52 protein-coding genes, 1 tRNA gene and 2 pseudogenes are annotated in these 56929 nt (G+C 66.4%); 5 read left to right on the forward strand and 50 right to left on the reverse strand.

Annotation, left to right across the window (positions count from 1 at the left end):
* The 22 genes and pseudogenes from BUA29_RS05645 to BUA29_RS05750 all read right to left on the reverse strand — a co-directional run.
* A pseudogene (locus tag BUA29_RS05645) lies at positions 1–281 on the reverse strand (ISL3 family transposase); the annotation flags it as partial.
* Positions 282–310: 29 nt separating this feature from the next.
* Positions 311–1075 (reverse strand): TonB-dependent receptor plug domain-containing protein, encoded by a 765-nt coding sequence (locus BUA29_RS05650; protein ID WP_072755645.1) that lies wholly within the window; start codon positions 1073–1075, stop codon positions 311–313.
* Positions 1076–1635: 560 nt separating this feature from the next.
* Positions 1636–1711 (reverse strand) — tRNA-Lys (locus BUA29_RS05655).
* A gap of 36 nt (positions 1712–1747) precedes the next feature.
* Positions 1748–2458 (reverse strand): 7-cyano-7-deazaguanine synthase QueC, encoded by a 711-nt coding sequence (gene queC, locus BUA29_RS05660; RefSeq protein WP_072755689.1) that lies wholly within the window; start codon positions 2456–2458, stop codon positions 1748–1750.
* 16 nt (positions 2459–2474) lie between these two features.
* Positions 2475–3161, reverse strand: coding sequence for a 7-carboxy-7-deazaguanine synthase QueE (gene queE, locus BUA29_RS05665; protein ID WP_072755646.1), 687 nt, complete (start codon positions 3159–3161; stop codon positions 2475–2477).
* 9 nt (positions 3162–3170) lie between these two features.
* The gene (gene ybgF / locus BUA29_RS05670) at positions 3171–3965 is read right to left on the reverse strand and encodes a tol-pal system protein YbgF (protein WP_072755647.1); all 795 of its coding nucleotides are present in this window, start codon (positions 3963–3965) and stop codon (positions 3171–3173) included.
* On the reverse strand, positions 3965–4498 hold the full coding sequence (pal, locus tag BUA29_RS05675) for a peptidoglycan-associated lipoprotein Pal (RefSeq protein ID WP_072755648.1): 534 nt from the start codon (positions 4496–4498) through the stop codon (positions 3965–3967). The genes ybgF and pal overlap by 1 nt, the downstream gene beginning before the upstream one ends.
* 60 nt (positions 4499–4558) lie before the next feature.
* A complete protein-coding gene (gene tolB, locus BUA29_RS05680) occupies positions 4559–5872 on the reverse strand; it encodes a Tol-Pal system beta propeller repeat protein TolB (RefSeq protein WP_072755649.1) in 1314 nt (437 codons plus the stop codon).
* 152 nt (positions 5873–6024) lie between these two features.
* Positions 6025–6900 (reverse strand): cell envelope integrity TolA family protein, encoded by an 876-nt coding sequence (locus BUA29_RS05685; RefSeq protein WP_072755650.1) that lies wholly within the window; start codon positions 6898–6900, stop codon positions 6025–6027.
* Between the two features lie 7 nt (positions 6901–6907).
* On the reverse strand, positions 6908–7348 hold the full coding sequence (gene tolR / locus BUA29_RS05690) for a protein TolR (RefSeq protein ID WP_072755651.1): 441 nt from the start codon (positions 7346–7348) through the stop codon (positions 6908–6910).
* A gap of 4 nt (positions 7349–7352) precedes the next feature.
* Positions 7353–8138 carry a protein TolQ gene (gene tolQ / locus BUA29_RS05695; protein WP_072755652.1) on the reverse strand — a complete coding sequence of 262 codons (786 nt, stop codon included), beginning with the start codon at positions 8136–8138 and terminating at the stop codon, positions 7353–7355.
* A complete protein-coding gene (gene ybgC, locus BUA29_RS05700) occupies positions 8138–8554 on the reverse strand; it encodes a tol-pal system-associated acyl-CoA thioesterase (protein ID WP_072755653.1) in 417 nt (138 codons plus the stop codon). Before ybgC ends, tolQ begins: the two co-directional genes overlap by 1 nt.
* Positions 8547–9581 carry a Holliday junction branch migration DNA helicase RuvB gene (ruvB, locus tag BUA29_RS05705; RefSeq protein WP_072755654.1) on the reverse strand — a complete coding sequence of 345 codons (1035 nt, stop codon included), beginning with the start codon at positions 9579–9581 and terminating at the stop codon, positions 8547–8549. Before ruvB ends, ybgC begins: the two co-directional genes overlap by 8 nt.
* 46 nt (positions 9582–9627) lie before the next feature.
* Positions 9628–11559, reverse strand: a complete 1932-nt coding sequence (locus tag BUA29_RS05710; RefSeq protein WP_072755655.1) for a potassium transporter Kup — start codon at positions 11557–11559, stop codon at positions 9628–9630.
* A gap of 39 nt (positions 11560–11598) precedes the next feature.
* Positions 11599–12183: a Holliday junction branch migration protein RuvA gene (ruvA, locus tag BUA29_RS05715; protein ID WP_072755656.1), complete on the reverse strand. Its 585-nt coding sequence runs from the start codon at positions 12181–12183 to the stop codon at positions 11599–11601.
* Complete coding sequence (gene ruvC, locus BUA29_RS05720) at positions 12180–12749, reverse strand: crossover junction endodeoxyribonuclease RuvC (RefSeq protein WP_072755690.1); 570 nt, start codon at positions 12747–12749, stop codon at positions 12180–12182. Before ruvC ends, ruvA begins: the two co-directional genes overlap by 4 nt.
* A 28-nt stretch (positions 12750–12777) precedes the next feature.
* The gene (locus BUA29_RS05725; RefSeq protein WP_072755657.1) at positions 12778–13497 is read right to left on the reverse strand and encodes a YebC/PmpR family DNA-binding transcriptional regulator; all 720 of its coding nucleotides are present in this window, start codon (positions 13495–13497) and stop codon (positions 12778–12780) included.
* Positions 13498–13529: 32 nt separating this feature from the next.
* Positions 13530–14165 carry an esterase/lipase family protein gene (locus BUA29_RS05730; RefSeq protein WP_143148824.1) on the reverse strand — a complete coding sequence of 212 codons (636 nt, stop codon included), beginning with the start codon at positions 14163–14165 and terminating at the stop codon, positions 13530–13532.
* Complete coding sequence (locus BUA29_RS05735) at positions 14162–14689, reverse strand: GNAT family N-acetyltransferase (protein ID WP_072755658.1); 528 nt, start codon at positions 14687–14689, stop codon at positions 14162–14164. The genes BUA29_RS05730 and BUA29_RS05735 overlap by 4 nt, the downstream gene beginning before the upstream one ends.
* Positions 14686–16449: an aspartate--tRNA ligase gene (gene aspS / locus BUA29_RS05740; RefSeq protein WP_072755659.1), complete on the reverse strand. Its 1764-nt coding sequence runs from the start codon at positions 16447–16449 to the stop codon at positions 14686–14688. The genes BUA29_RS05735 and aspS overlap by 4 nt, the downstream gene beginning before the upstream one ends.
* 225 nt (positions 16450–16674) lie before the next feature.
* Complete coding sequence (locus BUA29_RS05745) at positions 16675–16986, reverse strand: FmdB family zinc ribbon protein (protein ID WP_072755660.1); 312 nt, start codon at positions 16984–16986, stop codon at positions 16675–16677.
* Between the two features lie 197 nt (positions 16987–17183).
* Positions 17184–19037, reverse strand: a complete 1854-nt coding sequence (locus BUA29_RS05750) for an ABC-F family ATP-binding cassette domain-containing protein (protein ID WP_072755661.1) — start codon at positions 19035–19037, stop codon at positions 17184–17186.
* Between the two features lie 139 nt (positions 19038–19176).
* On the opposite strand from BUA29_RS05750, the gene BUA29_RS05755 reads away from it, so the two are divergent.
* Positions 19177–21579 (forward strand): TonB-dependent receptor plug domain-containing protein, encoded by a 2403-nt coding sequence (locus BUA29_RS05755; RefSeq protein WP_072755662.1) that lies wholly within the window; start codon positions 19177–19179, stop codon positions 21577–21579.
* A 105-nt stretch (positions 21580–21684) separates the two neighbouring features.
* A complete protein-coding gene (locus BUA29_RS05760; RefSeq protein ID WP_072755663.1) occupies positions 21685–23352 on the forward strand; it encodes a cation:proton antiporter domain-containing protein in 1668 nt (555 codons plus the stop codon).
* Positions 23353–23443: 91 nt separating this feature from the next.
* On the opposite strand, the gene clpB is transcribed toward BUA29_RS05760, so the two are convergent.
* The 3 genes from clpB to rluD form a co-directional block, all read right to left on the reverse strand.
* Entirely contained in the window at positions 23444–26026 is a 2583-nt protein-coding gene (gene clpB, locus BUA29_RS05765) for an ATP-dependent chaperone ClpB (RefSeq protein WP_072755664.1), read from the reverse strand.
* A gap of 128 nt (positions 26027–26154) precedes the next feature.
* Complete coding sequence (gene pgeF, locus BUA29_RS05770; RefSeq protein WP_072755665.1) at positions 26155–26901, reverse strand: peptidoglycan editing factor PgeF; 747 nt, start codon at positions 26899–26901, stop codon at positions 26155–26157.
* Complete coding sequence (gene rluD, locus BUA29_RS05775) at positions 26898–27878, reverse strand: 23S rRNA pseudouridine(1911/1915/1917) synthase RluD (RefSeq protein WP_072755666.1); 981 nt, start codon at positions 27876–27878, stop codon at positions 26898–26900. The genes pgeF and rluD overlap by 4 nt, the downstream gene beginning before the upstream one ends.
* Positions 27879–27967: 89 nt before the next feature.
* Between rluD and BUA29_RS05780 the strand changes: the two genes are divergently transcribed.
* Together BUA29_RS05780 and BUA29_RS05785 are read left to right on the forward strand one after the other, a co-directional pair.
* A complete protein-coding gene (locus BUA29_RS05780; RefSeq protein ID WP_072755667.1) occupies positions 27968–28810 on the forward strand; it encodes an outer membrane protein assembly factor BamD in 843 nt (280 codons plus the stop codon).
* A 152-nt stretch (positions 28811–28962) separates the two neighbouring features.
* Entirely contained in the window at positions 28963–30099 is a 1137-nt protein-coding gene (locus BUA29_RS05785; RefSeq protein WP_072755668.1) for an alkane 1-monooxygenase, read from the forward strand.
* 69 nt (positions 30100–30168) lie between these two features.
* Here BUA29_RS05785 and BUA29_RS05790 read toward each other — a convergent pair whose 3' ends face one another.
* Complete coding sequence (locus BUA29_RS05790; protein WP_072755669.1) at positions 30169–31803, reverse strand: NAD+ synthase; 1635 nt, start codon at positions 31801–31803, stop codon at positions 30169–30171.
* Between the two features lie 156 nt (positions 31804–31959).
* Between BUA29_RS05790 and ppa the strand changes: the two genes are divergently transcribed.
* Positions 31960–32508: an inorganic diphosphatase gene (ppa, locus tag BUA29_RS05795; protein ID WP_072755670.1), complete on the forward strand. Its 549-nt coding sequence runs from the start codon at positions 31960–31962 to the stop codon at positions 32506–32508.
* 107 nt (positions 32509–32615) lie between these two features.
* Here the strand turns inward: ppa and BUA29_RS05800 are convergent, their stop codons facing one another.
* The 24 genes and pseudogenes from BUA29_RS05800 to BUA29_RS05915 form a co-directional block, all read right to left on the reverse strand.
* Positions 32616–33197 carry a DUF4136 domain-containing protein gene (locus BUA29_RS05800; RefSeq protein ID WP_072755671.1) on the reverse strand — a complete coding sequence of 194 codons (582 nt, stop codon included), beginning with the start codon at positions 33195–33197 and terminating at the stop codon, positions 32616–32618.
* A gap of 140 nt (positions 33198–33337) precedes the next feature.
* Positions 33338–33763: a F0F1 ATP synthase subunit epsilon gene (locus tag BUA29_RS05805; protein ID WP_072755672.1), complete on the reverse strand. Its 426-nt coding sequence runs from the start codon at positions 33761–33763 to the stop codon at positions 33338–33340.
* 29 nt (positions 33764–33792) lie between these two features.
* On the reverse strand, positions 33793–35205 hold the full coding sequence (gene atpD / locus BUA29_RS05810; protein WP_072755673.1) for a F0F1 ATP synthase subunit beta: 1413 nt from the start codon (positions 35203–35205) through the stop codon (positions 33793–33795).
* A gap of 60 nt (positions 35206–35265) precedes the next feature.
* On the reverse strand, positions 35266–36129 hold the full coding sequence (gene atpG, locus BUA29_RS05815) for a F0F1 ATP synthase subunit gamma (RefSeq protein ID WP_072755674.1): 864 nt from the start codon (positions 36127–36129) through the stop codon (positions 35266–35268).
* A 98-nt stretch (positions 36130–36227) separates the two neighbouring features.
* Positions 36228–37778 (reverse strand): F0F1 ATP synthase subunit alpha, encoded by a 1551-nt coding sequence (gene atpA, locus BUA29_RS05820; protein WP_072755675.1) that lies wholly within the window; start codon positions 37776–37778, stop codon positions 36228–36230.
* Between the two features lie 62 nt (positions 37779–37840).
* A complete protein-coding gene (locus BUA29_RS05825; RefSeq protein ID WP_072755676.1) occupies positions 37841–38368 on the reverse strand; it encodes a F0F1 ATP synthase subunit delta in 528 nt (175 codons plus the stop codon).
* Positions 38369–38378: 10 nt separating this feature from the next.
* A complete protein-coding gene (locus BUA29_RS05830) occupies positions 38379–38852 on the reverse strand; it encodes a F0F1 ATP synthase subunit B (RefSeq protein ID WP_072755677.1) in 474 nt (157 codons plus the stop codon).
* A gap of 124 nt (positions 38853–38976) precedes the next feature.
* Entirely contained in the window at positions 38977–39255 is a 279-nt protein-coding gene (gene atpE / locus BUA29_RS05835; protein ID WP_072755678.1) for a F0F1 ATP synthase subunit C, read from the reverse strand.
* 81 nt (positions 39256–39336) lie between these two features.
* On the reverse strand, positions 39337–40176 hold the full coding sequence (gene atpB, locus BUA29_RS05840) for a F0F1 ATP synthase subunit A (RefSeq protein ID WP_072755692.1): 840 nt from the start codon (positions 40174–40176) through the stop codon (positions 39337–39339).
* Positions 40177–40187: 11 nt separating this feature from the next.
* Positions 40188–40583, reverse strand: a complete 396-nt coding sequence (locus tag BUA29_RS05845) for a hypothetical protein (RefSeq protein WP_072755693.1) — start codon at positions 40581–40583, stop codon at positions 40188–40190.
* A 201-nt stretch (positions 40584–40784) separates the two neighbouring features.
* Positions 40785–42557, reverse strand: a complete 1773-nt coding sequence (lpdA, locus tag BUA29_RS05850) for a dihydrolipoyl dehydrogenase (RefSeq protein WP_072755679.1) — start codon at positions 42555–42557, stop codon at positions 40785–40787.
* Between the two features lie 17 nt (positions 42558–42574).
* Positions 42575–43999 (reverse strand): dihydrolipoyllysine-residue acetyltransferase, encoded by a 1425-nt coding sequence (locus BUA29_RS05855; RefSeq protein ID WP_072755680.1) that lies wholly within the window; start codon positions 43997–43999, stop codon positions 42575–42577.
* A gap of 218 nt (positions 44000–44217) precedes the next feature.
* Positions 44218–44658, reverse strand: a complete 441-nt coding sequence (locus tag BUA29_RS05860; protein WP_072755681.1) for a copper chaperone PCu(A)C — start codon at positions 44656–44658, stop codon at positions 44218–44220.
* 79 nt (positions 44659–44737) lie between these two features.
* Positions 44738–45262, reverse strand: a complete 525-nt coding sequence (locus BUA29_RS05865) for a DUF2946 family protein (RefSeq protein WP_072755682.1) — start codon at positions 45260–45262, stop codon at positions 44738–44740.
* A gap of 24 nt (positions 45263–45286) precedes the next feature.
* Positions 45287–47272: a transketolase gene (gene tkt, locus BUA29_RS05870; protein ID WP_072755683.1), complete on the reverse strand. Its 1986-nt coding sequence runs from the start codon at positions 47270–47272 to the stop codon at positions 45287–45289.
* A gap of 233 nt (positions 47273–47505) precedes the next feature.
* The gene (locus BUA29_RS05875) at positions 47506–48846 is read right to left on the reverse strand and encodes a dicarboxylate/amino acid:cation symporter (protein WP_072755684.1); all 1341 of its coding nucleotides are present in this window, start codon (positions 48844–48846) and stop codon (positions 47506–47508) included.
* A gap of 70 nt (positions 48847–48916) precedes the next feature.
* Positions 48917–50545 carry a BatD family protein gene (locus BUA29_RS05880; RefSeq protein ID WP_072755685.1) on the reverse strand — a complete coding sequence of 543 codons (1629 nt, stop codon included), beginning with the start codon at positions 50543–50545 and terminating at the stop codon, positions 48917–48919.
* Complete coding sequence (locus tag BUA29_RS05885) at positions 50542–52296, reverse strand: tetratricopeptide repeat protein (RefSeq protein WP_072755686.1); 1755 nt, start codon at positions 52294–52296, stop codon at positions 50542–50544. The genes BUA29_RS05880 and BUA29_RS05885 overlap by 4 nt, the downstream gene beginning before the upstream one ends.
* The gene (locus BUA29_RS05890) at positions 52293–53294 is read right to left on the reverse strand and encodes a vWA domain-containing protein (protein ID WP_072755687.1); all 1002 of its coding nucleotides are present in this window, start codon (positions 53292–53294) and stop codon (positions 52293–52295) included. Before BUA29_RS05890 ends, BUA29_RS05885 begins: the two co-directional genes overlap by 4 nt.
* Positions 53291–53749: a DUF4381 family protein gene (locus BUA29_RS05895; RefSeq protein WP_072755688.1), complete on the reverse strand. Its 459-nt coding sequence runs from the start codon at positions 53747–53749 to the stop codon at positions 53291–53293. The genes BUA29_RS05890 and BUA29_RS05895 overlap by 4 nt, the downstream gene beginning before the upstream one ends.
* Entirely contained in the window at positions 53746–54693 is a 948-nt protein-coding gene (locus BUA29_RS05900; protein ID WP_072755694.1) for a DUF58 domain-containing protein, read from the reverse strand. The genes BUA29_RS05895 and BUA29_RS05900 overlap by 4 nt, the downstream gene beginning before the upstream one ends.
* 19 nt (positions 54694–54712) lie before the next feature.
* A complete protein-coding gene (locus tag BUA29_RS05905) occupies positions 54713–55708 on the reverse strand; it encodes an AAA family ATPase (RefSeq protein WP_072755695.1) in 996 nt (331 codons plus the stop codon).
* A 129-nt stretch (positions 55709–55837) separates the two neighbouring features.
* A pseudogene (locus tag BUA29_RS05910) lies at positions 55838–56083 on the reverse strand (type IV pilus secretin PilQ); the annotation flags it as partial.
* Between the two features lie 40 nt (positions 56084–56123).
* Positions 56124–56929 (reverse strand): RNA-guided endonuclease InsQ/TnpB family protein (locus BUA29_RS05915; RefSeq protein WP_218587159.1); only part of this gene is annotated, 806 nt, incomplete at its 5' end.

Consider the following 56929-nt stretch of genomic DNA (forward strand, 5'->3'; position numbering starts at 1 on the left):
CACGGCGGATCGACCTGGCGGACGCTGCCATCGGGCAGCTTTACCCGGGGGATACGCACTTCCAGGAAGCACTCGTGCTGGAAGAAGTTCAGGTGCCGGTAACGCTTGGCGACGGTGTCGTGAACCGGATGCTGGCCCTCCACGCCAGCCAGCGCGAAGCGGCTGCCGGCGATGAAGTCCACCCGGATGGTGAGCGTCTTGGCCGCCAAATCGAAGTCCGCGCCCGTCACCTGCCACGGCGGAGAGACCCCCAAGGCAGCCTCAAACAGCTTGTCAGTCATACCCGATCCCGTACCTGCTCAGGTCCAGCTTACCCACTCGAAATTGAAAAGAGGCTATAAAACGAACTCGGCCCTGCTGCCCAGTGACCGTTAGACAGCAGGTGGGCGTAGTCGTATTGGTATGCCCCACTTGCGTCTTCGATCAGGAAGTTGGGGTCAGGTGCGGTACCCGAACCGCCGCAGGCCGTCCCGCCGGCATTCAACGCGCACGACGAGTAGTCTCGCTGCCCCTGGAAGAGCGGGTCATTCTTGCGCCAAGTCAGCCAGGCCGTGGCGTGGCCGGCCCCATCAGCGAAGCTGCTGCCCCAGATCAGATCGATATTGCGCGACTTGCCGTCAAAGCCGGAATTGCCGGTCGGGTAGGTGAAGCCACGCGCATCCATTTTGCTCTGCACGTAGCTGTTGTTGTTGTCGTGCTGATAGGCGGACCAGCCGGCATTGACCTGGAAGCCCTCAAACTGGTCATCCAGGATGAAGTTGACCACGCCTGCCACCGCGTCGGCACCGTACACGGCCGAAGCACCGCCGGTCAGAATATCGACGCGCTTGACCAGACCAGCCGGAACCTGGCTGATATCAACCGCAAAGGCCGTACCCGGCTGCACGCGCTGCCCGTTGATCAGGACCAGGGTGCGGTTGTCGCCCAGATTGCGCAGGCTAGCGGTGGGGTAGCCGGTGGCACCGTTGTTGTTGAACGAGTCAAAGTAGGGCGACAGCTGCGGCATCTGGTTGACCAGATCGTCCACACGGGTGGCACCGGTGACCTTGAACTCTTCCTGATTGATTTCAGCCACCGGGCTGGAAGCCGTGATGGTCTGGCTCTGGATACGCGTACCGGTGACGACGATCGCGTCCAGGTCGGTCGCCTTCTTCTCCTACTTGGCCTCGGTCCCGGTGTTGGTGGTGGCCTCTTGTGCCAGGGCGGATGCGGAGAACCCGCCAACCCCTGCGATCAGGGCGATGACGATGGCATCGCGCAACTTCGAACGTTTCATTGTGTGTACCCCCAGGGTATGGAGTGAATAGAGACGCCCACCCCGCCCTGACGGCAACCCCCCGTCACGAGGAGGGGTGGACCTGCCGATGCTACAACAACCACAAAAACAAATGAAGTTTCCGTTAATCCCGCTTGCACACTGATGCATCTGTCGTCTGACCGCGTAGCACCCAGATGCGATGCAAGACCGGCTGCCTGATGGATCTGGTAGAGATGGTGTGCCGTACTGGCATCGAACCACTCAACCAGCGGATTGAGTCCGGATGCGAGGCCGACTGCTCTGAAGTGGTGGGCCGTGTTGGAATCGAACCAACGACCAGCGGGTTGAGCCCGAATGCGAGACCGACTGCTCTGAAGTGGTGGGCCGTGTTGGAATCGAACCAACGACCAGCGGATTAAAAGTCCGATGCTCTACCGACTGAGCTAACGGCCCACAGGATGCGCCCGGCCTTGCGCCGGGGCGCGCATTCTAACCGATCCGAGCGCCGTTGACGTAGCGGGTGGGGTCGGCGACCCCGGCGTCGGCAAAGCCCTGCGCGCGCAGCCGGCAGGCGTCGCAGTGGCCACAGGCGCGTCCCTCGGGGTCGGCCTGGTAGCAGCTGACGGTCTGTGCGAAATCCACCCCCAGCCGCAGCCCTTCGCGCACGATCTCAGCCTTGGACAGATGCAGCAGCGGGGCGTGCACGCGGAACTTTTGACCTTCCACCCCGGCCTTGGTGGCCAGGTTGGCCAGCGCTTCGAACGCGGTGATGAAGGCGGGCCGGCAGTCCGGATAGCCGGAGTAGTCCACTGCATTGACCCCGCAGAACAGGTCGGTGGCGCCCAGCACTTCCGCCCAGCCCAAGGCTACTGACAGCATGATGGTGTTGCGCGCGGGTACGTAGGTGGACGGGATGCCCTGCCCGATCACATGGCCATCGGCGTCGGTGGGGACTGCGATGTCATCGGTCAGCGCCGAGCCGCCGATGCTGCGCAGATCCACATGCACGGTCTTATGCGCCACAGCACCCAGCGCGCGCGCGACGCGGGCGGCGGCATCCAGCTCGGAGGTATGCCGCTGGCCGTAGCGCACACTCAGGGCATGCGGGGCAAAGCCAGCTTCCCGGGCGATGGCCAGAACCACCGCGGAATCCATGCCACCGGACACGAGGACGACGGCGGGTTTTGTGGGTGTCAGCATGGGCAGAAAGATGGTGTCAGTGGCCGGGGGCATCATTCCACAACAGCTTGTGCAGCTGGATCTGAAAGCGCACCGGCAAGCGGTCGGCCACGATCCAGTCGGCCAGCGTGCGTGGTTCAAGCTGGCCGGCGCTGGGCGAGAACAACACCTCGCAGCGGGTATGCAAGCGATGGCGGGCGACCACCGCGCAGGCCCAGTCGTAGTCTGCACGCGAGCAGATCACGAACTTGACCTGGTCGTGCGGCGTCAGCAGGTCGAGATTGGCCCACAGGTTGCGCGCCTCCTCGCCCGACCCCGGGGTCTTGATGTCCACGACCCGGCTCACCCGCGGATCGACGCCCGCGATGTCGAGCGCGCCCGAGGTTTCCAGCGAAACGTGGTAGCCGGCATCGCACAAGCGTGTGAGCAGCTGCAGGCAGCGCTTCTGCGCCAGCGGTTCGCCGCCGGTGACGCAGACATGCCGGACGTCGAACCGGGCGACTTCGGCCAGGATGGCCTCCAGCGTCCACCACTGCCCGCCGTGGAATGCGTAGGCGGTATCGCAGTACTGGCACCGCAACGGGCAGCCGGTCAGGCGCACGAACACGGTGGGCCAACCGACGTCGCGGGCCTCGCCCTGCAACGACAGGAAGATTTCGGTGAGCTTCAGGCGCTCGGCCTGGCCGGCCGCCGACGCGGCGGCCGCATCGGCGACGGCAGTCATGCGCACATTCTACCGGTTGCTAGTCAGCGCCATCGCCCGCAGCCGATCCTCGGCGGTGCGGGCCACATCGCTGCCCGGATAGCGTTGCACCACTTGGCGCAACGTCGCCTCGGCCTGTGGCAACTGCTTGAGCCCGTACTGCGACAGCCCCAGCTTGAGCAGCGCACCCGGCGCCTTGTCGTGGATCGGGTAGCGTTCCAGCAAGGCCTCAAACTGCTGCGCCGCCAGCGCGTAGTTCTGGGTGACGTAATAGCTTTCCCCAAGCCAGTACAAGGCATTCGGGGTCAGCGCGGCATCGGGATAGGTGGCCAGGAAGGCGCGCAGACGCCGCGCCGCCTCGACGTAGTCACCCGTCTTGAGCGCCTCCAAGGCATTGGCGTAGGCGCTTTGCTCGTCCTGAGCGGGCACGGCCGGAGCCGCCACGCCGGCCGGCTGGGGAGGCGTGGCGGACGATGGCGCCGTCGCCGCACCAGGAGATGACGCCGCCGTACCAGACGGCGACGCGGTGCTGGCACCGGTGGCCTCCAGACGGTCGAGCCGACCACTCAAATCCAGATACTGCGCCCGCTGCCCCTGCCGGGCCTGCTCCAGCTGATGTTGCAGGTCTTCCACCTGGCCGCGCAGGCTTTGCACCTCGGCGCGCAGCTGGGTGATCTGGTTGACCAGCTCCACCGCATTCTGCTCGCCGGCCATGCGCTGCTCCAGCGCGGCCACCCGGTCGGCCAGACTGGGCGCACGCTGCGCCGATGCCGACGGCGGCGCCAGCAGCGCCGCCACGGCCAGAGACACGAGAGCGATCCGCATCACTTGTCGGTATAAATCAGCTCGACACGACGGTTCTTGGCCCAGCACGACTCTTCGTGCTCGGCGCAGACCGGACGTTCCTCGCCATAGCTGACCACGGTCAGCTGGGTTGCGCTGCCGCCGCTGGCCTGCAGCGCCGAAGACACGGCATTGCCACGGCGCTCGCCCAGCCCGAGGTTGTATTCGCGGCTGCCGCGCTCGTCGGCATTGCCTTCCAGCCGCAGACGCGCCGAGGGCCGGTCACGCAGATACTTGGCGTGGCAGGCGATCAGCGCCGTGAACTCCGGCTTCAGCGCGTCCTGATCGAAATCGAAATACACCACGCGCTGGCGCAGGCAGGCATCGGTATCCAGGTCAGCGGGCGTGTACACCCCCGGACGCGGCGCTTCAGTCACCGGCGCGGTGCTGGCCTGTGGCGGCTCCGGCATCGGGGCCGGCGGGGTTTCCTTGACCTTCTTGCTGCAGCCGGCCGCAACGGCGACGGTCAGCAGCGCGAGGGTGAGAATGCGGGTGACACCGGACGTGTTCGACATGACAACTCCTCCTTGGCAAGAACGGGATGGTACAAGCGCCCCGGCGCGGGGCATGTGGGATCAATGTTTCCGGTACGGGGACCAGGCTGGCTCACGCACATCGCCGCCGGACACTTCCAGACGCTGCCGTACCCGGCCATCGACCGAAACAGTGTAGAGCACGCCGCGACTGCCTTCGCGGGCGGCATAGACCAGCATCGCACCATTCGGCGCAAAGCTGGGCGACTCATCCAGCGCACCCGGCGAGAGCATGCTCCAACGCGGACTGCCGGTGCTGCGATCCATCAGGGCGATGCGGTACACATTGCCTGCCCCCTGCGCCGTCGCCAGCTTTTTGCCATCGGGCGACAGGCTGGGGCTGGCGTTGTAGCTGCCCTCGAAGGTGACCCGGCTGGCACTGCCGCCGCTGGCCGGGATCTGATAGATCTGCGGCCGGCCGCCGCGATCCGAGGTGAAGTACAGGGTGGCACCGTCCGGGCTCCACACCGGCTCGGTATCGATGCCGGACTCGTGGGTCAACTGGATGAGCTGACGGCTGGCCAGATCCATCACATAGATATCCGGGTTGCCGCCCTTGGACAGACTCATCGCCAGCCGGGTGCCATCCGGTGAAAACCGGGGCGCACCATTGATGCCGCGGAAGCGGGTGATGCGTTCGCGGCTGCCGCTAGCCACGTCCTGGATCCAGATCCCGGAGTTGCCCCCCTCGAAACTGACGTAGGCCAGCTTACGCCCATCCGGACTCCATGCCGGCGACAGGATGGGTTCACTGGAAGTGACCACGGCGCGCGGGTTGTAGCCATCGGCATCCGCCACCATCAGCGCATACTGGGCACTGCGCCCGAGACCGCTGGCGGTGACGTAGGCGATGCGGGTCCAGAACGCACCAGGCACGCCCAGGATTTTTTCGTACACGGCATCGCTGATCTGATGGGCGACATCGCGCATCGATGCAGCTGGCGCGATCAGCGCATAGCCCAGCAGGCGCTGCTGGCGGGCCACGTCGAACAGTTCGTATTCGGTGCGGTACGTGTCACCCGAGGCCAGACAGCGGCCCACCAGCAGAAAATCCTGCTTGAGCATGCGCCAGGTGGGATAGGCGACTTCGCTGGCCTGGGTGGGCCGCTCCGGCAGAGTGGCCGGATCCGGGCTGCGGAACTGCCCGGAACGGGCCAGATCGGCGCGCACCACGCCGGCCACATCGACACCGCCGCAGTCGCCAGCGAACGGCACCACCGCGATCGGCAGCGCCGCCGCGTTACCACCGACGATGTCGATTTCCAGCCCTCTGGATTGGGCCTGCGCTGCCAAGGGCGCGCCTAACAGCAGGACGAGGCAAGTCAGCAGGCGGCGAATGGAACCGATCGTAGGCATAGGCAAGGGCAACGACGTCCTGGGCGAAGACAACGGTGAACGGCTAGATTGGCAAGCGTTTATCACGCCTGGATGAACACCAGCACACCGGCAAAGGGGCGCATCGGTGGCTGACGCCAGCACCGATTGAACCATAGGGGAGATTTGCCGCATCAGCGATCTTCGGCGACAAAGTTCAGCTCCAACACTCGGCTGAAAACCCGCTCATAGCCCGCATACGGCAGCGGCGAGGCTTTCAGCACTGCGGCCTCCACTGAACGCCGCCCCAGTGCGTCATACGGGCAGCTGGGTGCGATGTCCACGCTGATGACCTCGCCACCGGGGATCTGATGGATGGTGAGCCGACAGCGCTGCCCGAGTGGCACGGTCTCGGGCCGGGTCCACTGGCGGACGATAGCCTGTTGTAAAGCGGCGGCGTAACGGGCTTGCAGGTCGTCATCGCTGCCGCGATTGCCCGGCGGCGGCGTGGCCGCGGGCATGCGCGCTTCGGCCAGCTGCTGGGCCCGCATCTCGGCCTGGATGCGCTCACGCGCGGCCTGCTCACGCTGGCGGCGAAGCTCCTCGATCTGACGCAGACGCTGGCGTTCCAGCTCGGCCTGGCGTTGTGCGTTCAACTCGGTCTGATCGGGCTGTCGCTGGCGAGCCTCCTGCTCCCGCGGACGCTTGGCGACCTCGGGCGACGGCGCGTCCCGCTGCACTTTCTCCTGTTCCACCGGCGCCGGCTCAGGCACCGGCGGCGGCAAGGCCTTGTGCGGGGCAGATGGCGCAGGCGCCGGTTCCGGCAGCGGCTTTGGCAACGGCGCCTGCTTTTGCGGCGGCGGGGTTGGCGACCGCCGCAGGGCGCGCTGCAGATCGACGCCGAGCTCGTCCGCCGTCACCAGATCCGCCTCGATCGGTTCCCCCGGTGCCGCCAGCACCGTGGTCTGCTGCGACCAGCGCAACCCGGCGAACAGCAGCAGGAACAGCAGCACATGCAACAGCACGGCCTGGACAATGGCGATGCCGGTGTCGGCGCGGGTCTGTTTCACACCGGCCTCACTGACGCTTCGGGTCGCCCATCAGCCCGGCACGGGCGACGTTGGCCTGTTGCTGCAACAGCGACAGCACCTCATACACCCGCTGGTAACTCACCTCGCGATCGCCGGCCACATAAACGGCAAGCCCAGGGTCGGCGGCGACGAAGGCACGCACCTTGGCGACCAGCTGCGAGGCCTCCATCACCTGCGGTCGATCCACGCCTTCGTAGGTCAATGCCAGTCGGCCATCCCGGTACACCTGCACCACTACCGGCTTGTGGCGTTTCTGCTCCAGTGACTTGGCATCGGCCTGCGGCAGGTTCACATCGACACCGACGTTGAGCAGCGGTGCGGTGACCATGAAGATGATCAGCAGCACCAGCATCACGTCGATGTAGGGGACGACGTTGATCTCGGCCTTCAGCCGGCGCTTGCGTGGGCGACGATGCGAAGCGGCCACCGCCTCAGCCCTCCTGGACCTGGCGCTGCAGCACCGAGGAAAACTCTTCGCCGAAGGTGTCGTACCGCACCGCCATGCGCTCGACGCGGGTGGCAAAGCGGTTGTAGGCCCAGACCGCCGGGATCGCCGCGAACAGGCCCATGGCAGTGGCCACCAGCGCCTCGGAAATGCCAGGCGCGACGGTGGCGATGGTGGCCTCCTTCATGGCGGCCAGCCCCTGGAACGACACCATGATCCCCCACACCGTGCCAAACAGGCCGACATAGGGGCTGATCGAGCCGACGTTGGCCAGAAACTCGAGATTGCGCTCCAGCCCGTCCAGTTCGCGTGAGGTGGCAGCACGCATGCCGCGCTGGGCGCTCTCCAGCAGCATGCGTGCGTCAACGCCACGGCGCTGGCGGGCGCGATTGAACTCGCGCATGCCGGCCTCGAAGATCGCTTCCAACCCCTCGATCTGCCGGTGCCGCTCGGTGGCGGTGGCATACAGCTTGGACAGCTCGATCCCGGACCAGAACGTCTCCTCGAACCGGTCGGCTTCGCGCTCGGCGCGATCCAGCAGCCGCTTCTTGCGCAGGATGATCACCCAGGACGACAGCGAGGCCAGCAACAACAGCGCCATCACCAGCTGCACCGGAAGGCTGGCATGCAGTACTAGCTGCAGGATATCCAGACCGTGATCGGCCACCGCGCCGGCCGGTGGCGCAGACGGGTTTGCAAGCGCCACCGAGGCCGCTTCGGGGGCGTCAGGCAGGGCTTGCGGCAGGGATTGCAGCAAAGGTTGGGGCAGCATCAAGGCGTCTCCAGAAACGGTAGCAAACGGTCGACAACAGGCGCAGGCAGGCGACAGGGGCGGAATGTGCTGGCACGGACGGCGGCGACATGAACCTGCGCCGCGATCAGCAGCACCCCGTCGCGCTCGATCCGCTGCGCCAGACGCAAACTGGCGCCGCCGCATTCCAGCAGGGACACGCTGACCGAAAGCTGATCGTCCAGCCGCGCCGGGGCGCGGAAGTCCACCTGCATGGCCCGCACCACGAACACCAGGTCGAATGCACGCCGCAGTTCGTCCTGCTGCAGCCCAAGTGCACGCATCCATTCGCTGCGTGCGCGCTCCAGGAAGGCCAGGTACTGCGCGTGATAGACCACGCCGCCGGCGTCGGTATCCTCCCAATAGACCCGCACCGGCCAGACGAACGGCTCAGTCATGCCCGGCCTCGAACAAGCCCGGCGTGCTGGCCTTGGGCTTAAACCCCAGATGCCGGTATGCCTTTGGCGTAGCCATGCGGCCGCGCGCGGTGCGCACAAGAAAGCCCTGCTGGATCAGGTACGGCTCGATCACATCCTCCAGCGTGCCGCGCTCCTCGCTCAGCGCTGCCGCCAGCGATTCCACCCCGACCGGGCCGCCGTCGAACGCGTCGATCAGGGTTCCCAGCAGGCGGCGATCCAGCTCATCAAAGCCTTCCGGATCCACTTTCAGCATGTCCATCGCCGCACGTGCGGTCGCCACGTCGATCACCCCGCTGCCGCGTACCTGCGCATAGTCGCGCACCCGCCGCAGCAGCCGGTTGGCAATCCGCGGCGTGCCACGCGAACGCCGTGCCAGTTCTGCCGCGCCGGCCGCATCGCAAGGAATCCCAAGAATCTGCGCGGAGCGGCAGACGATATGCGTCAGCTCCTCCGCCGAGTAGAACTCCAGCCGCTGCACGATGCCAAAACGATCGCGCAGTGGTGCGGTCAAAAGCCCGGCGCGGGTGGTCGCCCCGATCAGGGTGAATGGCGGCAGATCCAGCTTGATCGAGCGTGCGGCCGGCCCCTCGCCGATCATGATGTCGATCTGGCAATCCTCCATCGCTGGATACAGGATTTCCTCGACCACCGGCGACAGGCGATGGATTTCGTCGATGAACAGCACATCGCGCGGCTGCAGGTTGGTCAGCAGCGCCGCCAGATCACCGGCCTTTTCGATCACCGGGCCCGACGTGACCCGCAGGTTCACCCCCAGCTCGTTGGCGATGACATGCGACAGCGTGGTCTTGCCCAGGCCGGGCGGACCGAAGATCAACACATGGTCCAGCGCTTCGCCGCGCTGCCGGGCGGCTTCGATGTAGATGCGCATCTGCTCGCGCACAGGTTGCTGGCCGAGATAATCGTCCAGCCGGCGCGGCCGGATGCTGGCCTCCAGCGCCTCGTCCTCACGGGTCGCCGCTGGCGTGATGATGCGGGGATCGGTCATGCCCGTATGGTATCGGACTGTCTGGCCCTGCGCCCCGCCGGCGCACTCAGATTTCCACCTGCGCCCCCAGTTCGACCAGCCGGTTGCTGGGGATGTGGAAGAAGTTACTGGCCGGTGCGGCATTGCGATGCATGAAGGCAAACAGCTTGTCGCGCCAGATCGGCATGCCGCGGTGGCGGCTTGGCACGATGGTTTCCCGACTGACGAAATAGGTGGTGTCCATCGGGTTGAACACCAGATCGCACTGGTCACACGACTGCATCAGTGCCAATGGCACGTCCGGGGTTTCCATGAACCCGTAGCGCACGATCACGCGGTAGAAATCATCGCCCCCGATCGACTCGATCTTCAGCCGCCGGTCTTTCGGCACATAGGGCACGTTGAGCGTTTCCACGGTCAAAAACACGTTGTGTTCGTGCAGCACCTTGTTGTGCTTGAGGTTGTGCAGCAGAGCGTGCGGCACCATGTCCGGATTGGCGGTGAGAAACACGGCCGTGCCCGGCACCCGGACCGGCGGGGCCAGCATCAGGCCCGGCAGGAAGGTGGCGAGCTCGATGCCTTCTTTGCGCATCTCGGCGCTCAGCAGTTCGCGCCCACGCCTCCAGGTGCGCAGCATGGTGAACAACACCACCCCAAGCACCAGCGGGAACCAGCCGCCATCGGGAATCTTGGCGCCGTTGGCGATCACGAACGCACACTCCACCGCCGCAAACACCACGCACAACGGCAGCACCCAGTGTCGCCAGCGCGGCCACAGCACATAGGCCACCAGCGCAAGCAGCAACGTGTCGATCAACATCGTCAGCGAGACCGAGATGCCATAGGCGGTGGCCAGCGCGGTCGATGTGCGGAAGGCCAGCACCAGTGCCACCACCAGCACCATCAACGTCCAGTTGATGGCAGGCACATAGATCTGGCCGATGGTGTCGCTGGAGGTGTGCTTGATCCGCATGCGCGGGATGTAGCCCAGCTGCATGGCCTGCCGCGCCACCGAGAACGCGCCGGTGATGACCGCCTGCGAAGCGATCACGGTGGCGGCGGTGGCCAGCAGGATCATCGGCCAGCGCGCCCAGTCGGGCACGCCGATGTAGAACGGGTTGCGGATCGCGGTCGGGTCGCCCAGCACCAGCGCCCCCTGCCCGAGGTAGTTCAGCATCAGCGCCGGCAGCACGAAAAAGTACCAGGCCAGCCGGATCGGTCGCGGCCCGAAGTGCCCCATATCGGCGTACAGCGCCTCGCCGCCGGTCACCGCCAGCACCACGGCGCCGAGAATGAAAATGCCGTGGAAATGATGCTCAAGAAAGAACCGGGCCGCCCACATCGGGTTGAAGGCTTTCAGCACTTCCGGGGCCTGCAGGGTATTGAACACGCCCACCGCCGCCAGCGAGGCAAACCACAGCAGGGTGATCGGCCCGAACACCTTGCCCACTTTGGCTGTGCCATAGCGCTGGCTGGCAAACAACGCCACCAGCACCAGCACCGTGATCGGCACGATCCATTGATGCAAGCTGGGCGCCACCACTTCCAGGCCCTCGATCGCCGACAGCACCGAAATGGCCGGCGTGATGACACCGTCACCAAAGAACAGTGAGGCGCCGAAGATCCCCAGGATGCCGACGTAGTACGCCGCACGCGAGCCTTTTTTCAGGGTGCGCTGGGCCAGCGCCATCAGCGCCATGATGCCGCCCTCGCCGTCGTTGTCGGCGCGCATCAAGATGGTGACGTATTTGGTGGTGACGGTGATCATCAACGCCCAGAACACCATCGACAGAATGCCCAGCACCGTGTCGTGGTTGGCGGTCAGCCCAAAATGCGGCGAGAACGCTTCCTTGAGCGTGTACAGCGGGCTGGTGCCGATGTCGCCAAACACCACGCCGATGGCGCCCACGATCAGCCCGAACAGGCCGATTTCGTCCCGCGTTTCATGCCCGTGGCCAGTGGCGGGCGGAACAGGGGAAGAAGCCGAATGTGTTGCCATGGGAGGGTTCCTGATCGGGCGGCGTACGGCCGCCCCTTGTCAACGCAACGCGGACTGTAGCGCCTTGCGGATGATGGCTTCGGCGGTCTCGCCTTCGCCGGATGCCGCCTTGGCCATGCGCTCGGCCTCGGCTGGCTTGTAACCCAATGCCTGCAGAGCCGAAACCGCTTCGGCCACGGCATCCCCCGGGCGCGCCGGCACCCCGGGCGCGCCCTGGGTGAATGTGGCGGCACGATCGCGCAGCTCCACCACCATGCGTTCTGCCGTCTTGCGGCCGATGCCCGGAATGCGGGTCAGCGCCGCCACGTCCCCGGCCTGCACCAGCTGCGCGAACGCCTCGACCGAGACGCCCGAGAGCACGGCAAGCGCGATCCTGGCACCAATCCCGCTGACCTTCTGGACATCGCGAAACAGACGTCGCTCGGCTTCGCTGAGAAAGCCGTACAGGGCCACGCTGTCCTCTTTTTGGGCGTAATGGGTGAACAGCGTCACCTCACGCCCCAGCTCGGGCAGCGCGTAGAAAGTGCTCATTGGCGCTTCCAGCTCGTAGCCCACACCGTGGACGTCGAGGACGAGCCACGGCGGCGCCTTGTGAATAAGGATGCCTTTCAACCGTCCGATCATCGCCGCCCCCTGCCCTTACGCCCCCAGGCCAGCCGTTCGGCCACGCCGAGACGGGCCGCGCTTGCCCGGACATGGGCGTGGGTAATGGCCACCGCCAGCGCGTCTGCGGCATCCGCCTGCAGACGCCCGGACAACCCCAGCATCACCGCCACCATGTGCTGCACCTGCCGTTTGTCGGCGCCGCCGCTGCCCACCAGTGCCAGCTTGATTTCCTTGGCGGCGTACTCGCTGACGGGCAGGTCGCGCGCCACACAGGCGGCCACCGCAGCACCGCGTGCCTGGCCCAGCTTGAGTGCGCTCATCGCGTTGTTGGACAAAAACACCTGCTCCACCGCCACTTCGTCGGGACGGAACTGTTCGATCAGCGCCCACAGTCCGTCCAGAAGCGCCCGCAGCCGCAGCGGGAAGGACTCGGCGTGCAGCAGCATCAGAGGCTGATGATGCACATGCGTCAGCCGACCATCGGTCGCTATGTCGATGATGCCCACCCCGGTGCGCTGCGAACCGGGGTCGATGCCAAGCACGCGCACCGGCGCAGGACGGCCATCGGACGTGGGCAGGGGCATCATCGACTACCGTGCATCGGCGACCGGCTCAACCCAGCCCGGCCGCGTTGGAATAAACGTGCTGCACGTCGTCCAGATCCTGCAACCAGCGCAGCAGCTTCTGCACCTGTTCGGCAGTTTCGCCTTCCACCGCAGTATCGGTATCGGCGCGCATCGTGATTTCGGCAAACCCCGGCACCAGCCCGGCGGCCTCCATCGCAGCCTTGACCTGGGCAAACGCCTCGGGCGAGGTGATCACGTCGATGGCGCCATCCTCGGGATACACGATGACATCGTCGGCGCCGGCCTCGATCGCAGCCTCGGTGATTTTTTCTTCGTCCGCGCCGGGGGCGTAGCTGAGCACGCCCAGCCGCTTGAACATGAACGCCACCGAGCCTTCGGTTCCCAGATTTCCGCCGAACTTGGAAAACGCATGGCGGACATCCGCCACCGTCCGCACCCGGTTATCGGTCAGACAATCGACGATCACCGCCACCCCGCCCGGGCCGTAGCCCTCATAGCGGACTTCCTCGTAGGTGACCCCTTCCAGCTCACCGGCGGCCTTCTTGATCGCCCGCTCGATCACGTCCTTGGACATGTTGACGTCCAGACCGCGGTCGATGGCGGCGCGCAGCCGCGGGTTGCCTGCCGGGTCGCTGCCGCCGGTGCGGACAGCCACGGAAATTTCACGAATGATCTTGGTGAACAGCTTGCCGCGCAGCGCGTCCTGCGCGTTCTTGCGGGCTTCGATGGAAGGACCACGTCCCATTGGACATCCCGGAGTGTCTGCGAGGCGGCGGATTATACGGCTGACGGCCCGACGGCGGGCTCGAATCGACCCTCCTGCAGGAATCGCAGAACCTGCCGCCTCGCCTCGGCCGACACCACCAGCCCGGTGTGGCTGGCCTGCACCACGCAGTGCGCGGCGATCCCCGGCAGCCGGGTCTCGGCCACCGCCACCGTGCCGTCGTGCTCCCCATCCAGCTCCGCAAACAGGCGCCCCAGCCCGCGCGGGATGTTGCCGGCCACCACCCCAACCGCGGCCGCACCCTGCCAGGCGGGTACGCCTGCGCGCAGCAGCGCCGCATGGCGGCCCAGCAGGGCGGCGCCCCAGTGGCGGTCCGCCAGCGCAGCCGCCACCGCGCTGCCACGCAGCGGCGAACCCAGACAGACCACCCGTGCCACATCCACATCTGGGGCCAGGCGCAGAGCCTCCAGCGCGACTAGCCCGCCCAGGCTGTGGCCCACGATGGCATCGACGGGCGCGGCGCGCAGCCGGGCCTGCAGCCGCACGATGGCCCGTTCCGACCCGCCGGCCAACGTCGGATAGCCGAAGACATCGACTTCAAGGCCCGCTTTGCGCAGGCCGCCCGCCAGCGGGACCAGCCACCAGGCCGGGTTGAACAGGCCGTGCAGCAGCAGGACCCGCTGGATCACGTCGGAACCGGCTCCCGCCTGTACATGAATTCGCGGTCGCGCTGCTGGCCCACGATAAAGGCGTACTCACCGGCGAAGGCAAAGCCATAGCGGGCGTAGAAGCGCTGGGCGCCGAAGTTCTCCGACCACACGCTGACCCACAGGGTACGCGGGCCGTCGCGCAGCAGCCACGCCATCGCCGCGTCCATCAGGGCACGTCCGACGCCGCCGCTCTGGTATCCGGCCCGGACGTACAGCCGCTTGAGCTCGCCATCCTCAGGCTGCACGTCCGGGTGCGGCAGCCCGCAGGGGCCGGCCTGGGCATAGCCGATGGCCTGGCCTGCTACGTCTTCGGCCAGCCACAGCGCATAGCGAGGATCCGCCAACGCCTTGGCGTACGCGGCGGGCGTGTGGTTTTCCTGCAAAAAGGCCTGCAGATCCTCGGGCCGATACAGATGCCCGAACGCCTCCACGAACGTGGCCGCCCCCAGCGTCGCCAGGGTGGCGGCATCGTCAGGCACAGCGGGGCGGATCGTCACCGTCACGGCTGTGGCCGTCGCACCTGAATATGGACCTCGGCCAGCTGCGCCTCCTCCACCGGCGAAGGGGCGCCCGTCATCAGACACTGGGCGGTGGTGGTCTTGGGGAAGGCGATCACGTCCCGGATCGACTCCGTCCCGGCCATCAGTGCAGCGATGCGGTCGATGCCGAATGCGATGCCCCCATGCGGCGGCGCACCGTATTTGAGCGCATCCAGCAGGAAGCCGAACTTGGCACGCTGTTCCTCAGGGCTGATGCCCAGCAGATCGAACACTGCCGCCTGCATCTGCGGCCGATGGATGCGAATCGAGCCGCCACCGATTTCGTTGCCGTTGAGCACCATGTCATAGCCGCGGCTGACCGCAGTGCGGGCATTGGCACGCAGCTCGTCGATGGAGTCCACCGCCGGCGCGGTGAACGGGTGATGCAAGGCCACGTAACGCTGGGCGTCCTCGTCCCATTCGAACATCGGGAAATCGGTGACCCACAGCGGCTTCCAGCCGTCCTGCACCCGATTGAACTCACGCCCGGCCTTGAGCCGCAGCGCCCCCATGAACTCGGAGACGGTGGCATAGGCCCCGGCACCGAAAAACACGATATCGCCATTGCCCGCGCCGACATGTGCCAGCAACGCGGCAAACGCCGACTCGTCGAAGAACTTGGCGATCGGCGAGCTGACCGCCCCCGATCCGTCGATCTTGGCGTACGCCAGCCCCTTGGCGCCGAACTTGGCCGCATGCGCGGCATAGTCGTCGATCTGCTTGCGCGACAACGTGGCCCCACCCGGAATGCGCAGCGCCGCCACCCGGCCATTGGGATCACGTGCGGCCGCGGTGAACACGGCAAAGCCGCAGTCCTTGACCTGTTCAGCCACATCCACAAGCTCAAGATCGATGCGCAGGTCGGGCTTGTCCGAGCCATAGCGACGCATCGCCTCGGCATAGGTCATGCGCGGGAAGGGGTTGGCCAGCTCCACCCCGATCACCTCGCGGAACACGGTACGGATCATGTCCTCGGTGAGATCCTGCACGTCGCGCTCGGTGACCCAGGCAAACTCCATGTCGAGCTGGGTGAACTCCAGCTGGCGGTCGGCGCGCAGCGCCTCGTCGCGGAAGCAACGGGCAATCTGATAGTAGCGGTCGAAGCCCGCCATCATCAGGATCTGCTTGAACAGCTGCGGGCTCTGCGGCAGGGCGTAGAACTCGCCGGGATGCATGCGCGCCGGCACCAGGAAGTCGCGCGCACCTTCCGGCGTGGCCTTGGTCAGGATCGGCGTCTCGATGTCCTGGAACCCGCGTGCATCCAGATAGCGGCGCAGCGCACTGACCAGCCGGGTGCGGGTGCGCAGCTTGTGCTGCATCTCCGGTCGGCGCAGGTCGAGGTAGCGGTACTTCAGGCGGATGTCCTCGCCCGGGTTCTCGTGGTGATGGAACGGCAGCGGCTCGGCCTTGTTGAGCAGCTCGATGCGCTCGGCCACCACTTCCACCTGCCCGGTCTTGATCTTGTCGTTGACCGCCTGGCGCCGGCGCACGGTGCCGGTGACGCGCAGGCAGTCTTCGTAGCCAACCCGGGCCGCCACCTCGAGCAGGGCAGCATTGTCCGCCGCCGGCGTGGGCTCGGCGACGATCTGAACGATGCCTTCGTGGTCACGCAGGTCGATGAAGACCAGCTGGCCCATGTTGCGGGCGGCATCGGCCCAGCCACACAGGGTCACGGACTGGCCGATCAACGTTTCGTCGATCAGGCCGCAAAAATGGGTACGCATGCAGGCTCCGCAAAACAACCGCGCGGGCGAGCTGCCCGCGCGCAGAGCCGGTATTTTAGGGAATCTCTGATCAGTTCGGAGATTTCCGTCGGCCTGATGGCCGGCGGCGAACCAATCGCGTGCGCGCTTGATTCGCATGCGCCGAGCCCGGACATGTGCCGGGCTCGGCGTTGTTCAGCCTTTTTGAGTTGAAGCCCGGGCAGCACCGCCGCGCCCGGCGGCCGGTCAGGCGGCTGGGGCAGACTCGGTCTTGCCGGCGGTGGAGCAGGCACCGGCCTTGCTGTCCCCGCAGTCCGAGCACTTGGCCTCGCCGGCACCGCCATCGCCAGCGAGGTTGCGCTTTTTCTCGCCGTCCTTCTTGAAGTCCGTCTCGTACCAACCACCGCCAGCCAGACGGAACTGCGGTGCGGTCAGCCGGCGATGTACCCGGCCCTGGGCCTGGCAGGCCGGACAGGTGTCCGGATCGGCATCGGAAAGTTTCTGCAGACGGTCGAAGACGTGCCCACAGGCATCGCAACGAAAGGAATAGATCGGCATGGTGTCGTGCAGTCCTGGTCAAGAAACAAATCCGCTGCCATAGTGGGGCCACTGGTCAGGATTTCAAGCCACCCCAATCCGCACCGCCAATCAGGGCGTGGTGAGCATCGAAAACCGCGATGCCGGCAGCCCGCAGATCAAGAAGATCCGGGTGGTGACCACGGTCGAGTATTTCCTCAAAGACTGAACGTGACCCCTCAACTGGCGGCATACAGTGCAAGCAGCGCCTCTTCGGCCTGATCCAGCGCCTGCCGTAGCCGCACCTGCCGCCGCCCCAGCTCGGCCAGCCGAGCCGGGTCGGTACACACCGAAGGATCGGCCAGCTCGGCCTCGCATTCGGCCAGCTCGGCCTCAAGCCTGGCCACTTCGGCCTCGGCATTTTGCAGCTTGTAGGGATTGACCTTGGGCTTGGGCGGTGTGCGTGCGGCCGGCGCTACGGGGGCTGCCGTGCGGGCCTGAGCCGCAGCGCCTGCCTCGGCAGGCCGCGCCCGCAGCCAGGCCGCGTAATCGTCGAGATCGCCCTCGAACGGCTCGACCCGCCCGTCAGCCACACGCCAGTAGCGGTCGCAGACCAGGCCCAGCAGATGCCGGTCATGGCTGACCAAGACCAGCGCCCCCTCGAAATCGCTCAGCGCCTCCGCCAGCGCCTCGCGCATATCGAGATCAAGGTGGTTGGTGGGCTCGTCGAGCAGCAACAGGTTCGGACGCCGGTAGGCGATCAGCGCCAATGCAAGCCGCGCCTTTTCGCCGCCGCTGAAGGTGTCGATGACCTCAAACGCGCGATCGCCAGGAAAGTTCCATTTGCCGAGAAAATCGCGCAGCGCCTGATTGCTGGCCTCCGGCGCCAGCGCGCGCAGATGCTCCAACGGCGAGGTGCCGGCCACCAGCGACTCAACCGTGTGCTGTGCGAAGTAGCCGATGCGCAGATCCGGATGCGCCCGCAGCTCGCCCGCCAGGGGCATGAGCTCGCCGACCAGGGTCTTGACCAGCGTCGATTTACCGGCCCCGTTGCGGCCGAGCAGACCGATGCGGTCGCCAACCTCAAGCCCCATGTTCACCCGTGTCAGGATGCGTGCGTCGGCACCGTAACCGGCCTCCACCCCATGCAGCGACAGCAGCGAGTTGGGCAGCTTCAGCGGTTCCGGAAACTCAATGCGCAAGGCACGTTCGACGCGCACCGCCTCGGTGCCCGCCAGCTTCTCCAGCCGTTTGATCCGCGACTGCGCCTGCCGCGCCTTGCTGGCCTTGGCCCGGAAGCGATCGATGAACGCTTGCAGGTGGGCGCGCTCGGCCTGCTCCTTTTCGTAAGCGATCTGCTGCTGGCGCAACTGCTCGGCACGCTGGCGCTCGAAATCCGTGTAATTCCCTGCGTACAGCGTCGCCTTGCCATCGTGCAGGTGCAGGATGTGGGTGGCCACGTTGTCGAGGAACTCGCGGTCGTGGCTGATCACCAGCAGCGTGCCGTCGTAGCGCTTCAACCAGTCCTCCAGCCAGACCACGGCATCGAGGTCGAGGTGGTTGGTGGGCTCGTCGAGCAGCAACAGATCGGAAGGCGTCATCAGCGCCCGCGCCACGTTCAGGCGCACCCGCCAGCCGCCGGAAAAATCCGCGACCGGCTTCTCGTGGGTCTCCGCGGGGAAGCCCAGGCCATGCAGCAGGCGCCCGGCACGGGCAAGCCCGTCATAGCCCTTGAGCTCCTCCAGCCGCTGGTGTGCCGCCGCCACCGCTTCCCAGTCTCCGGCGGCCCGCGCCTCGGCCTCCGCGCGCAGGGCGGCATGCACGTCGCCATCGCCCGATAGGACGAAGTCGAGCGCCGGCTCTGGCAATGCCGGTGTTTCCTGCGCCACCGCGGCAATGCGCGCGCGCACCGGTACCTCCAGTGTCCCCTGGTCGGGTTCGAGCTGGCCCATCAGCGCAGCAAACAAGCTGGATTTACCGGCCCCGTTGCGACCGACCACCCCCACCCGCCAGCCGGCATGCAAGGTCAGATCGAGATTGGACAGCAGCAGGCGCTCGCCCCGGCGCAGGGCGAAGTTGCGGAAGGAAATCATGGGCGGGCGATTCTACCCGCACCGTCCCCATGATCTGACGGCCACCTTTGCCGCCCAGGGCGGCGCCCTCCAGGATTTCCGCACTGCGGTTTGCAGCCAGACTGAACCGGTGGTAAACAGGCAATCACCACCCCAGCTCATGAAGGAGAGGACCATGCCTCGGATCACCCCGCTTGCGCTCGCGCTGTCCTCGCTGCTTGTCACCCTGCCCGCCACTGCGCAAGACAACGCAGAGAGCAAAAAGGACGCCCGCACGCTCGACACGGTGATTGTCACCGGCACCCGCGTGACCGACCGCACCGTGGCGGAATCGCAGTCGCCCATCGACATCATCACACCTGAAGTGCTGCAAGCCACCGGCACCACCGAGCTGGCCACTGCGCTCTCACGCGCCCTGCCCTCGCTCAACTTCCCGCGTGCCGCGATCAATGACGGCACTGACGCCATGCGCCCGGCGCAGCTGCGCGGCCTCGCCCCGGATCACGTGCTGGTGCTGGTCAATGGCAAGCGCTACCACCTGGGCGCCCTGGTGAATGTCAACGGCAGCCAGGGCCGCAGCTCCTCGCCGGCTGATCTCAACAGCATCCCGATTGCTGCCATCGAGCGCGTCGAAGTCCTGCGCGACGGCGCCTCGGCCCAGTACGGTTCCGACGCCATTGCTGGCGTGGTCAATATCGTGCTGAAGGGCTCCGCCAGCGGCGGCAGTGCCACCGCCACCTATGGCAAATACAAGGAAGGCGATGGTGGCAAATACCAAGTCATGGCCGATACCGGACTGGCGCTGGGTGCCAGCGGCAAGGTGCATCTGGCCGCGCAGTTTGGTCACCAGAACCAGACCAACCGGGCCACGCCGTATTCCGGCCCACAGACCCCAAGCTCGCCGCCGGTTGGCCAGACCGTCCAGCGCCTGGGCGACCCGGAAGTGGACAACCGCTCGCTGACCTTCAACGGTGAACTGAAGCCGGCCGACTACCTCACGTTCTATTCCTACGGCATCTACACCCACCGGGAAACGCTGTCGAACGGGTTTTTCCGCGCCGCGGGCGACTCCCGCAACATCCCGTCGATCTACCCCAACGGGTTCCTGCCCAAGATCTTCAACACCAGCAACGACTACCAGTTCGTGATGGGGATGCGCTCGTCGATTGGCGAAACCCGCTTTGACGCCAGCTATACCTATGGCTACAACGACCTGCGCTTCGATGTGAAGAACTCGCTCAATCGCAGCCTGGGCCCCAGCTCACCCACCGAGTTTTATGCCGGCACGCTCAAGTACACCCAGCACGTGCTCAACCTCGATCTGAGCCGGCCGGTGAATCTGGGACTGGCTTATCCGGCCACGCTCTCCTATGGCCTGGAGTGGCGGGGCGAGCAGTTTGAAATCACACCCGGCGAACCCAACTCCTACATCAATGGCGGCGTGCTGCTCAACGGCAACCCCACCCCCTCCGGGGCACAGGTGTTCCCTGGGTTCCGGCCCAGCGACAGCGGCACCTTCGACCGTCACAGCTCCTCGTTCTATGTGGGCCTGGAAGGTGATCTGACCGACAAACTCTCGGCCGGCCTGGCTGCGCGGCATGAGCGCTACAGCGATTTCGGCAACACCACCACCGGCAAGCTGAGCACGCGCTACGTGTTCAACGATGCGGTGGCACTGCGCGCCACCGCCAGCACCGGCTTCCATGCGCCTTCGCTGCAGCAACAGTTCTACCAGACCACCTCCACCAACTTCATCGGCGGCATTCCCTATGACATCGTGACCTTCCGGGTGACCAACCCGGCCGGCATCGCGCTGGGGGCCGAACCGCTGAAGCCGGAGAAATCCCGCAATCTCAGCCTGGGTCTGGTGTTGACCCCTGCCAATGGGCTGTATTTGACCGCCGATGCCTACCGGATCAAGGTGACCGACCGCATCACCCTGTCGGAAAACCTCACCAGCACCGCAGTGCGCAACTACCTCAATGCCAACGGCTTCCCGTCCGTCGGCGGCGGTCGCTACTTCACCAACGCGCTGGACACCACCACCACCGGCATCGACCTGGTGGCCACCTACACCACCCAGCTTGCAGCCAGCCGTATCGATTGGACGCTCAGCTACAACTACAACAAGACCAAAGTGGATCGGGTGGCGCCCAATCCGCCGGCCCTGCAGCTCATCGACCCCACCGCACTGCGAATCGGCCGGGTCGAGCTGGCGCGCTTTGAAGTCGGCGCACCGCGTGACAAGTTCATGCTTGGCGCGGACTGGAAGGTGGGTTCCTGGACGCTTGGTGCAATCGTCAGCCGCTATGGCAAGTTCACCGTCCGTAACAATAACCCCACCCTCGACCAAACCTTCGGTGCCAAATGGCTGACCGATCTCAGCGCCCGTTACAACACCGGCGGCTGGGAGTTCGCGCTCGGTGCCGACAACGTGTTCGACACCTACCCGGACAAAGTCATCCCGCCGAACACCAACTCCGGCCAGTTGATCTGGCCGACCCAGAGCCCGTTTGGCTTCAACGGCGCCTATTACTACGGACGGATTTCATACAAATGGTGATCTGACGCCTGACTGCCACCCATCGACGCCCCGGCCCGCCGGGGCGTCGTCGTATGTGCAAGCCCGGCATGCGATCATCCCGTTGAGCGCACGTCCGGATGCCCCATGCCGCACTCAACGTCTCTGATCACCTTGCTTTGTCTCGCCTTCGTGCTGGCCTTTGGCTTTGGCCTGTTGGCACAACGGCTGCGGATGTCCCCCCTGGCCGGGTACCTGCTGGCCGGCGTGGTGGTCGGCCCGTTCATGCCGGCGCTGGTGGGCGATCAGACCCTGGCCCCGCAGTTGGCCGAAGTCGGCGTGATCCTGCTGATGTTCGGCGTGGGCCTGCATTTCTCCTTGCAGGACCTGCTGCAGGTGCGCACGGTGGCCATCCCCGGCGCTCTGTTGCGCATCCTGTTGATGACGGCATTGGGCTGGGGTGTGGGGCGGCTGTCCGGCTGGACTGACAGCAACGGACTGGTGTTTGGCCTGGCGCTCTCGGTGGCCAGTACGGTGGTGCTGCTGCGCACCCTGGAAGAACATCGCCTGCTGGATTCGCGGGTTGGCCAGGTCACCGTCGGCTGGGTGGTGGTGGAAGACATCGCCATGGTGCTGGCACTGCTGCTGTTGCCGCCCCTGGCCGCTGGCGGCCATGCGGCCTCGCTCGCCGGCCTGTGGCTGCGCCTGGGCGAAACCGTGCTGAAGCTGGCCGTATTTTTGGCCTTCATGCTGGTGGTGGGGCGCCGGGTGATGCCCTGGATCCTGGCGCGGGTGGCCGGCACCGGCTCGCGCGAACTGTTCACCCTGTGCGTGCTGGCCACCGCGATGGGCGTGGCGTTTGCGGCGGCGGAGCTGTTTGGGGTGTCGTTCGCGCTGGGCGCGTTCTTCGCCGGCATGCTGCTCAACGAGTCCGAGTTCTCGCACAAGGCCGCCAACGACTCCCTGCCCCTGCGCGATGCGTTTGCCGTGCTGTTCTTCGTGTCGGTCGGCATGCTGTTCGATCCGGCCATCCTGCTCCGGCAACCCCTGCAGGTGGCGCTGACCGTGTTTCTGATCGTGGTCGTCAAAGGCGCCCTCAGCTGGTGGGGCCTGCGCATGCTGGGCGAGCGCGATGAAGATGCCCGCCTGGCCGCCGCCACCCTGGCCCAGATCGGCGAGTTTTCCTTCATCGTGATGGGGCTTGCCCTTTCGCTTCACCTGCTGCAGCCGGAAGTGCGGGATCTGGTGCTGGCCGGCGCGCTGCTGTCAATCGTCCTCAACCCGCTGCTGGTGGCCATGCTGTTGCGACAGGTCCGCAAACGCCGCGAACAGGCCTGCCTGGAAGTGCCGCCGCTGCCCGCCGATCTGCGCGACCACATCATCGTGATCGGCTACGGCCGGGTTGGCCGTGACCTGCTGCGGCTGCTGCGTGAACGCCATGTGCCGGTCGTGCTGATCGAGGAAGACATTGAGCGTGTGCATGCCGCACGCGCCGCTGGTTTCCCGGCCATCCGCGGCAACGCGGTGCTTCCACAGGTGCTGGCCAGCGCCCGGCCCGAGCTGGCCAAACTTGCGATTCTGGCGATTCCGCGGGCGCTGGAGGGTGGCGAAACCATCGCCCACCTGCGCGCCCTCAATCCTGCCATCACGGTACTGGCACGGGCCCACAGCGAAGGCGAGGTCAAGTATCTGCTCGCCCACGGCGCGGATGCCGCCGTGCTGGCCGAGCGCGAGCTGGCCTACTCGCTGGCCGATATGGTGCTGGCCACGCCACCGTACCGGCCCGCGCGCACACCCCCGCAGGCCACCTCCTGAAACGCAAACAGGCGCCGGAACCCCGGCGCCTGTTCTGTGGCAATGCCTGCCAATGTGAGCCGGGCGCCCCAATGGGCACCCGGCATCGGGCTTACTTCACGAACACCAGCCTGCCCCCCTCGGCGTCCACCTTGACGGTGTCGCCACTGGTGAAATGCCCGGCCAGGATTTCCTGGGCCAGCGGGTTTTCGATCTGGTGCTGGATCGCCCGCTTGAGCGGACGTGCGCCGTACACCGGATCGAAACCGACGTTGGCCAGCAACTCGAGCGCCTTGTCGGTGACCTCCAGCCGCATGCCACGTTCGCCCAGACGCTTCTCCAGACCGCGCAACTGGATGCGGGCGATCTGCTTGATCTGCGCCTTGTCCAGCGGGTGGAACACCACGATGTCGTCCAGCCGGTTGATGAACTCCGGACGGAAGTGCGCCTGCACCACGCCCATCACCGCTGCCTTCATCTTGGTGTAGGCCTCGGGCGAGTCTTCCCCGGCCATTTCCTGGATCATCTGGCTGCCCAGGTTGGAAGTCATCACGATGACCGTGTTGCGGAAGTCCACCGTGCGGCCCTGGCCATCGGTCAGGCGACCGTCGTCGAGCACCTGCAACAGCACGTTGAACACGTCCGGATGCGCTTTCTCCACCTCGTCCAGCAGAATCACGCTGTAGGGACGGCGCCGCACCGCTTCGGTGAGGTAACCACCTTCCTCATAGCCGACGTAGCCCGGAGGCGCACCGATCAGGCGGCTGACGGCGTGCTTCTCCATGAACTCGCTCATGTCGATGCGCACCATCGCATCCTGACTGTCGAACAAAAACTCCGCCAGTGCCTTGCACAGCTCGGTCTTGCCCACGCCAGTGGGGCCCAGGAACAGGAACGAGCCACTGGGCCGGTTGGGATCAGACAACCCGGCACGCGAACGGCGCACCGCATCGGACACCACCTTGATGGCCTCTTCCTGGCCCACCACGCGGGCGTGCAGGGCCTCTTCCATCTTCAGCAGTTTCTCGCGCTCGCTCTCCAGCATCTTGCTGACCGGAATACCGGTCCAGCGCGAGACCACCTGCGCGACTTCTTCTGCCGTCACCTTGTCCTGGAGCAGCTTGAAGCCCTTCTGCTCAACTTCCTGCGCGGCTTTGAGCTGCTTTTCCAGCTGCGGAATGATGCCGTACTGAATCTCGCTCATGCGCGCATAGTCCTGCCGGCGCTGCGCGGCTTCCAGTTCGAGCTTGGCCTGCTCGATCTGCTCCTTGATTTTGGTCGCGCCCTGCAGGGTGGCTTTTTCCGCCTTCCAGATTTCTTCCAGATCGGCGTACTCGCGCTCCAGCTGTGCGATCTCTTTTTCAAGATCGGCAAGCCGCTGCTTGGATTCTGGGTCTTTTTCCTTTTTCAGTGCCTCGCGCTGAATCTTGAGCTGGATCAGCCGGCGTTCCTTGCGATCGAGTTCTTCCGGCTTGGAGTCGATCTCCATGCGGATACGGCTGGCCGCCTCATCGATCAGGTCGATGGCCTTATCGGGCAGCTGACGGTCGGGAATGTAGCGATGCGACAGGGTGGCCGCCGCGATGATCGCCGGATCGGTGATCTCCACACCATGGTGCAGCGCATAGCGCTCCTTCAGGCCACGCAGGATGGCGATGGTGTCCTCCACGCTCGGCTCACCCACGTACACCTTCTGGAAGCGACGCTCCAGCGCGGCATCTTTTTCGATGTACTTGCGGTACTCGTCCAGCGTGGTGGCGCCGATGCAGTGCAGCTCCCCGCGCGCCAGCGCTGGCTTGAGCATGTTGCCAGCATCCATCGCCCCTTCGGCCTTGCCGGCACCGACCATGGTGTGCAGCTCGTCGATGAACAGGATGATCTGGCCTTCGTTCTTGGCCAGATCATTGAGCACGGCCTTCAGACGCTCTTCGAACTCGCCGCGGAACTTGGCGCCGGCAATCAGCGAGCCCATGTCCAGGCTGAGCAGGCGCTTGCCACGCAGCCCTTCCGGCACTTCGCCATTGACGATACGCTGGGCCAGCCCTTCGACGATCGCGGTCTTGCCCACGCCAGGCTCACCGATCAGCACCGGGTTGTTCTTGGTGCGCCGCTGCAGCACCTGGATGGTGCGACGGATTTCCTCGTCGCGCCCGATCACCGGGTCGAGCTTGCCGGCCTCGGCGCGCGCGGTCAGATCGATGGTGTATTTCTCCAGCGCCTGCCGGGTGTCTTCCGCATTTTCGTCGGTCACTTTTTCGCCTCCGCGCATTTTTTCGATGGCTGCCTGCAGCTTTGCCTTGTCCGCGCCGGCCGCCTTGAGCGCACGCCCGGCATCGCCACTGTCCTCCAACGCTGCCAGCAGGAACAGTTCGCTGGCGATATAGGAATCGCCACGCTGCTGGGCCAACTTGTCGGTGACGTTGAGCAGACGGATCAGGTCATTGCTGACCTGCACATTGCCGGCCTGACCGGTGACCTTGGGCAGCTTGTCCAATGCCTCGGTCAAGCGCTCGCGCAGCACCGGCACATTGACGCCCGCCTGTGCCAGCAGGGGTCGGGTGCCACCGCCTTGCTGGTCGAGCAACGCCAGTAAAAGGTGCACGGGTTCGATGAAATTGTGGTCGCGCCCAACGGCCAGCGACTGCGCATCGCTCAACGCCTGCTGGAAACGCGAAGTGAGTTTGTCCATTCGCATGGGAAAGTTCCTGAAGTCCGGGCCGCGGATGCAGCCAATGCCTACCACATGCGGTCGCTGGCCGGTATTTCAAGATGCAGATGCGCTAAAACGAAAATCGCACCCGATATTTCCCGGCAGGCGGCGCTTCAGCTGGCGGGGTGGATCCAGGCCAGCGTGGCCATACGACCGCTTTGCCCGTCACGGCGATGGGAAAAAAACCGGTCGCGCTCTCGGATGGTGCAGTGCTGTCCGCCATGGATGGCCTCCGGCACGAGCCCCGCACTGATCAGCCGTTGCCGCGCCAGGGCATACAGATCGACCCGCCAATGCCCGGGGCGGGTCGGCACAAAGGCCGTCGCAGCCGCCGAATCCCGGGCCAGGAAGGCCTCACGCACCTCGTCGCCCACTTCGTAGGCATCCGGCCCTGCGCCCGGCCCCAGCCAGGCCCGCAGCCGCGCGGGCGGCGTCTGCATCGCGGTCACCGTGGCCTCCAGCACGCCGGCGGCCAGCCCGCGCCAGCCGGCGTGGGCCGCGGCGATCTCGTCGCCATCACAGGCCGCCAGCACCACCGGCAGGCAGTCGGCGGTGAGGATGGCCAGCACCGTGCCCGGCGTGGCGGTCACCGCGGCATCGGCCTCGGGTTCGTCCAGCCCCGGCTCGACCACCACCCGCACCCCATGCACCTGGCGCAGCCAGCGTGGCGGCGACGGCAACGCCAGTGCCGCCGCCAGCTGCCGCCGGTTTTCATTCACCGCAGCGGTGGCATCCCCACACCGGCTGCCAAGATTGAAATGATCAAACGGCGACGCCGATACGCCCAACCCGTGCCGCAGTGTCGTCCCTGCCCGCACACCGGGCGGTGCCGGCCAGTCGGCGGGCAAAAAGGCGCTCATTGGCGCGCACGCTCCGCCGCGGCATGGGCGAGGGCGTCGTCCTCCAACAGCTGCATGAGCTGGCGCATGTCCTCCGGCACCGGCGCCTGGCAACGCACCGGCTGACCGGTGATCGGATGGGAAAACTCCAGCACCTCGGCATGCAGGGCCTGCCGACGAAAACCGCGCAGGGCGGTGATGAGCGCCTCCGACGCCCCCTTGGGCAACTTCAGCGATCCGCCATAGAGCGGGTCACCGACGATCGGATGCTTCAGGTGCGCCATGTGCACGCGGATCTGGTGGGTCCGCCCGGTCTCCAGCCGGCATTCGAGCGCGGTATGCGCACGGTAGCGCCGGCGCAGGCGGTAATGGGTCACCGCGTCCTTGCCATCCTCGCGCACGGCCATCCGCAGCCGGTCGCGGGGATGCCGATCGATCGGGGCGTTGACCGTGCCCCCCGACACCAGGGCACCGACCACGATGGCCAGATACTGGCGATGCACGTCGCGGGCGGACAGCTGCGCCACCAGCGCGGTGTGCGCCGCCAGCGTGCGCGCCACCACCATGACGCCGCTGGTGTCTTTGTCCAGGCGGTGGACGATACCGGCACGCGGCAGCTGGGCCAGCGCCGGATCGCGATGCAGCAGCGCGTTGACCAGGGTGCCGGCCGGATTGCCTGCGCCTGGATGCACCACCAGCCCGGCCGGCTTGTTGAGGACGAACACATGCGGATCCTCGTACAGCAGCTCCAGCGTGATCGGCTCGGCCTCGGCATGGGTCTGGACCGTCGGCTGCACCCGCAGCACCACCGTCTCGCCCCCGAGCACCGGGTCGCGCGGACGTGCTGGGGTCCCGTCCACGGTGACATCGCCCGCCTTGATCCAGGCCGCCAGCCGTGATCGCGAATACTCGGGGAACAGCCCGGCCAGGACCGCATCCAGGCGGCCGCCGGCAGCGTCCTCGGGAATGCGGGCGGTACGAAGTTCGACGTCGGTCATGGGCAGCGCGCCGCTTGGCGCGTTCGGGCCTGATTGAAGTGGGGCTGCTATTATCCAGCCTTCTTGCCCCTGGCGCCCATTCGATGCCCATGACTGCCCGCTCCTCCCTGCTGCGCACCGTGCTCGTGCTCGTGCTCGTCCTGACCGTTGCCGGCTGCTCCGGCGGCAAGGGCTTGTTCAAGGGCAAGAAAAACCGCAATGAGGGCGTGCCGGTCGGCGAGCTGTACGACCGTGCTCACAGCCAGATGGAACACGGCAACTGGAGCACCGCCAGCGAAACCTTCGGCCGCCTGATCGCCCAGTACCCGTATGGCCCCTATGCCGAGCAGGCCCTGATGGAGCAGGCCTACGCGCAGTACAAGTCCGGCAAGCACGAAGACGCCATCTCCACCATCGACCGCTTCATCCGCACCTACCCCACCCACCGCAACATTGCGTACATGTACTACCTGCGCGGCCTGACCAACATGGCGCGCAATACCGTGTTCCTGGCGCGCACGTTCAACCTGGACACTAGCAACCGCGATTTGGATGCGCCGCTGCAGGCGTACAACGACTTCAATACCCTGATCACCCGCTACCCCAACAGCCGCTATGCCGCCGATGCGCGGCAACGCATGGTCTATCTGCGCAATCAGTTCGCACGGTTTGAGCTGAATACCGGCCTGTATTACCTGCGGCGCGGCGCCTGGGTGTCGGCCGCCGAGCGTGCGACCTATCTGCTGGAAACCTACCCGCAAAGCGAATCGCAGAATGACGCCGTGGCCCTGCTGGCCGAGGCCTATACCCGCATGGGCGAAAAAACCCTGGCCGCCGATGCGCGCCGGGTGCTGGAGCAGAACGACCCGCAGCATCCCTGGCTTAAGGGGCGCTGGCCCAAGTCGCCGAGCGTGATCAAGCGGCTCAACCCGTTCAGTCCGGACGTGCGCTGAACCTGCGACCTCCCCACAACCACCGGCCATCGCCCTGACCGGCCGCAGACGGCCACACGGTCGCCCCCCAGCCATCGCTACCTTCGCCCGGCGTTTGCCCGCTTGGCCCCTGCGTGCTAGCGTCTGCGCCAGTGGAGTCAGGCATCCCCGCCATGTCGCACGCGATTGCCGCCCTGGTATCGGCGTCCCCCTATCGCTGGGGGTTCCTGCTGTCCATTGTGGTCGCCGCCCTGCCGCCCGTGGTCAGTGCCTGGATGGCCGGTCGGCTGGGCCACTGGGATGCCTGGGCATGGTTCCCGCCGGTGTTTTACTTCGTGATCATCCCGATCATCGATCACCTGGTTGGCCGCGATACCCGCAATCCTCCTGATGCGACCGTGCCGCAGCTGGAGCATTCGCTCTTCTACGCGGCGCTGCCGCTGGCCTGCGTGCCGCTGCAGATCGGCCTGATGCTGTGGGGCGCATGGGTATTTGCGACCGCCCCGTTTGGCCCGATCGGTGCAGCCGGCTGGATCATCTCGATGGGCTGTATTGGCGGCATCCTGGGCATCAACATCGCCCATGAGCTGATCCACAAGACATCCCGTCTGGAACAATGGGCCGGCGGCTTGCTGCTGTCCACGGTGCTGTACGGCTCGTTCAAGATCGAGCATGTCTATGGCCACCACGTGGACGTGGCCACCCCGCGCGACACCTCGACCGCCCGGCCTGGCCAGACCGTTTACGCCTTCCTTGCGCGGGCACTGCGCCACAACATCCCGAAGGCCTTCGCGCTGGATCGCGCCCGCGCCGTCCGGCGTGGCGCGCCGGGCAATCGCATCTGGCGCAGCGAGCTGCTGGTCTGGTACGCCGCCTCGGCCTTTTGGGCACTGGCATGTGTGCTGATCGCAGGCACCTGGCAAGGCCTGATCTACTTTGCCGGGCAGGCGCTGGTGGCCGTCTGCCTGCTGGAAATCATCAACTACATCGAGCATTACGGCCTGCAGCGGCGCCTGCTTGCCGATGGCCGCTACGAGCGCGTCAACCCGCGGCACTCGTGGAACTCGGACTTCCTGGTCACCAATCTGCTGCTGTTCAATCTGCAGCGCCACTCGGATCATCATGCCCACCCGGCACGGCGCTATCAGGTGCTGCGTCATTTCGACGAAAGCCCGCAACTGCCGTTCGGTTACGCCACCGCCGTCGTGCTAGCACTGTGCCCGCCCCTGTGGCGGCGGATCATGGACCCGTGCGTGGCACGCTACGCGCAAACATCAAGCCCAGACACCGCAAACACCAGCACTGCCTGACCTGCCTGCGGCCCGGTCTGCGCATGGCGACGGCCGCGCCGGGTCACGGCCGCAGCGGGCATCCCCCACTCATTCACGCCAGCCGTTACTAATCGGATAGCGCCGTTCGCGACCAAACGCACGCCGGCTGACCTTGGGGCCAGGCGCTGCCTGATGGCGTTTCCATTCGCTGATCCGCACCAGATGCAGCACCCGATCCACGGTGGCGGCATCGAAGCCGGCGGCGACGATCTCGGCCCGTGACTGCTCCTGGTCGATATGCCGCAGCAGGATCGCATCCAGCACGTCATAGGGCGGCAGCGAGTCCTGGTCTTTCTGGTTTTCACGCAATTCCGCCGAGGGCGGCCGATCGATCACCGCCTGCGGGATGACGGCATCCCCCACCGTGTTACGCCAGCGCGCCAGCGCAAACACTTCGGTCTTGTACAGGTCCTTGATCGGCGCGTAGCCGCCGCACATATCGCCGTAGATGGTGGCGTAGCCCACGGCGTACTCGCTCTTGTTGCCGGTGGTCAGAAGCAGCCCGCCGAACTTGTTGACCAGCGCCATCATCAGCGTGCCGCGCACGCGCGACTGCAGGTTTTCTTCGGTGGTGTCCACGGGCAGACCGGCAAAGGTGTCCGCCAGGGTGTCCAGATAGGCGGAGAACGGTGCCTCGATCGGCAACGTCATCAGCCGCACCCCCAACGCCTCGCACTGCATCTGCGCCAGGTCATTCGACAAACCGGCGGTGTAACGCGACGGCATCCGCACTGCGGTCACGTTGTGTGCCCCCAGCGCGTCCACCGCCGCGGTGAGCACCAGCGCCGAGTCGATGCCGCCGGATAACCCCAGCCAGGCCTTTTTGAATCCGTTTTTTTGGCAGTAGTCGCGGGTGCCACGCACCACCGCTCGCCAGGCCAGCGCCTCGCGGCTTTCATCGCCATCCACCGTCCATTGCAACGGCGCGAACCGGCGGCTCTCGGGCTCGTACTCCACCACCAGCCATTGCTCCTCAAAGGCCACCGCCGCCGGGTGCACATGGCCATCGCCATCGGCAACCAGGCTTGCACCGTCGAACACCAGCGCATCCTGTCCGCCGACCAGGTTGAGGTAGACGATCCCGGCGCCCGTCTCACGCGCACGCCGCGCCAGCAGCGCATCACGCTCGGCATGCTTGTCATGCTCATACGGCGAGGCATTGGGCACCAGCACCAGCTGCGCCCCTTTGCCCACGGTGGCGGCGATCGGTTCCGGGAACCAGAGATCCTCGCAGACCAACACGCCCACCGGCACGCCATTGACCTCGAACACGCAATCCTCGCGATCCGGATCGACATCGAACCAGCGGCGCTCATCAAACACTGCGTAGTTGGGCAGCTCACGCTTGCGGTAGGTGGCTGCGATGGCGCCGTCGCGCAGGACACTGGCGGCGTTGTACACCACGCTGCCGGCCGACTGTGGCCAGCCCACCACCGCGACGATCCCGGTCGCCGCCTGTGCCAGGCGGACCATCGCCGCCTCGCATTCGCACAGGAACGCCGGCCGGTACAGCAGGTCTTCCGGGGGATAGCCGGACAGCGCCAGTTCCGGAAACAGCACGATGTCGGCCGCGAACTCGTCGCGGGCAAAGGCGATCATCTCGGCGATACGCGCCGCATTGCCGGCGACATCCCCCACCGGAAAATCGAACTGCGCCATCGCGATGCGAAGGGACTGGGTCATGGCGTGATCTCGGCTCCTTATGCGCGCTGCCGCCATCACCCGGCGGCGCTGGCAAGGATACGGCACGTGCAACGCCGGCACGCGCAACCGGTAAAATGATCAGCTCCCTCCCACACATGCGCACCCGGCCGGGTGCGCCCACGACTGGAGCTTCCCATGGGTCTGGACCTCGTCCCTACCGGCAAAAACCCGCCGGATGAAATCAACGTCATCATCGAAATCCCCAAAGACGCCGAACCGGTCAAGTACGAGGTGGACAAGGCTTCCGGTGCGATCTTCGTCGATCGCATCCTGTCCACCCCGATGCGCTATCCGTGCAACTACGGCTATGTGCCCCACACCCTGTGCGACGACGGCGATCCGGTCGACGTGCTGGTGATCCTGCCGCTGCCGCTGGTGCCAGGGTCAGTGATCCGCTGCCGGCCGGTCGGCGTACTGAAGATGACCGACGAGGCCGGTGGCGACGAAAAGATCCTGGCCGTGCCGGTGGACAAGGTGTTCGCCGGCTATACCCACATCGACGACATCAGCAAGGTCACCCCGCACTGGCTGCAGCGCATCGGCCACTTCTTCGAGCACTACAAGGATCTCGAACCGGGCAAGTGGGTCAAACTGTCTGGCTGGGAAGGCGCTGCACAGGCACGCCAGCTGATTATCGACGCCATCGCGCGCTATCAGGGCAGCAGCGACAAGCCGAATTTCTGACCGTCCGTCAGGCCGCCTGCCTGCCGCTTGGCACGGCGGGCGACCCAGCGGTGCCCGCACATGCATTTACCCGGCGCAGGCGACGTTCAGCCGCCTGCACCGTTTTTTTAGTTGGCGGCGCGGTACGGGTACTTGGCAAACATGGCGGTAATGGCCTGATCGATCGCCGCCAACCGTTTTTCTGGGGCCCGCTTGCTGCCTTCCGGCGTACTGACCGCAGCCGTCCACACCAACCGGTGCCGCTGCCCATCGACCAGATCCACCGTCAGGACCCCTTCGCGATACCGGCTGAGCTGTGGCTCGTCATACCAGATCGGCACCGCCACGTAACCGCGGCTGTGATAGCTGTAAACCCACTCAAAGCTGGCGCGCGGCACGCTCCATAGCTCGGTTCGCTCCTGCTGCACGAGCTGGAAATTGACCAGCAGGTCGCCGCCCTCCGGCTGATACCGATAACCGCGCGCTTCCATTTCGCGGCGAACATCTTCACGGATGCGCTCGGAAATCCATGACGAATATCCGGCCTGCTCCATCGCGATGGGCTTATAGAAACTGAAGGTGCGGTACTGGCCGAAATCGGCGGCGGGATCCCGGTCAGTGCGAACACTGGGGCCACTGGCACATGCGGCCAGCGTCAAGGTCGATATGGCCAGCAGGGCCGCTGCCAGCAGGTTGCGGGGCTTGGGCATGACGCATCTCCGGCACGGATGGAATGACAGGATCATCGCATCGTCGTTCGACTCTGGCCTGAACGCCTGCGCACCGGCCGGAACGACACAGGCCCCGCGGTGCGGGGCCTGTGCCAGCGTGCTCGATTTTTTGGATCGTGTCAGTGCTTGAGCGTCTTGCGCAGGCGCTCCAACGCCTGCAACTGGGCGGTGACTTCGGCCAGCCGCTTCTGCGCCTCGGCGATCTCCATCGGTTCGGCGCGCCGGGCGAGGATGCGCTCGGCCTCTTCCTTGGCCGCCCGCACCGCGGCTTCATCGATTTCCTCCGCCCGCACCGCCGTGTCGGCCAACACCGTCACCACGGTGGGCTGCACTTCGAGGATGCCGCCGGACACCGCGAAGTCGAGCTTCTCGCCCCCCGGCAGGGTCACCACCACCTTGCCGGGCTTGAGGCGGGTGATCAGCGGCGCGTGCCTGGGCGCAATGCCCAGCTCACCGAGCTCGCCGGTGGCAACGACCAGCTCGGCCTCGCCGTGGAAGATCTCGGCCTCGGCGCTGACGATGTCGCAACGGATGGTGGATGCCATCGGGATTCCTCGCGTTCAGTGCCTGCGGATCAGGCCGCCGCCAGCAGCTTGTTGCCCTTCTCGACCGCCTCGTCGATGGTGCCGACCATGTAGAACGCCTGCTCCGGCAGGTGATCGTAGTCGCCATCGACGATGCCCTTGAAGCCGCGGATGGTCTCCTTCAGCGGCACGTACTTGCCCGGGCTGCCGGTGAAGACTTCGGCCACGTGGAACGGCTGGCTGAAGAAGCGCTCGATCTTGCGAGCACGCGCCACCACCAGCTTGTCGTCCTCGGACAGCTCGTCCATACCCAGAATGGCGATGATGTCCTTGAGATCCTTGTACTTCTGCAGGGTCTGGCGGACCCGCTGGGCGGTCTCGTAGTGCTCGTTGCCGATCACGTTCGGATCCATCTGACGGCTGGTGGAATCCAGCGGGTCGACCGCCGGATAGATACCCAGCGCGGCGATGTTGCGGCTCAGCACCACGGTGGCGTCCAGGTGGGCGAAGGTGGTGGCCGGTGACGGGTCGGTCAGGTCGTCGGCGGGCACGTACACCGCCTGGATCGAGGTGATCGAACCCACCTTGGTGGAGGTGATGCGCTCCTGCAGCACGCCCATTTCTTCCGCCAGAGTCGGCTGGTAACCCACCGCCGACGGCATACGGCCGAGCAGCGCCGACACCTCGGTGCCGGCCAGGGTGTAACGGTAGATGTTGTCGATGAACAGCAGCACGTCGCGGCCTTCATCGCGGAAGTATTCGGCCATGGTCAGACCGGTCAGCGCCACGCGCAGACGGTTGCCCGGCGGCTCGTTCATCTGGCCGTAGACCATCGCCACCTTGGACTTCTCCGGCGACTGGATGTTCACCACGCCGGCTTCCTGCATCTCGTGGTAGAAGTCGTTGCCCTCGCGGGTGCGCTCACCCACGCCGGTAAACACCGACAGACCGCTGTGCTCGGTGGCGATGTTGTTGATCAGCTCCATCATGTTGACGGTCTTGCCGACGCCGGCACCGCCGAACAGGCCGACCTTACCGCCCTTGGCGAACGGGCACATCAGGTCGATCACCTTGATGCCGGTTTCCAGCAGCTCAGTGGTCGCCGCCTGATCTTCGTAGCTGGGCGCCGGACGATGGATTTCCCAGGTCTGCTCGGCCTGGATCGGGCCGATTTCGTCGATCGGGTTGCCCAGCACGTCCATGATCCGGCCCAGGGTGGCCTTGCCGACCGGCACCGCGATGGCGCGGCCGGTGTTCTCGGCGATCAGGCCACGCTTGAGGCCGTCGGTGGAGCCCAGGGCGATCGTGCGCACCACGCCATCGCCCAGCTGCTGCTGCACTTCCAGCGTGATGTCGGTGCCCTGCACCTTCAGCGCGTCGTACACCTTCGGCACGCTTTCACGCGGGAATTCGACGTCGACGACCGCGCCGATGATCTGTACGACCTTGCCCTGGTTGCTCATACCTGTTTCCTCGGGAACTCTTGAATGCTGCTACGGGATTGCCTGGAGTACGGTGACCGGTCAGACCGCGGCCGCGCCGCCCACGATTTCCGAAATTTCCTGGGTGATCGCTGCCTGCCGCGCCTTGTTGTAGACGAGGTTCAGCGTGCCGATCAGCTTGGTGGCGTTGTCGCTGGCGGCCTTCATCGCCACCATTCGGGCGGCGTGTTCGGAGGCCACGTTTTCCATCACCGCCTGGTACACCAGCGACTCGATGTAACGGGTCAGCACGTGATCCAGCACGGTGGGTGCATCGGGTTCATAGATGTAGTCCCAATCGTGCTTGGCCACCGGGGTCTGTGCCGGCGGCAACGGCAGCAACTGGTCGAAGGTGACCCGCTGGGTCATGGTGTTGACGAAGTCGTTGTAGGCCAGGAACACCTTGTCCACCGCACCGGCGGTATAGGCGTCCAGCATGACCTTGACCACACCAATCAGCTGCTCGACCTTCGGGGTATCACCAAGATGGGTGACCGACGCCAGCATGCCGACCTTGACCCGCCGGAAGAACACCGACGCCTTCTGGCCGATGGTGACCACGTCCACCTCGATCCCCTGCTGCTGCAGGGTACGGAACTCGGCCAGCAGCTTGCGGAACATGTTGTTGTTCAGGCCGCCGGCCAGACCACGGTCGGAGGAGACCACGATGTAGCCGACGCGCCGGATCTGCGCACGCTGCACCAGATAGGGATGCCGGTACTCGGAGTTGGCCTGGGCCAGATGACCGATCAGCTGCTTCATCGCCCGCGCATACGGACGCGAGGCCTTCATCCGGTCCTGCGCCTTGCGGATCTTGGAGGCCGAGACCATCTCCAGCGCGCGCGTCACCTTGCGGGTGTTCTGCACGCTCTTGATCTTGGTTTTGATTTCGCGTCCGCCTGCCATGCTCGTTCTCTGTGCTCGCCCCGCCTGGGCGGGAATCCGGCCATGTCTTGCCCCCCGAAACGCCCGACCCTCGTGTGAGCGTCGGGCGGGGTCAGGGATTACCAGCTACCGGTAGCCTTGAACTCCTCGATGCCCTTCTTGAACGCGGCTTCGATCTCGTCATTCCAGTCGCCGGTGCGGTCGATGGTGGCCATCAGCTCGGCGGCAGTATTGGCGAAATGCGCCTGCAGACCGGCCTCGAACGCCAGCACCTTGTTGACCGGCACGTCGTCCAGATAGCCCTTGTCGACCGCATAGATCGACAGCGCCTGCTGCGCCACCGACATCGGGGCGTACTGCTTCTGCTTCATCAGCTCGGTGACGCGCTGGCCGCGCTCCAGCTGCTTGCGGGTGGCGTCATCGAGGTCAGACGCGAACTGCGCAAACGCCGCCAGCTCACGGTACTGCGCCAGCGCGATACGGATACCGCCCGACAGCTTCTTCATGATCTTGGTCTGCGCCGCACCACCCACGCGCGACACCGAAATACCGGCGTTCACGGCCGGACGGATACCGGCGTTGAACAGGTCGGTTTCCAGGAAGATCTGGCCGTCGGTGATCGAGATCACGTTGGTCGGCACGAACGCGGACACGTCGCCGGCCTGGGTTTCGATGATCGGCAGCGCCGTCAGCGAACCGGTCTTGCCCTTGACCGCGCCATTGGTGAAGCGCTCGACATACTCCTCGTTCACCCGCGCAGCGCGCTCCAGCAAGCGCGAATGCAGGTAGAACACGTCGCCCGGATAGGCCTCACGACCCGGCGGACGGCGCAGCAGCAGCGAGATCTGACGATAAGCCACGGCCTGCTTGGACAGGTCGTCGTAAATGATCAGGGCGTCCTCGCCACGGTCACGGAAGTACTCACCCATCGCGCAACCGGCATAGGCGCTGATGTACTGCATCGCCGCCGACTCGGAGGCCGAGGCCGCCACGACGGTGGTGTATTCCATCGCGCCGTGCTCTTCCAGCTTGCGCACGATGCTGGCGATGGTCGAGTTCTTCTGACCGATCGCCACGTAGATGCATTTAATGCCCGAGCGCTTCTGGTTGATGATGGTGTCGATCGCCAGCGCGGTCTTGCCGGTCTGGCGGTCACCGATGATCAGCTCGCGCTGGCCGCGGCCGATTGGAATCATGCTGTCCACCGCCTTGTAACCGGTCTGCACCGGCTGGCTGACCGACTTACGCCACACCACGCCCGGGGCGATGGCTTCGACCGGCGAGGTCAGCTTGGCGTCGATCGGGCCCTTGCCGTCGATCGGCTCGCCCAGGGCGTTGACCACGCGCCCCAGCAGCTCGGGACCGACCGGAACCGACAGGATCTGGCCCGTGGTCTTGGCCACGTCGCCTTCGCGCAGGTGCTCGTAATCACCCAGCACCACCGCGCCGACCGAGTCGCGCTCGAGGTTCAGCGCCAGCGCGTAGGTGTTGCCGGGCAGTTCGATCATTTCACCCTGCATCGCATCGGCCAGGCCGTGGATGCGCACGATGCCGTCGGACACCGAGGTGACCGTGCCTTCGTTGCGGGCCTCGGCGGCGAGCTTGACCTTCTCGATACGGGTCTTGATCAGTTCGCTGATTTCGGACGGGTTGAGCGTGGTGGTGGCCATCTTGGTTTCCTTGGAAGCCTGCGTCGCCGCCGGCCTGGTTCAAAAGTGTTGGATCGAACGGGTTATTGCGTGAGCGCGGCCTGCAGGCGCTGCAACTTGCCTTTCAGCGAGCCATCGATGACGACATCGCCGGCATCGATGACCGCGCCGCCCAGCAGGTCGGGATCGACCGCCAGATCGACCGCGACCTCACGGCCAAAGCGCCGCCGCAGCGCCGCCTTGAGACTGGCCAGCTCTGCCTCGCCCAGCGCCGCTGCGGAGACGATCCGCGCCCGAACCACCTGTTCGGCGTCCAGCCGCAGCGCATCGAACAGCCCGGAAATCTCCGGCAGCAGCCCGAGGCGGCGATTGTCGAACAGCAGCCCGAGGAAATTGCGGAACGTCTCGTCGGCACCGTCCGGTGCCAGCAGCAGAATCGCCTCCTCGCGGGTCAGCCGCGGATGGCCGAGCAGGTGGGAAACCTGCGGATCGGCCGCCACGCGCGCGGCGAACGCCAGCGCGTCGGCCCAGGCAGGCAGCGCACCGGCATCACGCGCGACCGCAAAGGCGGCGCGGGCATAGGGGCGGGCGAGGGTCAAGGCCTGGCTCATCGATGCCCCCTCAGAGCTGGGCCGCCAGATCGTCGATCAGCGCCTTCTGGTCGTTGGCGTTGATCTCGCGCTGGAGCAGACGCTCGGCACCGGCAACCGCCAGGGCAGCCACCTGCTTGCGCAGTTCTTCCTTGGCACGATTGACCGCCGCCTCGATCTCGGCCTCAGCCAGCGCCTTCTGCCGGTTTGCCTCGGCAATGGCTTCCTGCTTGGCCTGATCGATGATCTGGTTGGCACGCTGATGGGCCTGGTCGATGATTTCATTGGCCTTGGCGCGGGCGGCCTTCAGTTCTTCCGCCGCCTTGGCATCGGCCATGGCCAGGCTCTTCTGCGCATTGTCAGCGGCCGCCAGGCCTTCGGCGATCTTGCGCTGGCGCTCTTCGATCGCCTGCATCAACGGCGGCCAGATGAACTTGACGGTGAACCAGATGAGGATCGCGAACGAGATCATCTGGCCCAGCAATGTCATGAAGGTCGGGTTCATGTCGTACCTTGGATGTCGAACGGACGCCACACCGTGGCGCCCGCTGGGCAACGCCGCGACGGCATGCCGCGGCGCAGTGCAGCCGGTGCGCGCATCTCGCCGCGCGCACCACGAACAGCCGGGATCAGGCGCCGGTCGCCGCCTGGACGGCGGCCAGCAGCGGGTTGGCGAACGCGAACATCATCGCCACACCCACGCCGATCAGGAACGCCGCATCGATCAGGCCGGCGAGCAGGAACATGCGGCCCTGCAGCATCGGCACCAGCTCCGGCTGACGGGCAGCGGCCTCGAGGAACTTGCTACCCATGACGCCGATACCAAGAGCGGCGCCCAGCGCACCCAGGGCGACGATGATGCCGATGGCGACGGCGGTGAAAGCCTGGACGTTGGCGATGAATTCCATGGTGAATCTCCGGTTTTGGTACTGAACAGTGTTGAAGGGGTGGAACGGTGAACAGCGAAACGCGGTGTGCCGCAGACGGCTTCAGTGATGCTCGTGCGCCATCGCCAGATAGACGACGCTCAGCACCATGAAAATGAAGGCCTGCAGCAGGATGATCAGGATGTGGAAGATCGCCCACACCGACTGGAACAGAACGCCGGGCAGGAAGGTCGCCCACGACATGAACAGCCCGGCGATCAGCATGAAGACCAGCTCGCCAGCGTACATGTTACCGAACAGTCGCATCCCTAGACTGACCGGCTTGGACAGGTACTCGACCAGGTTCAAGAACAGGTTCGGCACCGCCAGCACGATCTTGCCGAGCACGCCGTGGGCATGGAACGGCGCGGTGAACAGCTCCTTGACGAAGCCCCAGCCGCCCTTGGCCTTGATCGAATAGAAGATCACCAGCAGGAACACGGTGACCGACAACGCAAACGTAGTGTTGATGTCAGCCGTCGGCACCACGCGCAGGTAGGTATGGTGCGCCACCTCCGGCCCCGCCACCGCAGTGATCAAGGCAGCGGGAAGATCCAGCGGCAGCAAGTCCATCGCGTTCATGAACGCGACCCAGACAAAGATGGTCAGCGCCAACGGCGCGATGAAGCGGCGGTCGCCATGGAAGGTGTCCTTGACCTGGGAATCGACGAACTCGACCACCAGCTCCACGAATGCCTGGCCCTTACTCGGCACGCCCGAGGTCGCCTTGCGCGCATACAGCCACAGCCACAGGCAGGCCAGCAGACCCAGGCCCAGCGCGATCGCCCAGGAATCCAGGTGAAACCCGGCATCACCGGCGACGGTGGTGGTGTTGTGAGTGAGGTGGTGGACGATGTAGCCGGTCAGGCCGCCGCCTTCGCCACCTTCGGGAGCCAACCCCATTGCTTCCAGGATCACGCGTTCGTCCTCGTCGTACTGCGCTTTGCCACGAATCTCATCGACACCAGAAACGCCGCCGCGGCCATCGCCGCCCCAGCCAGCACCGACACCGGCGGCAGCTTCCAGACCGCCATCGCCAGGTACAACCCGACGACCACGATCAACCACTTGACCGCCGTCCCCAGCAGCAGGCGCGCGAGCGCGACGCCACCACTCGAGACACCCACTCCGAACGCTCCCCAGGCTGCCACCAGGCTTCCCAGCGCCAGCGTTCCACCTCCGGCCAGCGCCGCCAGGGCAGCGCGCGGCCCGAGGGTCATGCCGGCAGCGGCGGTCGCCAGCGCGGCGGCGACTTGGAAAGCCACCGCCCGCAGCGCCAGCCGCCAACCTGCCTTGGCGGAGTTCAGCACGCGGATGTTTCCCGAGCAGGACCAATGGAGAGGGTTGGCCGCCCCGGCGAGCGGCACCCCGCTCACCAAAGCCGCGAAAGTCTAACAGCCTGTCGGGCGGTGCGGCAACCGCCCGATCCACGGCGCTGAGCTCGACGTGGGCTGACAACGCCTGTGGGGCGGCGTTCAAACCTCGTCAAGCCAGCATGAGACCCGGCCGGCTCAGCCGCGCCGGGGCAGATACAGATCGGTGATGCTGCCGTCGTAGACCTCGGCCGCCATGCCCACCGATTCGCTCAAGGTCGGATGCGGGTGGATGGTGTGGGCGATGTCCTCCACCTCGCAGCCCATCTCGATGGCCAGCGCGATTTCGGCGATCAGCTCACCGGCATGCACGCCGACGATGCCGCCGCCGATCACGCGATGGGTGGCCTCATCGAACACCAACTTGGTGAAGCCTTCCGTGCGCGCCAGGCCGATGGCGCGGCCCGAGGCCGCCCACGGGAACTTGCCCACACCGACCTTGAGCCCCTTGGCCTTGGCTTCGGTCTCGGTGACGCCCACCCAGGCGATTTCCGGATCGGTGTAGGCCACCGACGGGATCACCCGTGCCACCCAGGATTTCTTGTGCCCCGCCGCGACTTCGGCCGCCAGCTTGCCCTCGTGGGTGGCCTTGTGCGCCAGCATCGGCTGACCGACCAGATCGCCGATGGCAAAGATGTGCGGCACATTGGTGCGCATCTGCGCATCCACCGGGATCAACCCGCGCTCACCGACACGCACGCCGGCTTTTTCGGCATCCAGCGTGCCACCGTTGGCACTGCGCCCGACCGCCACCAGCACGCGATCGAACAGCTTGGTTTCGGGGATGGACTCACCCTCGAACGTACAGGCAATCCCGTTTTTCTGCGCCTTTGCCTCGACCACCTTGGTCTTGAGGTGGATCGCCACGCCCTGTCTCGATAGACGATCGGCCAATGGCTTGACCAGATCAGCATCCGCGCCCGGCATCAGCTGCGGCATGAACTCGACCACGGTGACCTGCGCACCCAGTGCGCGATAGACCGTAGCCATCTCCAGCCCGATGATGCCGCCACCAACCACCAGCAGTGTCTTCGGCACTTCGGCGAGCGCAAGCGCATCGGTGGAATCCATGATGCGCGGATCGCCCCACGGAAACGCCGGCAGCTTCACCGGCTGGCTACCCGCGGCGATGATGCACTGGGCAAACCGCAACAGTTGGGTGCTGCCATCCGCCGCACTGATCTCAAGCTCGTGGGGCGAGACAAACTTCGCCACGCCTTGCACGACGCGCACCTTGCGTTGCTTGGCCATACCCGCCAGGCCCTTGGTGAGCTGGCCGACGACCTTGTTCTTGTAGTCACGCAGCGCGTCGAGGTTGATCGTCGGCGGGCCGAACTGGACGCCAAACTCACTGGCGTGCGCAGCCTGGTCGATCACTTCGGCGGCATGCAGCAACGCCTTGGACGGAATGCAGCCGACGTTGAGACACACACCACCCAGCGTGGGGTAGCGCTCGACCAGCACGGTGTCGAGACCGAGATCGGCGCTGCGGAAGGCGGCGGTATAGCCGCCGGGGCCAGCACCGATCACCACCATCGCGCACTCGATGTCGGCCTTGCGGCCCGAGACGGCAGCCGCCTGCGGTGCTGACGGCGCTGCCGCCGCTTTCGCAGGCGGGCTTGCGGGTGCGGGGGCGGATGCCGCCGGCGCAGGCGTCACTGCGACCGCCTCGGCGGCCGTTTCGATCAGCGCGATCACACTGCCTTCCGACACGGTGTCACCCAGCTTGACCTTCAACGCCTTGACCACACCATCGGCGTCTGCCGGCACTTCCATGGTGGCCTTGTCGGACTCCAGCGTGACCAGCCCTTGGCCTTTCTTGACCGTGTCGCCCACCGCCACCAGCACTTCGATCACCGGCACATCCGTGTGGCCGCCGATGTCAGGAACCTTGCTTTCGATCTCAGCCATGCGCGTTCTCCTTCGACTCAAAGCATGGCCCGACGCAGGTCGGCCAGCAGCTGCCCAAGATAGGTGGTGAAGCGGGCGGCATCGGCGCCATCGATCACCCGGTGGTCATAGGACAGCGACAGCGGCAGCATCAGCCGCGGCTGGAACTGCGTGCCGTCCCAAACCGGCTTCATCTCGGCTTTCGACACGCCCAGGATGGCCACTTCCGGCGCGTTGATGATCGGGGTGAAGGCAGTACCACCGATTCCGCCCAGCGAGCTGATGGTGAAGCAGCCGCCCTGCATCTGCTCGGGCTTGAGCTTGCCCTCGCGCGCCAGTGCCGCCAGCTCGCCCATCTCGGTGGCGATTTCCAGCACGCCCTTGCGATCGGCATCCCGCAGCACCGGCACCACCAGCCCATTCGGCGTGTCGGCGGCAAAGCCGATATGGAAATACTTCTTGAGGATCAGGGTGTCGCCGTCCAGCGAGGCGTTGAAATGCGGGAACGCCTTGAGTGCTGCAACGCAGGCCTTGATCAAAAACGCCAGCATGGTCAGCTTGCCCTGCCGGCCGGCGGCGATGGCCTTGGCATGCTCCTGGTTCAACGCCACCCGCAGCGCCTCCAGCTCGGTGATGTCGGCACTGTCGAACTGGGTGACATGCGGAATCATCGCCCAGTTCCGCGCCAGATTGGCGCCGGAAATCTTCTGGATGCGCGACAGCGGCTTGCTTTCGATCGCACCGAACTTGGCGAAGTCCACCTTCGGCCAGGGGATCAGGTTGAGTCCGCCGCCTGCCGTCGGCGCAGCCGCCGGCGCCGCTGTCACGCCGCCGGCCAGCGCCGCCTTCACGAACGCCTGCACGTCTTCCTTCAGGATCCGCCCACCGCGGCCGCTACCCCGAACCTGGAACAGATCCACCCCCAACTCGCGCGCAAACAGACGCACCGCCGGGCTGGCATACGGCACTTTGGTCGGCAGCACCGCGTCGGCCTCGAACCGCATCGGCGGAATCCCCGGCTGCCCCGGCTCGGCCACCGGTGCCAGCGCCGGCACCGGGGCCCCACCTTCCTCTGCAGTCACGGGCGCAGGTGCAGGTGCAGGTGCAGGTGCAGGTGCAGGTGCGGGTGCGGGTGCGGGTGCGGGTGCGGGTGCGGGTGCGGGTGCGGGTGCGGGTGCGGGAGACGATGCAGCGGCAGCCGCAGTCTCGCCACCACCCGCTTCATCCGCTTCGATCAGGGCCACCACCGTTCCTTCCGATACGGTGTCGCCGAGCTTGACCTTCAACTCCCGGACGATGCCGGAAAACGGCGACGGCACTTCCATCGTCGCCTTGTCCGACTCCAGCGTCACCAGCCCCTGATCCTTGCTCACCCGATCACCGGGCTGCACCAAAAGCTCAATGACCGGAACATCGGTATGCCCGCCGATATCGGGGACGCGCGCTTGCTTCAGCTCGGCCATGGTCGCCACTCCGCAACGAAGAAAGCGCTATGGGAACACATCCGGGCGCGATCGACAAACGACACGATCGACCGTTTTGTTTTATACCCGGATAATTTTTCAGGCTCGCACTATATCCGCCCGGAAACGGCGCATACCCCTGCGAAAAACCCGGTTTCACCCCCGGCAAAATGACCCAACATCTGCGCGTTCGATGCTGGGCCGCACCTCCCACCAGATCAACGCGCACCCATCGGACGCACCACAAAAGTGACCGGCACCTGCCCGGCGTGCTCGAACACCAGCGTGGCCTGCACCTGCATCCCGGCCGCAAGCGCCTGGGTCGGCTGGATGAACATCAGGTGATAGCTGCCCGGCTTGAGCACAACTTGGCCGTGTGCCGGCACGGTCAGGCCACCCGGCAATGCGCGCATCCGCATGGTGCCGCCCTCGGCGCGGGTTTCATGCAATTCCACCCGGGCCGCCAGCGGACTCTCCACCCGCACCAGGCGGTCTGGCTGGCTGCCATCGTTGATCAGAGTGAGGAACCCGCCGGCCACAGTGGCACCCGGCGGTGTCGCGCGCAGCCAGGGGTCTTGCACCCGAACCCCGGCACCCTGCGCTGCACATACCGACCAGACCAGCCCCAGGGCCAATGCGGTCGCGATCGTCTTGTTCATGGCATTGCCTCCTCGTCAGGCTGAAGCGAACCGGGTGCCGCATACCGCGGCACCCGGAATCGCTGGGCACACAACCACCTCAATAGGTGAAGTTGAGCTTCATCCGCCATTGAGCGCCACTATCGAATTGGCTCCAAATCGCGGGTGAAGACGAGGCAGCAAGCGCCTCGTCGTGCAGATACGTCGGTGATTTCAGAGCAGGATCGGCGGCCCGCGGGCACCCAGCCCGCGCAGACAGGGGGGGGGCGTGTGGCACGGCACTGCCGCGCGCTGGCAGTAGTGCGCGCGGCAGCATCGGCAATAGCCAGGCCAGCACCGCCAGCAGCAGCGGCGCCAGCGAGGCCAGCAGCGGGCAGTAGGCACAGGCGGCATCCGGCAGCGTGCCGGCCGGCGCGGGGGCCTTGCCCGCACCATCGTCGAACAGGCGGGCGGGCTTGGCCCAGGTCAGCCCATCCGTCGTGCACAGCGCCAGCACTGCATCCGGTGCACCCGCTGCACGGCTCTCCAGCCAGCGGCTGAGCGTCGGCATCACCGACACCAGCAGGATGGCCGCCAGCGCCAGGCGAGCCATCCAGAACTGGAACGGGCGGGAGCGCAGGATCATGGTGCGGGCAGCTTAGCGCACCGGTCAGAGCGCGCGGATGACCTCGATCAAACGCTCGACGGTCAGCCCGAAGTGCGGGAACAGCGCCTCGGCAGGCGCACTGGCGCCGAACGTGTCGATGCCCAGCACCGCGCCATCCAGGCCCACGTACTGGCGCCAGAACCCGGTGACGCCCGCTTCCACGGCGACGCGCTTGCGGCAGGCCTTCGGCAGCACCGATTCGCGGTAGGCCGCATCCTGGCGCTCGAACACCTCCACCGACGGCATCGACACCACCCGCACCGTCTCGCCCAGTGTTGCCGCGGCCTGCATGGCCAGCGCCACTTCGCTGCCGGTGGCAATCAGGATGACCTCCGGGGCGCCCACGCTGTCTTTGAGCACATAGCCACCACGGGCGATGGCCGCCACCTGGGCGGCATCACGCGGCTGATGCGGCAGGGTCTGCCGGCTGAACACCAGGCAGGAAGGCCCGTCCCGACGTTCCAGTGCGCAGCGCCAGGCCACTGCCGACTCGACCGCATCACAGGGACGCCAGACATCGTTGTTGGGGATGTAGCGCAGCGAGGCCAGATGCTCCACTGGCTGATGGGTGGGGCCATCCTCACCCAGCCCGATCGAATCGTGGGTGTAGACGTGCACGACCCGCAGCCCCATCAGTGCACTCATGCGCACCGCATTACGGGCGTAGTCGGAAAACACCAGGAAGGTGGCATCGAAGGGAATGAACCCGCCGTGCAGGGCCAGGCCGTTGCTGATGGCACTCATGCCAAACTCGCGCACACCGTAGTACACGTAGTTGGCATCCGGATCGCGGCTGGTCACCGACTTGCTGCCCTTCCACAGGGTCAGGTTGGAATGAGCCAGATCGGCCGAACCGCCGACCAGCTCCGGCAACTGCGGGGCGAACGCTTCGAGGGTGTTCTGCGAGGCCTTGCGGCTGGCAATCGCCGGGCCTTCCTGCTGCACACGGGCAATGAATGCCTCGGCGAGCGCAGCAAAGTTCTCGGGCAGCGCCCCGGACATCCGGCGTTCGAACTCCGCCGCCAACATCGGAAATGCGGCCTTGTAGGCAGCAAAGCGGGCCGCCCAGTCCGCCTGGGCCGCGGCGCGGTCGCGCGCACGCCAGCCGTCGTAGATGGCCTGCGGAATCTCGAAGGGCGCATACGGCCAGCCCAGCGCGGCACGGGTGGCGGCCACCTCGTCCTTGCCCAACGGGGCACCATGGCTGGACTCTTTCCCGGCCTTGTTGGGCGAGCCAAACCCGATCGTGGTGCGGCAGCAGATCAGGGTCGGGCGATCCGTGGACTTAAGCGCCGTCTCGATGGCGGTCCTGATTTCCACCGGGTCGTGGCCGTCCACGTTGCGAATCACGTTCCAGCCGTAGGCTTCGAAGCGCCGGGGCGTGTCGTCGGTGAACCAGCCGTCGGTATTGCCGTCGATGCTGATGTGGTTGTCATCCCAGAACGCCACCAGCTTGCCCAGGCCCCAGGTGCCGGCCAGCGAGGCCGCTTCGTGGCTGATGCCTTCCATCAGGCAGCCGTCACCCAGAAACACCCAGGTGCGGTGATCGACGATGGTGTGCCCGTCACGGTTGTAGCGCTGCGCCAGCAATTTCTCGGCCAGCGCCATGCCCACTGCATTGGCCAGCCCCTGCCCGAGCGGGCCGGTGGTGGTCTCCACGCCCGGGGTGACGTGATTTTCCGGATGCCCAGGCGTCTTGCTGCCGAGTTGGCGGAACTGGCGGATGTCGTCGATCGACACATCGAAGCCGGTCAGATGCAGCAACGCGTACTGCAGCATCGACCCATGCCCGTTGGACAGCACGAAACGGTCACGATCCACCCAGCCCGGGTCGGCAGGATTGACCTTCAGAAAGTCGTTCCAGAGCACTTCGGCAATGTCGGCCATGCCCATCGGCATGCCGGGATGGCCGGAGTTGGCGGCCTGCACCGCATCGATGGCAAGGAAACGGATGGCGTTGGCGAGGTCGCGGCGGCTGGGCGTCGTCATGGGTCGGGCGGATACGGGAAGGTGCGCTTATTGTCCCATCTCCGACCGGGCGCTGTCGCGACTGCCCCGAGCGAGCGTCGCGAGCGCATGACACTCGATTGATGCCAAGCACCCGATGCAAAGCCGCTCGCATCCATCCACCCACCCCAATGGGTGCGTCGTCAATTCAACGCCGGGGCCCCTGCCAGCCAGCACTGTGTGGCGCCGTGACACCTTGGACGGCATCAAACGCCTTAGCGCACGATGTCGTCCAGCTTCTCCGCAACGGCATCATCCAGGTCCTGCTGGCCGCTCTGCTTGGCAACCACCACCGCCATCGCCAGATCGCCGGTCACGTTGAGTGAAGTGCGGCACATGTCGAGGAACGTGTTGACGCCGAGGATGATGCCGATGCCCTCAGGCTTGAGTCCCACGATGCCGCAGATCATCGCAATCACCGGCAGCGAGCCGGACGGAATGCTGGCGGTACCGATGCCGCCCAGGATGCACAGGATCAGCACCAGCACCTGCTCGCCCAACGGCAGATGCATGCCGTAGACCTGCGCCAGAAACAGCACGGTGATGCCCTCGAACAGCGCCGAGCCGTGGTGGCTGGCCGATGCGCCCACGGTCAGCACGAACCGGCTGATCTTGCGCGGCAGCTTGAGGTTTTCCTCGCCCACCCGCAGCGTCACCGGCAGCGTCGCCGCCGACGAAGCGGTGGCAAACGCGGTCAATGAGGCTTCCTGCACACCGCGGAAAAAGGCGCGGACGCTCATGCCCCCCATGAACTTCACCCACAGTGGCAGCACCACAAAGCCGTGGATGGCCAGCGCCAGCACCACAGTGAGCACGAACCACCCCAGCCCGACCAGCACCTCCCAGCCCATCTGCGCGCACAGGATGAACATGAAGCAGGCCACCGCGTAGGGCGCCAGCTTCACGAACATGCCAATCAGGTGCATGCACACCTCAAACAGGCCGTGCAGGGTGTTCTTGAACGCCTGCGTCCCCGGCGTGGGCCGCATCACCAGGCCGACACCGAACATCAGGGCGAAGAACACGATGCCCAACTTCTTGCTGTCATCGCCCATCGCACCCACGATGTTGTGCGGGACGATGTTGACGATGATGTCGACCAGGCGCAGTTCCCGGCCTTTTTCGACGATGGTGGTGGTCTTGTCGGCATTGCTGCTCAAGGCCTGCTCGACCATGGCCGGGTCCATGTGCACACCCGGCTGCAACAGGTTGGCCATGACTAGACCGATCAACACCGCGATGCCGGTCACCACCGCGGTGTAGGTCAGCGTGCGCCAGCCCAGCCGGCCAAGACTGGCCACATCGCCCAGTTCGGCCACGCCCAGCACCAGCGCCGAGAAGATCAGCGGCACCACCATCATGAACAGCAGGTTGAGAAAGATGGTGCCGAACGGCCGCGCCGCGTAGTCGATCACCATCCGCACCCACTCGGCATCCGGTGCCACCAGGTGCACGGCAATTCCCAGCAGGGTACCCAGCAGAAAGCCGATCCCCACTTTCAGATGCAGGGGCATGCCCTTGGCGGGCGCGGCAGCGGCAGTCTCGGTGGTGTGCATCGTGCGCGTGCTCTTAATCGACCGAATCAGACCGGCAGCTTAGCAAATGCCCTTGTGCCTGCTTGCCGGCTCAGTCCGGATACAGCGGTGGCAGCGGATCCATTGCCTCAGCCCGCGTCTGCCAGCGCGGCCCGCCTGCAAACGCACGCCGCAATGCAGCCAGCGCCGCCGCAGGTGCGCCGTTCCCCCACCGTGCCGCCTGCAACATCTGCACGGCCTGCACCTGTTCCGGCTGTGCCAGCCGGGCGCAGACGGCCTCCAGATCGGCCACCCCCGCAGCCGTGCGCAACGCCTGGGCGATTGCCTCCAGGTCGCCCTGATCCAGCGCCTGCGCCAGCGTCGGCCCACGCGCCACCACCGCCGATGTCGGCGCGGGCGACCGGGCGCGCCTGCGCCGGTGCGCATCGAGGGTGACCAGCACCAGACACAGGCCCAACCCCACCCACGGCAACCACCGCCAGTCATCGCCGACGTGCTTGTCTGGACTCGCTGGAGCCAGCGCCTTGTTGGCGGGAGACGGCAAGGTCGCAGGAGCCATCGGAGGTGTCGCCGGCTGCGTGACCGGCCCGGCCTGCCCTGCTGCCACCTGTAACCGCAACGGCGGCAGCGCCGCCACTTCGGCACGCCCGCGCTCGGCATTCCACCAGGGCAGCCGCGGCCCCGACAGCACGACCATGCCCGGCTGCTGCGGCACCAGCGCAAAACGACGCCGCACAAACGTCTGTGGCCGGCCATCGAGAAAGCGTTCTTCCACCTGCGGCGGCTCTGCGAAGACCTGCACCGCTGGCGATGCCGGCCATTCCAGCGCCGGCATCTGCGCTGCTGTGGCCCCATCCGCCTGCGCCTCCACGTCCACATTCACGGCAGTCCCGGTCACCGCCTGGGTGGGTGTGTGCAGATAACGCAGGTGCAGCGCATGGAGCGGCAGCCACGGCTGCGGCGCCGTGGCCGGGATCGGCTGCACGTCCAGCAGGATCGCCGGCGCGGCTGCCGACACTGGGGCGGTATCGAAATCACCCAACCATCCGCTTGCCCCGTCCGGGCGCAGTGCGTTCAGGCGCGCCCCCGGCAGCAGCAGCGACCCGCTGCGCTCCGGGATCAACAGGTAGCGCCGCTCGATCACGTGATAGCGCCGCCCGCCCAGCATGCGGTCATAGGTGAGATCCTCGCCCAGCCGTTGCAGGGTCATGCCCGGCGGCGCGTCCAGATCGAGCTGGCCGGACAGCAACGGGATGGCGTGATGCACCCGCACCGTCACTCCGACCGTCTGCTGCACGTAGGGCCGACGCGTGTCGGTGGCCATGTCCACGAACAGGTCAGACTCGGGCTGGGCCGGCTCCACCGTCGGCGGGCGCACCACCAGTCGCAGCGGTGCGGTGCGGTCGGCACCGACCTGCAACGCTGGCACGCTCCAGACCCCTGGCCCGCGCGGCCGCAGGCCCAGCGCAAACACGGTCTGTCGGCGCATTCGGCCATTCACCCATTCGAAGCTGCGGCGCACACTTTGGCCGCCCAGGTCGAAACTGGCACGCAACGGGGTCGTATCGATCTGCGTCACCGGCTGATCGGTGGCGATGTTGAGCGCCACCGTCTCGCCCATGCTGATCTGATCGCGATCCAGCCAGGCCCGAGTCTGCCCCAGCGCCACAAGCGGCAGTAGCAGCGCCATCAGCATCAGGCCGCGCAGCCAACACCTCATGGGCCCTCCCCCTGCACCTGCCGACGCTGCGCCTCCAGCCACAGGCGCGCCCGCAACAGGGCACCGGGATCGTCAGGCACACGCTGCAACCAGGCCTGATTGGCCAGCCGGCGCGCACGCTGCTCCGGGGTTTCCTGTCCAACGTGATCGGACTCCGCCGTCGTGCGTCTTCCCCCCGACTGCCGCGCCAGTGCGGCCTGCAGCCGTGCCCGCAGCGCGGCATCGGCCTGCGCCTGTTGCTGGGCCTGCTGCTGGACTTGCTGGCGTGTTTGCGATGCGGGTCGTGCCTGCGGTTGGGGGGATTCCTGCCGGCCTTGCGGGCGGCCCTGCACACCCGACCGCCCTTGCGAGTTCTGCTGCTCTTGCGAGTTCTGCTGCCCTTGCGGGTTCTGCTGGCTCTGCGAGTTCTGCTGCCCCTGCGAGTTCTGCTGGCCCTGCGGGTTTTGTTGCCCTTGCGCAGGCGGTTGCGACACGCGCTGCCGTTGGCGTGCAGCCTCGACCAGCGCCCGGTTGTAACGGGCATCGGCCAACCCGGGGTCCAACCGCAGCGCGCGGTCATAGGCGGCGATGGCCTCGTCGTATCGGCCCTGCTGCGCCAGCGCATTGCCCAGGTCGTATTGGCTGAGTGCATCCGGCAGCCCGGCAAACACAGCCGCTGCGCGCGCATAGTCGCCACGCCGGTAGGCCTCCACCCCCTGCTGCCGGCGCGCATAGGCGATCTGATCCGGGCGATGCCAGGCATCTCCCTGCACCGACGTCTGCGCCTGCGCCGGCAGCGACGGCCCCCACAGCAGCACCAGCACCGCCAGCACGCCCGCCCCACGACGCAGCCACGGCAGCAGGCAAAGCATTGCCAACGGCAACAGCCAGTAGCCTTCGTCCTGCCTGAGCCGTGCCGTGCCGTCGCCGGGTGCGGCCGACATCTGTCCCGGGTCCAGCACCCCCAGTGCCCGCAGGTCGGCATCGCCGGGACTGATCGGCTGGTATCGCCCGCCGCCACGGGCCGCCAACGTCTGCAGCGCCACCTCATCCAGTCCGCCGGAAGCGCGCCCCACGCCAAGCACCGACACCCGATATCCGTCCGCGCGAGCGCGGGCGGCCGCAGCAAACGCCGCCGGGTTGGCACGATCGGTCAACAGCAGGATCTCGCCACGGGGAAGCCCGGCTTGGCGAAGCAACTTCCGTGACCAGTCGATGGCCCGATCGACCCGATGCCCATCGGCCGGCATCACCTCCGGCGCCAGCGCATCCAGAAACAGGGCGACGTTGGCCGCATCGAATGTCAGCGGCGCCACGGTATACGCATCGTCAGCGAATACCACCAATGCAACTTCGCCACCCTGGCGTTGGCGCAGCAGCGTGGCCAGCTTGGCACGGGCCTGACTGAGCCGATCCGGTGGCAGGTCGCGGCCGTGCATGGCCTGCGACAGATCCAGCGCCACCACCAGCGGCTGCCGGTTCTGCCACAGCGGCTGCGCCCGCGTGTGCAGGCTGGGCCCGGCCAGCGCCAGGATCACCAGCGCCATGCCCACCCAGCCCAGCACGTCCTGCCATGCCCGGCCCAGGCCCTGTGGTTCACGCACCAACAGATGCGGCAGCAGATGCGCATCCACATCCTGCGCCCACCCGCCCCGTCGGCGAACGGCACGCACACGCCACCACGCCAGCAGCGGCAGCAACGGGAGCGCCAGCAGCCACAGTGGCCGAAGAAACTGCAGCTGCGACCACAGCTGGGCCAACTGCGCGCTCATGCCCGCCGCCCCCGCCAGATCGAAAGCAGCCCCAGCCCAAGCGCCGCCGCCAGCGGCCACGGATAGCGTTCCTGCATCGGTCTCACCACCCGGCCGGCATGCACCACGGGCTCCAGACGGTCGAGTTCGGCATAGATGGCGGCCAGTTCCTCGGTGTTACGCGCTCGGAAAAACCGGCCTCCGGTCAAGGCGGCAATCCGCGCCAGCCCCGCTTCGTCCACCTCGTCGCCGCCGCCCAGCGGGAGCTGGAATCCGAACACGGTCAGGCGGTCGCCCTCACCGCCGAAGGCGATGGTGTGGATACGCACGCCGGCATCGCGAGCGATGGCGGCCGCCTTCTCCGGTTCCAGCACGCCGGCGGTGTTGACGCCGTCGGTCAGCAAGATCAGCACGCGGTCACGCGCCGGCACCGATTGCAGGCGTTTGACCGCCAGCGCGATTGCATCCCCCAGCGCGGTCGCCCGCCCGGCCAACCCGAGCGCGGTGGTGGCCAGCTGCTGGCGCACGCTGGCCAGATCGGCAGTCAGCGGGGTGAGGACGTAGGCCCGGTCACCGAATACGATCAGGCCGACCCGATCGCCGCTGCGCCGGGCCAGGAAATCCGCCAGCACCGCCCGCGCCGCCGTCAGCCGATCGACCGGGCGCCCGCCGAGCACCATGTCCTCCTCACCCATGCTGGCCGACAGATCCAGCGCCACCATCAGCTCGCGTCCGGATTGTGGTGGGGCCAACGGCGGCCCCGGCTGCTGCGGCCGCGCGGCCGCCAGGCATAGCAACACCCAGGCCAGCCCGGCCAGCCACGGCACGCCGTGAACGGTGTCGGGCTGACCAGCGATCCGCTGCAGCGTGCCTGCCCAGGGCACCCGCAAGGCCGGGCCAGACATGTGCTGGACCGGCCACAGGCGGGCGACCCACCAGGGCAGCGGCACCGCCAGCAACAGCCACGGCCAGGCAAACACCAGCCCGTCCAGCGCCGGCCACAGATCCCCGACCGTCATGACCGCACCATCCACTGCACAAACCGCCGCCGTGCCAATGCGTGCAGCGCCGCCAACGCGGCAGGATCCACCTGCGGCCGGTACAGATCGTCGATCAGCAGGCGCCCAGGCCCGGCTGCGAACGCCGGGGGCGACAGCCCCTGGTCGAGCAGATGCAGCCAGGCCTCGCCTTGCAGTCGGTCGGCCTGCGGATCGAGCCGCCGGGCGGCACGGCGCAGCAGCGCCGAGATCGCGGCCAGCCGTTCTGCTGGCGTGCCGGCCTCGGCCACCACCTGATCGAAATATCGACGCCAGCGCGCCGCCTTGCGCCGCCTGCGCACAGACCAGATGGCGACAGCCACGGCCACCGCCAGCACCGCCGCGCCAAGCCACAGCCAGCCGGGGGCCGGCGGCCACCACGGTGGTGGCGTACCGGCCTGGACATCGCGCAGCGGCAACATCGGCGCCCCGTTCATCGCCGCCTCCCACGCGGGGTATCCAGCACCCCCAGCCAGGCATCGCTGTCCTGTTCGGATGACAGCACCGCCACCCGCACGCCCGCCTGCTGCAACATGGCCTGTGCCTGCGCCAGGGTGTGCGCGAACGTCTGCTGCCAACGTTGCCGAACCGAGGCCGTCTCCAGTGCCAACGCCACCCGGCTGCCATCGGCCAGCGCAAACATCCGCCGCGCCTGCGGTGGCTCCCGCTCAAGCGGATCGGTGAGCAGCACCGCGCTGGCATCGAACCGTGCCAGTGCCGCCCACTGCGCCGGTGCGACCGTGGCGATGCTGGCCGGATCGGCCAGCACCAATACCCGCGCCCCGGGCCGCAGCAGCCGCAGTGCATGCTCCACCGCCCGCCCAAGGCCTGCCTCCGCGTCGACCTCAGTCTGCGCCGGGGTGGCATACCAGCGCACCAGTGCATCCAGCACGCGCAAGACACCGCGCCGACCACCGGCCGGCGCCACCAGCGCGTCGCGGTGGCTGCCGCGCAACGCGGCCACACGATCACCGTCGCGCTGTGCCAGCCAGGCCATCACCGCACCGGCGCGGGCCGCCTGTACTGACTTGAACCGCACCCGCGTCCCGAAATAGAGCGCCGGCGCGGTGTCGGCCAGGATCAACGTGAGGCGTTCACGCTCGGCCTGGAACAGCTTGGTGTGCAGCCGTCCGCTGCGCGCGGTCAGCCGCCAGTCGATGTGGCGGGCATCATCCCCCGGCGCATACTCGCGCGATTCCGCGTATTCCATCCCGCGCCCGCGCAGGGTGGACAGGGCGTGCCCCTGCCATCCGTAGGCGCCACGCCGGGCCGGATGCCGGCCCTGCACGCGGGCGTGCAGCGCGATCAGCTCGGCCAGACTCGGCCGCACGCCATCCGCCGGCAGGTTCGCCGCTGCCGTGATCGCAGGCGTCCCGGTCATCACGCCTCCGTCCATCCGCTCAAGGCAGCGGCACCCGCCGCAGCAGCTCCTCCACCAGCCTGGCACCATCCCAGCCTTCGGCGGTGGCCTCGAAACTTGGCAGGACGCGATGCCGCAGCACGTCCGGGGCGACGGCATGCACGTCCTCGGGCGTGACGTAATCCCGCCCTTCGAGCCAGGCGCGCGCCCGCGCACAGCGTTCCAGTGCGATCGAGCCGCGCGGGCTGGCGCCCCAGGCAATCCGCCGCGCCAACGCAGCGTCGTAGCGCTCCGGGCTGCGCGAGGCCAGCACCAGCTCGATCAGATAGCGCTCCAACGCCGGCGCCATGTGGAGATCCAGCACCGCACGGCGTGCCGCAAAGACTTCGTCCTGGGTGATGTGCAGCGATGGCGGCGCAGCCACCGCCTGCAATGCACCGCGGGCGCGCTCGCGGGCCAGCCGCAGGATGCCGGCCTCGGCATCGGCCTGCGGGTAACCGATCCGCACATACATCAGGAAACGGTCGAGCTGCGCCTCCGGCAACGGGAACGTGCCTTCCTGCTCGATCGGGTTCTGGGTCGCCATCACCAGAAACAACGGCGGCAGCGGGTAGGTGTGTCTGCCGACGGTCACCTGTCGCTCACCCATCGCCTCCAGCAAGGCCGACTGCACCTTGGCTGGCGCACGGTTGATCTCGTCGGCCAGCAACAGGGAATGGAACACAGGCCCCGGCTGGAACTCGAAACGCCCCTCCTGCGGGCGCCAGACCTCGGTTCCGGTCAGGTCCGCCGGCAGCAGATCCGGCGTGAACTGCAAGCGCGCAAACGAGGCCTCCAGATGCCCGGCCAGCGCACGAATGGCGGTGGTCTTGGCCAACCCGGGCGCCCCTTCCACCAGCAAATGACCATCGGCCAGCAGGGCAATCAGCAAGCGCTCGACCAGCGCCGACTGGCCCAGGATGTCCTGCTGCAGCACGTCGCGCAGCTGCTGGAAGCGGGCGTGGAGGGACGCGGGCGGGGTCTGGGTCATGTCCATGCAGGGCTTGAGCTCAATCGGAAACGCAACCGGCCATTCGACCGCCACACCACGCAAAGGTTCGCTGAACTTGCCGGAAAACGAAACGGGAGCCTTACGGCTCCCGTTTCGTTCGCATCTGCACGTGGATCAGCGCTGCGCCACGCGCATGACCTTGGGGGTGATGAACACCAGCAGCTCGGCCTTGCTCTTGGTGCGATTCTTGTTCTTGAACAGGTTGCCCAGGATCGGCACATCGCCCAGGAACGGCACCTTGGAGATGTCGGTGGTGTCACTGAACTCATAGACACCGCCGATCACCACGGTCTGGCCGTCGTCCACCAGCACCGCGGTATTGACCTCGCGGCGGGCGATCTGCGGCACCTGGCCGAAGCTGCCCAGGCTGGTAAATAACCCGCGACTGAAGTCGCAGGCTTTATTGTGAAGCGCAGACATGGTTGCCCATATCCACACTCCCAACATCAGGCGTATTTACGACCGCCCTCGACAGCGGGGCACCGCTGCCGATCCGGGCAAGGTTCCGACTTGCGTTCAAGTCGCTGTGCGCCCGGAGACCACAGTGAGGGCACTCGAAACGATGTTTCGAGCGCTTCCCCAACTCTCCACAACACGAGCAGGTCTGGCTGGTGTAGGCCGGGTTGGCGTACTCGACGGCGATGCCCGCAGCCTTGGCCTTGTATTCGACGAAGGTCTGCAACTGTCGCCATGCCCAGCGGTGCAGGCGGCCACGCATGCGCTTGCCCGCCTTGATCCGCTCCCGGATATGCGTCAGGTCTTCCATCGTGATCTTGGCGATGCCGGCATCAATCGCCGCCTGAACAATGGCCTTGCTCGTTTCGTGGTTAATGTGCTTCACGCGCCGCATCTCCTTGCCGGAGACCTGCCGGAGCTTCTGTTTCGCGCTCTGGCTGCCGTTGGACTGAAGACGGCGGCGCAGGGCAAGGTAACGGTCGCGCTTGTCGCGCAATCGCTCGCCGCCGAAGACCCTGCCCAAGCTGTGGGCGGCGAGGTTGTTTTCTCCGACATCCACGCCCATCACGGGGCCGGAAGCCACAGGTTGCGCGTCGTCAGTCTCGACGACGAGGTTGAAGAACCACTGCCCTTTGCGCAAGACCAGCTCCGCCTCCTTCGGCTGGCCAGATCCGAGAATGCGACGCTGGTGTTCGCCGAGACGCATGGGCACGGTGATGCGCCCATCGAGGGTATAGAGCGAGACCGTCT

Source organism: Thermomonas hydrothermalis, assembly GCF_900129205.1.
GTDB classification, from domain to species: Bacteria; Pseudomonadota; Gammaproteobacteria; order Xanthomonadales; family Xanthomonadaceae; genus Thermomonas; species Thermomonas hydrothermalis.

Bases quoted from the DNA above. Each gene is read 5' to 3' on its own strand.
- queC (WP_072755689.1), bottom strand. From the start codon at position 2,458: ATGCTGACACCCACAAAACCCGCCGTCGTCCTCGTGTCCGGTGGCATG.
- queE (WP_072755646.1), bottom strand. From the start codon at position 3,161: ATGACTGCCGTCGCCGATGCGGCCGCCGCGTCGGCGGCCGGCCAGGCC.
- ybgF (WP_072755647.1), bottom strand. From the start codon at position 3,965: ATGCGGATCGCTCTCGTGTCTCTGGCCGTGGCGGCGCTGCTGGCGCCG.
- pal (WP_072755648.1), bottom strand. From the start codon at position 4,498: ATGTCGAACACGTCCGGTGTCACCCGCATTCTCACCCTCGCGCTGCTG.
- tolB (WP_072755649.1), bottom strand. From the start codon at position 5,872: ATGCCTACGATCGGTTCCATTCGCCGCCTGCTGACTTGCCTCGTCCTG.
- tolQ (WP_072755652.1), bottom strand. From the start codon at position 8,138: ATGCTGCCCCAACCTTTGCTGCAATCCCTGCCGCAAGCCCTGCCTGAC.
- ybgC (WP_072755653.1), bottom strand. From the start codon at position 8,554: ATGACTGAGCCGTTCGTCTGGCCGGTGCGGGTCTATTGGGAGGATACC.
- ruvB (WP_072755654.1), bottom strand. From the start codon at position 9,581: ATGACCGATCCCCGCATCATCACGCCAGCGGCGACCCGTGAGGACGAG.
- BUA29_RS05710 (WP_072755655.1), bottom strand. From the start codon at position 11,559: ATGGCAACACATTCGGCTTCTTCCCCTGTTCCGCCCGCCACTGGCCAC.
- ruvA (WP_072755656.1), bottom strand. From the start codon at position 12,183: ATGATCGGACGGTTGAAAGGCATCCTTATTCACAAGGCGCCGCCGTGG.
- ruvC (WP_072755690.1), bottom strand. From the start codon at position 12,749: ATGCCCCTGCCCACGTCCGATGGCCGTCCTGCGCCGGTGCGCGTGCTT.
- BUA29_RS05725 (WP_072755657.1), bottom strand. From the start codon at position 13,497: ATGGGACGTGGTCCTTCCATCGAAGCCCGCAAGAACGCGCAGGACGCG.
- aspS (WP_072755659.1), bottom strand. From the start codon at position 16,449: ATGCGTACCCATTTTTGCGGCCTGATCGACGAAACGTTGATCGGCCAG.
- BUA29_RS05745 (WP_072755660.1), bottom strand. From the start codon at position 16,986: ATGCCGATCTATTCCTTTCGTTGCGATGCCTGTGGGCACGTCTTCGAC.
- BUA29_RS05750 (WP_072755661.1), bottom strand. From the start codon at position 19,037: ATGATTTCCTTCCGCAACTTCGCCCTGCGCCGGGGCGAGCGCCTGCTG.
- BUA29_RS05755 (WP_072755662.1), top strand. From the start codon at position 19,177: ATGAAGGAGAGGACCATGCCTCGGATCACCCCGCTTGCGCTCGCGCTG.
- BUA29_RS05760 (WP_072755663.1), top strand. From the start codon at position 21,685: ATGCCGCACTCAACGTCTCTGATCACCTTGCTTTGTCTCGCCTTCGTG.
- clpB (WP_072755664.1), bottom strand. From the start codon at position 26,026: ATGCGAATGGACAAACTCACTTCGCGTTTCCAGCAGGCGTTGAGCGAT.
- pgeF (WP_072755665.1), bottom strand. From the start codon at position 26,901: ATGAGCGCCTTTTTGCCCGCCGACTGGCCGGCACCGCCCGGTGTGCGG.
- rluD (WP_072755666.1), bottom strand. From the start codon at position 27,878: ATGACCGACGTCGAACTTCGTACCGCCCGCATTCCCGAGGACGCTGCC.
- BUA29_RS05780 (WP_072755667.1), top strand. From the start codon at position 27,968: ATGACTGCCCGCTCCTCCCTGCTGCGCACCGTGCTCGTGCTCGTGCTC.
- BUA29_RS05785 (WP_072755668.1), top strand. From the start codon at position 28,963: ATGTCGCACGCGATTGCCGCCCTGGTATCGGCGTCCCCCTATCGCTGG.
- BUA29_RS05790 (WP_072755669.1), bottom strand. From the start codon at position 31,803: ATGACCCAGTCCCTTCGCATCGCGATGGCGCAGTTCGATTTTCCGGTG.
- ppa (WP_072755670.1), top strand. From the start codon at position 31,960: ATGGGTCTGGACCTCGTCCCTACCGGCAAAAACCCGCCGGATGAAATC.
- BUA29_RS05800 (WP_072755671.1), bottom strand. From the start codon at position 33,197: ATGCCCAAGCCCCGCAACCTGCTGGCAGCGGCCCTGCTGGCCATATCG.
- BUA29_RS05805 (WP_072755672.1), bottom strand. From the start codon at position 33,763: ATGGCATCCACCATCCGTTGCGACATCGTCAGCGCCGAGGCCGAGATC.
- atpD (WP_072755673.1), bottom strand. From the start codon at position 35,205: ATGAGCAACCAGGGCAAGGTCGTACAGATCATCGGCGCGGTCGTCGAC.
- atpG (WP_072755674.1), bottom strand. From the start codon at position 36,129: ATGGCAGGCGGACGCGAAATCAAAACCAAGATCAAGAGCGTGCAGAAC.
- atpA (WP_072755675.1), bottom strand. From the start codon at position 37,778: ATGGCCACCACCACGCTCAACCCGTCCGAAATCAGCGAACTGATCAAG.
- BUA29_RS05825 (WP_072755676.1), bottom strand. From the start codon at position 38,368: ATGAGCCAGGCCTTGACCCTCGCCCGCCCCTATGCCCGCGCCGCCTTT.
- BUA29_RS05830 (WP_072755677.1), bottom strand. From the start codon at position 38,852: ATGAACCCGACCTTCATGACATTGCTGGGCCAGATGATCTCGTTCGCG.
- atpE (WP_072755678.1), bottom strand. From the start codon at position 39,255: ATGGAATTCATCGCCAACGTCCAGGCTTTCACCGCCGTCGCCATCGGC.
- atpB (WP_072755692.1), bottom strand. From the start codon at position 40,176: ATGGGGTTGGCTCCCGAAGGTGGCGAAGGCGGCGGCCTGACCGGCTAC.
- lpdA (WP_072755679.1), bottom strand. From the start codon at position 42,557: ATGGCTGAGATCGAAAGCAAGGTTCCTGACATCGGCGGCCACACGGAT.
- BUA29_RS05855 (WP_072755680.1), bottom strand. From the start codon at position 43,999: ATGGCCGAGCTGAAGCAAGCGCGCGTCCCCGATATCGGCGGGCATACC.
- BUA29_RS05860 (WP_072755681.1), bottom strand. From the start codon at position 44,658: ATGAACAAGACGATCGCGACCGCATTGGCCCTGGGGCTGGTCTGGTCG.
- BUA29_RS05865 (WP_072755682.1), bottom strand. From the start codon at position 45,262: ATGATCCTGCGCTCCCGCCCGTTCCAGTTCTGGATGGCTCGCCTGGCG.
- tkt (WP_072755683.1), bottom strand. From the start codon at position 47,272: ATGACGACGCCCAGCCGCCGCGACCTCGCCAACGCCATCCGTTTCCTT.
- BUA29_RS05875 (WP_072755684.1), bottom strand. From the start codon at position 48,846: ATGCACACCACCGAGACTGCCGCTGCCGCGCCCGCCAAGGGCATGCCC.
- BUA29_RS05880 (WP_072755685.1), bottom strand. From the start codon at position 50,545: ATGAGGTGTTGGCTGCGCGGCCTGATGCTGATGGCGCTGCTACTGCCG.
- BUA29_RS05885 (WP_072755686.1), bottom strand. From the start codon at position 52,296: ATGAGCGCGCAGTTGGCCCAGCTGTGGTCGCAGCTGCAGTTTCTTCGG.
- BUA29_RS05890 (WP_072755687.1), bottom strand. From the start codon at position 53,294: ATGACGGTCGGGGATCTGTGGCCGGCGCTGGACGGGCTGGTGTTTGCC.
- BUA29_RS05895 (WP_072755688.1), bottom strand. From the start codon at position 53,749: ATGAACGGGGCGCCGATGTTGCCGCTGCGCGATGTCCAGGCCGGTACG.
- BUA29_RS05900 (WP_072755694.1), bottom strand. From the start codon at position 54,693: ATGACCGGGACGCCTGCGATCACGGCAGCGGCGAACCTGCCGGCGGAT.
- BUA29_RS05905 (WP_072755695.1), bottom strand. From the start codon at position 55,708: ATGGACATGACCCAGACCCCGCCCGCGTCCCTCCACGCCCGCTTCCAG.